The organism is Salinarchaeum sp. IM2453 (assembly GCF_019693215.1).
GTDB lineage: Archaea > Halobacteriota > Halobacteria > Halobacteriales > Salinarchaeaceae > IM2453.
Map to the genome: position 1 here is coordinate 2,590,922 of NZ_CP081183.1, position 57,671 is coordinate 2,648,592.

The 57,671-nt window shown below is 46.5% G+C and carries 55 protein-coding genes (2 of these 55 running past the window's edge); 29 read left to right on the forward strand and 26 right to left on the reverse strand.

Going from position 1 to position 57,671, the window contains the following annotated elements:
- From K0C01_RS12320 to K0C01_RS12340, 5 genes are all read right to left on the reverse strand, one after another.
- Positions 1-34: the 5' end (the start) of a hydrogenase maturation protease gene (locus K0C01_RS12320; RefSeq protein ID WP_221169990.1), read on the reverse strand. The gene continues 488 nt to the left of window position 1, outside the view; the window shows 34 of its 522 coding nt (coding positions 1-34); the start codon lies at positions 32-34; the stop codon falls past the left edge of the window.
- 2 nt (positions 35-36) lie between these two features.
- Positions 37-1,551: a nickel-dependent hydrogenase large subunit gene (locus tag K0C01_RS12325; protein ID WP_221169991.1), complete on the reverse strand. Its 1,515-nt coding sequence runs from the start codon at positions 1,549-1,551 to the stop codon at positions 37-39.
- Between the two features lies 1 nt (position 1,552).
- A complete protein-coding gene (locus tag K0C01_RS12330) occupies positions 1,553-2,548 on the reverse strand; it encodes a hydrogenase small subunit (protein WP_221169992.1) in 996 nt (331 codons plus the stop codon).
- A 395-nt stretch (positions 2,549-2,943) separates the two neighbouring features.
- Entirely contained in the window at positions 2,944-4,644 is a 1,701-nt protein-coding gene (locus K0C01_RS12335) for an acetate--CoA ligase (protein ID WP_221169993.1), read from the reverse strand.
- A gap of 56 nt (positions 4,645-4,700) precedes the next feature.
- Positions 4,701-5,132, reverse strand: a complete 432-nt coding sequence (locus K0C01_RS12340) for a universal stress protein (protein ID WP_221169994.1) — start codon at positions 5,130-5,132, stop codon at positions 4,701-4,703.
- A 185-nt stretch (positions 5,133-5,317) separates the two neighbouring features.
- Between K0C01_RS12340 and K0C01_RS12345 the strand changes: the two genes are divergently transcribed.
- On the forward strand, positions 5,318-6,433 hold the full coding sequence (locus K0C01_RS12345; RefSeq protein WP_221171272.1) for a thiolase C-terminal domain-containing protein: 1,116 nt from the start codon (positions 5,318-5,320) through the stop codon (positions 6,431-6,433).
- Between the two features lie 371 nt (positions 6,434-6,804).
- Here K0C01_RS12345 and K0C01_RS12350 read toward each other — a convergent pair whose 3' ends face one another.
- Entirely contained in the window at positions 6,805-8,820 is a 2,016-nt protein-coding gene (locus K0C01_RS12350) for a TRAP transporter permease (RefSeq protein ID WP_221169995.1), read from the reverse strand.
- An 18-nt stretch (positions 8,821-8,838) separates the two neighbouring features.
- The gene (locus tag K0C01_RS12355) at positions 8,839-9,954 is read right to left on the reverse strand and encodes a TAXI family TRAP transporter solute-binding subunit (RefSeq protein ID WP_221169996.1); all 1,116 of its coding nucleotides are present in this window, start codon (positions 9,952-9,954) and stop codon (positions 8,839-8,841) included.
- 124 nt (positions 9,955-10,078) lie between these two features.
- Here K0C01_RS12355 and K0C01_RS12360 point away from each other — a divergent pair, with 124 nt between their 5' ends.
- Positions 10,079-11,056, forward strand: a complete 978-nt coding sequence (locus K0C01_RS12360; protein ID WP_221169997.1) for an NADPH:quinone reductase — start codon at positions 10,079-10,081, stop codon at positions 11,054-11,056.
- Here K0C01_RS12360 and K0C01_RS12365 read toward each other — a convergent pair whose 3' ends face one another.
- Positions 11,057-12,277 (reverse strand): MFS transporter, encoded by a 1,221-nt coding sequence (locus tag K0C01_RS12365; RefSeq protein WP_221169998.1) that lies wholly within the window; start codon positions 12,275-12,277, stop codon positions 11,057-11,059.
- Positions 12,278-12,376: 99 nt separating this feature from the next.
- Between K0C01_RS12365 and K0C01_RS12370 the strand changes: the two genes are divergently transcribed.
- Together K0C01_RS12370 and K0C01_RS12375 are read left to right on the forward strand one after the other, a co-directional pair.
- Complete coding sequence (locus K0C01_RS12370; protein ID WP_221169999.1) at positions 12,377-12,784, forward strand: cupin domain-containing protein; 408 nt, start codon at positions 12,377-12,379, stop codon at positions 12,782-12,784.
- 118 nt (positions 12,785-12,902) lie between these two features.
- Positions 12,903-13,670, forward strand: a complete 768-nt coding sequence (locus tag K0C01_RS12375; protein WP_221170000.1) for an IclR family transcriptional regulator — start codon at positions 12,903-12,905, stop codon at positions 13,668-13,670.
- 949 nt (positions 13,671-14,619) lie between these two features.
- On the opposite strand, the gene K0C01_RS12380 is transcribed toward K0C01_RS12375, so the two are convergent.
- The gene (locus tag K0C01_RS12380) at positions 14,620-14,850 is read right to left on the reverse strand and encodes a hypothetical protein (protein ID WP_221170001.1); all 231 of its coding nucleotides are present in this window, start codon (positions 14,848-14,850) and stop codon (positions 14,620-14,622) included.
- A gap of 912 nt (positions 14,851-15,762) precedes the next feature.
- Positions 15,763-16,713, reverse strand: a complete 951-nt coding sequence (locus tag K0C01_RS12385) for a PfkB family carbohydrate kinase (protein ID WP_221170002.1) — start codon at positions 16,711-16,713, stop codon at positions 15,763-15,765.
- Between the two features lie 373 nt (positions 16,714-17,086).
- On the opposite strand from K0C01_RS12385, the gene K0C01_RS12390 reads away from it, so the two are divergent.
- Positions 17,087-18,535 (forward strand): hypothetical protein, encoded by a 1,449-nt coding sequence (locus K0C01_RS12390; protein ID WP_221170003.1) that lies wholly within the window; start codon positions 17,087-17,089, stop codon positions 18,533-18,535.
- Entirely contained in the window at positions 18,536-18,961 is a 426-nt protein-coding gene (locus K0C01_RS12395) for a B-box zinc finger protein (protein WP_221170004.1), read from the forward strand.
- Positions 18,962-19,055: 94 nt separating this feature from the next.
- Here the strand turns inward: K0C01_RS12395 and K0C01_RS12400 are convergent, their stop codons facing one another.
- The 3 genes from K0C01_RS12400 to K0C01_RS12410 form a co-directional block, all read right to left on the reverse strand.
- Positions 19,056-19,649, reverse strand: coding sequence for a hypothetical protein (locus K0C01_RS12400; RefSeq protein WP_221170005.1), 594 nt, complete (start codon positions 19,647-19,649; stop codon positions 19,056-19,058).
- Between the two features lie 104 nt (positions 19,650-19,753).
- Positions 19,754-20,212: a cytidine deaminase gene (gene cdd, locus K0C01_RS12405; RefSeq protein ID WP_221170006.1), complete on the reverse strand. Its 459-nt coding sequence runs from the start codon at positions 20,210-20,212 to the stop codon at positions 19,754-19,756.
- 129 nt (positions 20,213-20,341) lie between these two features.
- Positions 20,342-20,914 (reverse strand): hypothetical protein, encoded by a 573-nt coding sequence (locus K0C01_RS12410; RefSeq protein WP_221170007.1) that lies wholly within the window; start codon positions 20,912-20,914, stop codon positions 20,342-20,344.
- A 114-nt stretch (positions 20,915-21,028) separates the two neighbouring features.
- Between K0C01_RS12410 and K0C01_RS12415 the strand changes: the two genes are divergently transcribed.
- Entirely contained in the window at positions 21,029-21,223 is a 195-nt protein-coding gene (locus K0C01_RS12415; RefSeq protein ID WP_221170008.1) for a hypothetical protein, read from the forward strand.
- Between the two features lie 91 nt (positions 21,224-21,314).
- Here the strand turns inward: K0C01_RS12415 and K0C01_RS12420 are convergent, their stop codons facing one another.
- Positions 21,315-22,118 (reverse strand): N-acyl homoserine lactonase family protein, encoded by an 804-nt coding sequence (locus K0C01_RS12420; RefSeq protein WP_221170009.1) that lies wholly within the window; start codon positions 22,116-22,118, stop codon positions 21,315-21,317.
- Positions 22,119-22,252: 134 nt separating this feature from the next.
- Between K0C01_RS12420 and nth the strand changes: the two genes are divergently transcribed.
- The 3 genes from nth (at position 22,253) to K0C01_RS12435 (ending at position 25,743) form a co-directional block, all read left to right on the forward strand.
- Positions 22,253-22,960 carry an endonuclease III domain-containing protein gene (gene nth / locus K0C01_RS12425; RefSeq protein ID WP_221170010.1) on the forward strand — a complete coding sequence of 236 codons (708 nt, stop codon included), beginning with the start codon at positions 22,253-22,255 and terminating at the stop codon, positions 22,958-22,960.
- 64 nt (positions 22,961-23,024) lie between these two features.
- A complete protein-coding gene (locus K0C01_RS12430; protein WP_221170011.1) occupies positions 23,025-23,375 on the forward strand; it encodes an Hsp20/alpha crystallin family protein in 351 nt (116 codons plus the stop codon).
- Between the two features lie 352 nt (positions 23,376-23,727).
- On the forward strand, positions 23,728-25,743 hold the full coding sequence (locus K0C01_RS12435) for an acetate--CoA ligase family protein (protein WP_221170012.1): 2,016 nt from the start codon (positions 23,728-23,730) through the stop codon (positions 25,741-25,743).
- A gap of 20 nt (positions 25,744-25,763) precedes the next feature.
- Here K0C01_RS12435 and K0C01_RS12440 read toward each other — a convergent pair whose 3' ends face one another.
- The gene (locus K0C01_RS12440) at positions 25,764-26,858 is read right to left on the reverse strand and encodes a hypothetical protein (protein WP_221170013.1); all 1,095 of its coding nucleotides are present in this window, start codon (positions 26,856-26,858) and stop codon (positions 25,764-25,766) included.
- Between the two features lie 172 nt (positions 26,859-27,030).
- On the opposite strand from K0C01_RS12440, the gene K0C01_RS12445 reads away from it, so the two are divergent.
- From K0C01_RS12445 to K0C01_RS12465, 5 genes are all read left to right on the forward strand, one after another.
- A complete protein-coding gene (locus tag K0C01_RS12445; RefSeq protein WP_221170014.1) occupies positions 27,031-28,341 on the forward strand; it encodes an amidase in 1,311 nt (436 codons plus the stop codon).
- Between the two features lie 359 nt (positions 28,342-28,700).
- Positions 28,701-30,008: a malate synthase AceB gene (aceB, locus tag K0C01_RS12450; protein WP_221170015.1), complete on the forward strand. Its 1,308-nt coding sequence runs from the start codon at positions 28,701-28,703 to the stop codon at positions 30,006-30,008.
- A gap of 171 nt (positions 30,009-30,179) precedes the next feature.
- On the forward strand, positions 30,180-30,419 hold the full coding sequence (locus tag K0C01_RS12455; protein ID WP_221170016.1) for a hypothetical protein: 240 nt from the start codon (positions 30,180-30,182) through the stop codon (positions 30,417-30,419).
- Between the two features lie 92 nt (positions 30,420-30,511).
- The gene (locus K0C01_RS12460) at positions 30,512-31,663 is read left to right on the forward strand and encodes a thiolase family protein (RefSeq protein ID WP_221170017.1); all 1,152 of its coding nucleotides are present in this window, start codon (positions 30,512-30,514) and stop codon (positions 31,661-31,663) included.
- Entirely contained in the window at positions 31,660-32,037 is a 378-nt protein-coding gene (locus K0C01_RS12465) for an OB-fold domain-containing protein (RefSeq protein ID WP_221170018.1), read from the forward strand. The genes K0C01_RS12460 and K0C01_RS12465 overlap by 4 nt, the downstream gene beginning before the upstream one ends.
- A 134-nt stretch (positions 32,038-32,171) precedes the next feature.
- Here K0C01_RS12465 and K0C01_RS12470 read toward each other — a convergent pair whose 3' ends face one another.
- Both K0C01_RS12470 and K0C01_RS12475 read right to left on the reverse strand, forming a co-directional pair.
- Positions 32,172-32,840 (reverse strand): DUF7547 family protein, encoded by a 669-nt coding sequence (locus K0C01_RS12470; protein ID WP_221170019.1) that lies wholly within the window; start codon positions 32,838-32,840, stop codon positions 32,172-32,174.
- 57 nt (positions 32,841-32,897) lie between these two features.
- A complete protein-coding gene (locus K0C01_RS12475; protein WP_221171273.1) occupies positions 32,898-33,983 on the reverse strand; it encodes an NADH:flavin oxidoreductase/NADH oxidase in 1,086 nt (361 codons plus the stop codon).
- Positions 33,984-34,245: 262 nt separating this feature from the next.
- Between K0C01_RS12475 and K0C01_RS12480 the strand changes: the two genes are divergently transcribed.
- Both K0C01_RS12480 and K0C01_RS12485 read left to right on the forward strand, forming a co-directional pair.
- Positions 34,246-34,713 carry a PH domain-containing protein gene (locus K0C01_RS12480; RefSeq protein WP_255568447.1) on the forward strand — a complete coding sequence of 156 codons (468 nt, stop codon included), beginning with the start codon at positions 34,246-34,248 and terminating at the stop codon, positions 34,711-34,713.
- Positions 34,710-36,416 carry a PH domain-containing protein gene (locus tag K0C01_RS12485; protein WP_221170021.1) on the forward strand — a complete coding sequence of 569 codons (1,707 nt, stop codon included), beginning with the start codon at positions 34,710-34,712 and terminating at the stop codon, positions 36,414-36,416. The genes K0C01_RS12480 and K0C01_RS12485 overlap by 4 nt, the downstream gene beginning before the upstream one ends.
- A 162-nt stretch (positions 36,417-36,578) precedes the next feature.
- Here the strand turns inward: K0C01_RS12485 and K0C01_RS12490 are convergent, their stop codons facing one another.
- Positions 36,579-36,845 (reverse strand): chorismate mutase, encoded by a 267-nt coding sequence (locus K0C01_RS12490; protein ID WP_259372375.1) that lies wholly within the window; start codon positions 36,843-36,845, stop codon positions 36,579-36,581.
- On the reverse strand, positions 36,842-37,696 hold the full coding sequence (locus K0C01_RS12495; protein WP_221170023.1) for a shikimate kinase: 855 nt from the start codon (positions 37,694-37,696) through the stop codon (positions 36,842-36,844). The genes K0C01_RS12490 and K0C01_RS12495 overlap by 4 nt, the downstream gene beginning before the upstream one ends.
- Positions 37,697-37,787: 91 nt before the next feature.
- Here K0C01_RS12495 and K0C01_RS12500 point away from each other — a divergent pair, with 91 nt between their 5' ends.
- Positions 37,788-38,225 carry a DUF5796 family protein gene (locus K0C01_RS12500; RefSeq protein WP_221170024.1) on the forward strand — a complete coding sequence of 146 codons (438 nt, stop codon included), beginning with the start codon at positions 37,788-37,790 and terminating at the stop codon, positions 38,223-38,225.
- A gap of 61 nt (positions 38,226-38,286) precedes the next feature.
- Here the strand turns inward: K0C01_RS12500 and K0C01_RS12880 are convergent, their stop codons facing one another.
- Positions 38,287-38,421, reverse strand: a complete 135-nt coding sequence (locus K0C01_RS12880; protein ID WP_255568316.1) for a DUF7128 family protein — start codon at positions 38,419-38,421, stop codon at positions 38,287-38,289.
- Positions 38,422-38,581: 160 nt separating this feature from the next.
- Between K0C01_RS12880 and K0C01_RS12505 the strand changes: the two genes are divergently transcribed.
- Positions 38,582-40,717, forward strand: a complete 2,136-nt coding sequence (locus K0C01_RS12505; RefSeq protein ID WP_221170025.1) for a CDC48 family AAA ATPase — start codon at positions 38,582-38,584, stop codon at positions 40,715-40,717.
- 43 nt (positions 40,718-40,760) lie between these two features.
- On the opposite strand, the gene K0C01_RS12510 is transcribed toward K0C01_RS12505, so the two are convergent.
- A complete protein-coding gene (locus K0C01_RS12510; RefSeq protein ID WP_221170026.1) occupies positions 40,761-41,366 on the reverse strand; it encodes a protein sorting system archaetidylserine decarboxylase in 606 nt (201 codons plus the stop codon).
- Positions 41,367-41,451: 85 nt separating this feature from the next.
- On the opposite strand from K0C01_RS12510, the gene K0C01_RS12515 reads away from it, so the two are divergent.
- From K0C01_RS12515 to K0C01_RS12530, 4 genes are all read left to right on the forward strand, one after another.
- A complete protein-coding gene (locus K0C01_RS12515) occupies positions 41,452-43,176 on the forward strand; it encodes a TraB/GumN family protein (RefSeq protein ID WP_221170027.1) in 1,725 nt (574 codons plus the stop codon).
- An 80-nt stretch (positions 43,177-43,256) separates the two neighbouring features.
- A complete protein-coding gene (locus K0C01_RS12520; RefSeq protein WP_259372411.1) occupies positions 43,257-43,793 on the forward strand; it encodes a zinc metalloprotease in 537 nt (178 codons plus the stop codon).
- Between the two features lie 51 nt (positions 43,794-43,844).
- Positions 43,845-44,129 (forward strand): acylphosphatase, encoded by a 285-nt coding sequence (locus tag K0C01_RS12525; protein ID WP_221170029.1) that lies wholly within the window; start codon positions 43,845-43,847, stop codon positions 44,127-44,129.
- 45 nt (positions 44,130-44,174) lie between these two features.
- Entirely contained in the window at positions 44,175-45,353 is a 1,179-nt protein-coding gene (locus K0C01_RS12530; protein WP_221170030.1) for a M24 family metallopeptidase, read from the forward strand.
- An 18-nt stretch (positions 45,354-45,371) separates the two neighbouring features.
- Here K0C01_RS12530 and K0C01_RS12535 read toward each other — a convergent pair whose 3' ends face one another.
- Positions 45,372-46,523 carry a nicotinate phosphoribosyltransferase gene (locus K0C01_RS12535; protein ID WP_221170031.1) on the reverse strand — a complete coding sequence of 384 codons (1,152 nt, stop codon included), beginning with the start codon at positions 46,521-46,523 and terminating at the stop codon, positions 45,372-45,374.
- An 80-nt stretch (positions 46,524-46,603) separates the two neighbouring features.
- On the opposite strand from K0C01_RS12535, the gene K0C01_RS12540 reads away from it, so the two are divergent.
- From K0C01_RS12540 to surE, 3 genes are all read left to right on the forward strand, one after another.
- Positions 46,604-47,359, forward strand: a complete 756-nt coding sequence (locus tag K0C01_RS12540) for a prephenate dehydrogenase (protein ID WP_221170032.1) — start codon at positions 46,604-46,606, stop codon at positions 47,357-47,359.
- On the forward strand, positions 47,356-48,759 hold the full coding sequence (locus tag K0C01_RS12545) for a small ribosomal subunit Rsm22 family protein (RefSeq protein ID WP_221170033.1): 1,404 nt from the start codon (positions 47,356-47,358) through the stop codon (positions 48,757-48,759). Before K0C01_RS12540 ends, K0C01_RS12545 begins: the two co-directional genes overlap by 4 nt.
- A gap of 111 nt (positions 48,760-48,870) precedes the next feature.
- Complete coding sequence (gene surE / locus K0C01_RS12550; RefSeq protein ID WP_221170034.1) at positions 48,871-49,686, forward strand: 5'/3'-nucleotidase SurE; 816 nt, start codon at positions 48,871-48,873, stop codon at positions 49,684-49,686.
- Between the two features lies 1 nt (position 49,687).
- Here the strand turns inward: surE and K0C01_RS12555 are convergent, their stop codons facing one another.
- The 3 genes from K0C01_RS12555 to K0C01_RS12565 are packed head-to-tail and all read right to left on the reverse strand — an operon-like array spanning position 49,688 to position 53,009.
- Complete coding sequence (locus tag K0C01_RS12555) at positions 49,688-50,770, reverse strand: metal ABC transporter permease (protein WP_221170035.1); 1,083 nt, start codon at positions 50,768-50,770, stop codon at positions 49,688-49,690.
- A complete protein-coding gene (locus tag K0C01_RS12560; RefSeq protein ID WP_310736326.1) occupies positions 50,767-51,522 on the reverse strand; it encodes a metal ABC transporter ATP-binding protein in 756 nt (251 codons plus the stop codon). Before K0C01_RS12560 ends, K0C01_RS12555 begins: the two co-directional genes overlap by 4 nt.
- 53 nt (positions 51,523-51,575) lie before the next feature.
- A complete protein-coding gene (locus K0C01_RS12565) occupies positions 51,576-53,009 on the reverse strand; it encodes a metal ABC transporter solute-binding protein, Zn/Mn family (protein ID WP_221170036.1) in 1,434 nt (477 codons plus the stop codon).
- Between the two features lie 263 nt (positions 53,010-53,272).
- On the opposite strand from K0C01_RS12565, the gene K0C01_RS12570 reads away from it, so the two are divergent.
- The 3 genes from K0C01_RS12570 (at position 53,273) to K0C01_RS12580 (ending at position 57,624) form a co-directional block, all read left to right on the forward strand.
- A complete protein-coding gene (locus K0C01_RS12570; RefSeq protein WP_221170037.1) occupies positions 53,273-54,220 on the forward strand; it encodes a hypothetical protein in 948 nt (315 codons plus the stop codon).
- A 252-nt stretch (positions 54,221-54,472) separates the two neighbouring features.
- Positions 54,473-56,572, forward strand: coding sequence for an acetate--CoA ligase family protein (locus tag K0C01_RS12575; protein WP_221170038.1), 2,100 nt, complete (start codon positions 54,473-54,475; stop codon positions 56,570-56,572).
- The gene (locus tag K0C01_RS12580; RefSeq protein ID WP_221170039.1) at positions 56,569-57,624 is read left to right on the forward strand and encodes a phosphotransacetylase family protein; all 1,056 of its coding nucleotides are present in this window, start codon (positions 56,569-56,571) and stop codon (positions 57,622-57,624) included. Before K0C01_RS12575 ends, K0C01_RS12580 begins: the two co-directional genes overlap by 4 nt.
- 41 nt (positions 57,625-57,665) lie before the next feature.
- Here the strand turns inward: K0C01_RS12580 and dinB are convergent, their stop codons facing one another.
- Positions 57,666-57,671 carry the 3' end of a DNA polymerase IV gene (dinB, locus tag K0C01_RS12585; protein WP_221170040.1) on the reverse strand. Its footprint extends 1,254 nt past the window's final position, so the window shows 6 of its 1,260 coding nt (coding positions 1,255-1,260); the start codon falls outside the window, past its right edge — the gene reads right to left on this strand; it ends in the stop codon at positions 57,666-57,668.

Consider the following 57,671-nt stretch of genomic DNA (forward strand, 5'->3'; position numbering starts at 1 on the left):
CAAGCGGCTTTTGCTGTTGTGCTTTGGCAGACATAGTTAGCTCTCAGTAGGTGCAGGAACAGGCTCTATCTCCTGTTTGAACTCTTCGTCAGGTGTTGAATAATGGACGGCACAGGCGATACACGGATCATAGCTTCTGATCACATGCTCAACTTCGACAGGATTCGATTCGTCTGGAACAGACGTTCCAATGACAGCCTGCTCAACTGGACCGGGAGTGTCATTATAGTCTCGCGGGGAAAGATTCCATGCCGAAGGCGTGACAACCTGGTATTTATCTATTTCTCCATCTCGAATTTGTACCCAGTGTCCAAGTGCTCCCCGAGCAGCTTCCGTTAGTCCGAACGCATCGGTATTGTCGGGCTCTTCGAATGTGCCCATGAACGGAGCATCAAGATCGATGTTGTCTATCCACTCATGTGATTTTGCGGCCAGCCGTACAATTTCGTGTACTCGGGCTAACACGCGGCTAAATACACTAACTCCAAATTCATCCGCAATATCTGTGATCAGTGGGTCCTGATCAACCATCATCCGCGCAAGAGGTCCGGCTTCAGCAACTTTGCCATCATATCGAGGACATTTCGCCCATGTGTATGCATCGTTTTCTTCGACGTATTCTGGTTCGGTAATGCCATCGAATGGATGCTTGCTGCCTTCGTAGTCTGAGTACCACGAATACTTGACATGTTCTTTAATTTTCTCTTGGTCAAGCGGATGAATTGTACCGTCGTGGAATCCGCCAGGAAGCCACTTTTCTCCTGTTGAGTCGGGATATGCCCCGTACGCGATGAAGTGTCCGGGGCCCTCACCGATGTCAGTAAGCCCGAGCTCCGGGCCATATTGGATAATAACTCCAACATCGCTGTTTGCATGACTGGCATCTTCGTCAATCCATTCAAGAACATCATCAACACTCTCATTCGCTAACCATCGCTCGACGCTGCAGCCAAGAACTGTTTCTTCAAGGAATGTTTGAACATCTGAGAGAAGTGAGGCTGCTTTTGCTTTGTCTTGAATAGATGGTTGGACAGGAGCGCCGGCTGGAACAAATGTTGAGTGAGGACGCTTTCCAGCAAAGATTCCGTGGATTTCAGTCAGATCCACACGGCGTTTAACAGCTTTTTTGTATGAACTACCCTCAAGCGGCTCAAACCGAGCGACAAGCTCTGGATACGCATCGTGGTCAGAATACTTCTCATTTGTCAGATCCGGACCAAACAGAACATACGTGTGAGCAGCATGGCTCATCATCGTTTCTGTCCCAAGCAGTAGGTTTCGTACTCGTTGTCCATTGGGAGGAACAGTAGCATTGAAGGCATCATCAAGTGTTCGTGCTGATGCCATATTATGTGAGGAAGGACATACTCCACAGATTCTTGGGGTGATAACGAGTGCATCCTTGGGATCTCGGCCGCTGAGAATTTGTTCAAATCCACGGAACATTGCCGAGGTACTTTGGGCATCTGCTACTTCGCCATCAGAAAGATCGACAGTGAAATCTAGATGGCCTTCAAGCCGCGTGACAGGACTGAGATCTAGTTCTCCCATCTCAGTCACCTCCACTATCCTCTGTTAGTCGTTCGGGCTTAGCTGCTTTCATGAATCCGGCTCCAAGAGAATATGCAAGCGCTTTCAGACCAGAGTGTGGTGTGAGCCCATCACGTCGCTCAAAGAACGGCATCTGTGCCTCTGGGAAGTCTGGCTGGTTACAGCCGTGACATGGAATCCCGACTTGTGTCAGACTCTTTTGTCGGTTCCATTTGTCTCGGTTACAGGGAGCGTGTGTATTTGGCCCTTCACATCCCATATTCAGGTAAAGACACCCTTGGTCGCCGAATTCCTCGGCTGCTTCCTTGTACTCGTAGTGCTCGTTGCGGGGACATCCTTGGTGAACTGTGACGTCGTCAAAGAACGTTTTTGGCCGGTTATATTCGTCCAAAGACAGATCTTCACCACTCAATAACGCGCCAAGTGATTGAATGACCCAGTCAGGATGGACTGGACACCCTGAAATGTTAACCACGGGGAGTCCTGCGTTTGATCTAAACTCTTCTCCAAGGAGTCCGCCTTTCTCGCGACGATGAAACTGCAACCCTGTTGCATCGGTCGGATTGGGGCCAGCAGCTGGAATGTTGCCGAAAGCCGCACATGTTCCAACAGCCACAACAAATTCTGCCTCCGGTGCTAGCATTTCTACCCACTCCATCACGCTCTTTGATCCAATCAGGCATGCCATACCAGTTCCATCGGGTCCGGTTGGAACTGATCCCTCAACGATTAGCACATCGAGTGAAAGGTCTCCGCGTCCGAATTTCTCCAGTTTATCAAGGACTTCGGGACCGCTCGTCGGGTTAATGGTGTTCATGTACCCGAAATTAAAGTCAAACTCATCCATTGCTCCATACAGATCGGGCTGCTGTACATTCATCATTGACATCGAACAGCCTGCGTCGGTCTGCCCTTGTAGCCATAAGACGTTGGCTGTCCCAGATTTGTCTGAGTCAGCTTGTGTGTGGGCTTGCTTACTCGACACTGTTTCTGACATTGGCCGACATATTTCACGGTAATAAATAAACGTAATATTACACACAGAGATTTGCCGGAGAACCGCATCATAGTACAAATAAACGTCGTGATTTTTCAGATGTTGAAAATTTGCCCACAGGAAGGTAATAGCAAACGCTCGAGTACGCTTCCTGAAGTTGCCTTAGATAGGGAGTAATAGAAGTTTAGTAAAATTATATATAATATAAACTATATAATTCAAATAACATCACTTTAGGAGTATTTTTGAAGAATTAGTATATTTTTTGGAACAGGATTATATTTTTTATTCCTATACTATATACCTTATTTTTTGAATTATATTGTCTTATTTGCTATTTGTGTTGAAAAATGGAATAAATCTTTTGAGAATCATTTCTTTATTTATTTGTGTATTTATTTGATATTAGTTGACCTCTCTTTTTCTTCCAGTTCCCGAAGCTTAACGCGCTGGATTTTTCCACTGCTGGTCATTGGCAATGAGTCGGTGAATTCTATTTCGCGCGGGTACTCATGTTTTGCTAATTTCCCCTTTGCAAGTTCTTGAAGTTCTGATCGAAGATTTTCATCACCAGCAACGTCAGAAGCCAATTTAACATGTGCCTTAATAATCTCTCCTCTTTTTTCATCTGGCACCCCAATTACACCTGCCTGCTCGACATCAGGATGTTCTAGCAAAACACGTTCTACCTCAAGCGGGCCAACTCTGTATCCTGACGTGATAATAACGTCATCTGCTCGGGATTCGAACCAGACATATCCATTTTCGTCCATTTTAGCATGATCGTCAGTTAAATACCAGCCGTTATGTTCCTTATTAGCAGTTGCATCTGGCCGATCAAGATACTTCTTGAAGAAGACCCGGTCATCCTGAGGCTTAACAGCAATTTCGCCGACTTCTCCTGGTGGAAGTTTTTCGTGCGTTTCTGGATCACGAATAGTTACATCGTATCCTGGAAGTGGCTTGCCCATACTTCCTGGCTTTACATCAAACCATCGCGATGAGTTCGATATGACAAGATTTAGCTCGGTTTGTCCGTAATATTCGTTAACAGCAAGATTATCAAAGTTCTGCTCTGCCCAGTCTAATATCTCCGGAGTAAGTGGCTCTCCTGCCGAAGCAATTGTCTGTAAAGCTAAATCGTACTCTGTTGGATCTGCATCCATAAGCATCCGGAGTGCTGTAGGGGGAATCAAAGCGTTACTGATCTCATATGTTTCACAGAGGTCGAAAACGGAGTCAGGATCAAATCCTTGCATCGGCGCTGCAACAACTGTTGTACCGTGGTGCCAAGAGCCCATCAATAATCCTCCGAGTGCTGATGCCCATGCCCAGTCAGCAGGAGTCCAGTTAATGTTGTCACTGCTCAGGTTGCTATTGAAAAAGTTATGTGCAGCCGCAGCACGCCCCAGCCAAAGTCCGTGTCCGTGTAATACTCCCTTTGGTGGACCGGTTGATCCGGATGTATACATGATTGTGCTGTCCGTTTCCGGTGTTGCCTCGACAATTTGCTGCTTATCCGAATACCCAGAGACGAACTCGTCGAAAGTGTGTGTCGGGGCGTTAACAGTCAAATCCGGATAGTTACTAGGCCCACTGCCGACATACCATGGGTGGCTATTCAACTGAATGGCAACATCAAGTCCATCATACTCACTGGTAGCAGCTTCGACATCATCTGCTACGATTGGATCAAATATGATTGCATCCAATTCCGCATCGCTGGTTCGGTACGATATAGCATTTTCACCGTACATCGTCGTCATCGGCACAGAAACAGCACCAAGTCGCCAAGCTGCTATGTGGGTTGTTGGGGTTTCGACCCGCTGAGGTGCAATGACTCCAATTCTATCTCCTTTCTCAATTCCGGAGTCAGCAAGTGCATTTGCTAACTGACCGGAAAGCCTATCGATATCTGCAAAGGTATACTGTTCTTCTGATACTGCATCGATGAGTGCTACCCGATCTTCCGGTCCCGGATCGGAATGATTTCGTAAGAAATCTCTTGCCGGATTAAATGAGTCAGGTAGATCCCATGTAAATTGTTCGCGAGCCTTCCTGTAGCTACTGAAGTCAGGCATGACTTGCCATGACATGTAAAACAAAATCTATATTATTTGGTATTAATGGTTTCGGTTATACCAGTGACAAGTTAATTTGTGCTTTCTGCAATCAATACAGGGATGTCCGTCTGTAGGATCACAGACTGTGCAACACTCCCAAACAATGCTTTTCCAACAGGACTTCGTTTACGTCCACCGACAACAATCATGTTCGCGGTAATTTCATTTGAGAGCTGTATAATTGTATCAACAGGATCCCCATGACGGCGATACAACTCAAGTGAATAGCCTTTATGTTGAAGTTCATCAGCAAGGGACGCAATAGGTTGTGGGAACTCCTTCTCATAAAACTCTTCAGAGTTGATTGTTGACCACTGATCACTTTCGACTTCAAACTCTTCAAATACATTGAGGAGATGAAGGTTCGTTATTTCAGGATTAAATGGAAGACCAAGAAGTGTATTTTTGATATTAGTTATTTGGTTCTCTTCTTCTTCCACGGGAACAAGAATGTCTACCATGGTAATCCAACTATTATGTATTTAGCATCTTAACTTTTGATGAGAAAATAACACGCTGGTGGTCTACGTGAATTATTGGACACCAAAGTTAAGTGCAATCGATTACCATGATAGTTTGCATGTCGAGCAGTCAATTAGTGTCAGATAAAGATACACTGAGCACACCACATATCGACGGCGTGGGGATGACAGAGTTCACAGCTAATGATGACCGGGCGCTGCTCAAACTTCTCGAGGTCGCCGCTGATCGCGCGCTTTCCGACAGTAGTACTTCTCGTTCTGAGGTTGATTCAATACACATCGGAAATATGGCTGCTGAGATATTCAATGGACGGTCTGGACTCTCTAATGCGTTTGTTTCTAAGCTTGGATTTGTTGGATCATCTGTTCATCGAGTTGAGAATACGAGTGCGAGTGGTGCGAGTGCGTTCAATGATGCAGTTGCCGCAGTGTCGTCTGGTCAGGCAGATGTTGCTTTGGCAGTAGGTGGTGAGAAAATGTCGGAGGCCTCTACCGAAGATGCAACGGAGATCATCCGTCAAGTTACACATGCTGATGAACGTCAACAAGGAGTTACTCTTCCTGGGATGGCTGGCTTAGCAGCTAATTATTATCTTAGAGAGACTGAGGCTACACGCCATGATTTAGCAAAGGTAGCAGTAAAAAATCACAGAAATGCTAAGCATAATGACTTCGCGCAATTCAACAAAAACGTCGAAGCTAGTGACGTGCTTGAATCACCGGAAATTGCCTCTCCTCTTCGGTTATATGACTGTTGTCCAACGAGCGATGGAGCAGCAGCCGTTCTATTGACTACGGCAGAAACTGAAGTACGTGTGCCAGCGTCTCAGAGTATATCAGGAACACATGCTGTAGGAGATCGGATGAATCCGTTTCGAATTTCGTCAGTTGAAAACGCAGCAGAACGAGCCTATCAAGAAGCTGGTATTCAACCAAATGATATTGACGTGGCAAGTATCCACGATGCGTTTACAATTCTTGAGTGGATTGAACTGGAGGAGTTAGGGCTAGCACCGGAATATAAAGCCTGGAGATTAACTCGAGAAGGAGAGACAAAAAGAACAGGAAAAATGCCAGTTAATCCAGGGGGAGGTCTTAAGGCTCGTGGACATCCTTTAGGAGCAACAGGATTGGCTCAAATTGTTGAGATGACATGGCAACTCAGAGAGCAAAATCATATCGGATGTAGACAGGTTAAGAATGCGAGTACAGCACTTACAGCTAACGTAGCTGGGTTTGGTAACAACTGTGTATGCACCATCTTGGAGGGGCCAAAATGACAAAATTTTACGTATGTACAAACTGTCAGAGAACAACGGCATACAAAAAGTCACACTGTCAAAACTGTGGACAAAGTTCATTTGATACGATCTATGAAACACGTGGAACGCTGGTCGCTGCCTCTACAATACAGAAGACTCCCCCGGGTATCCAAAGTCCGCATCATATTGGACTCATTAGTTTTGAGAACGGAGCCTCAATAATAATACAATTAGAGGAGTACGTCGAACCGGTCACAGAGGTAGAAGTAGACGAAATCTCCGCATAAGTTAGTAAGGATTACTGAACAGTACCACAGAGGGTTTCTGAGCTTTCTACTGGATGCCAATCACAGTTTACTTCAGTTGACGTAAGGATTTTATATCATATCTTAGCTTCTGGTAATATTTAGTGTTCGTTGCAAGTCCCAATCGAAATAATACATAATAGCAAGTACAGCAAGCATAAACAAGGCAGTCTGGGTGAGCATAGATGGTGCGAACACTACTCCAAGTCCTATTACAAAGTAGATCAGGCGATGTAGATAAGTCAATCCCTCCTTCCTGCTATTAAGACCGATACTGACTGATATAAACCCAGATAACACAACTACTGATACAAATAGAGTAGCAACAGATGGGTACAGCAGCGGGTCGTTGGCGATAAATGCAAATGGTAGTAAGAACATTGGATATCCGATCTTTAGTGACTCAACTGCTGTTTCCCAGAAGTTTGAGCCTGAAATTCCCTGTGCAATAATCACTGATAAAGCGATTGGTGGAGTGATATTCGATACAATCGCAAAATAAAACACAAACATGTGTGCGCTGAATTCTTCAACACCAATCTGTACAAGAGACGGAGCAACCAGAATAGCGACAATCATGTACGCAGCAGTTGTCGACATACCCATGCCAAACAGAATGGATGCTATCATAGCCAGGAGAAGCATCACGATGATTGATCCGCCAGCCAAGCCAACTAACTGGGAAGACAGTTGTTGTGCAAACCCGGTTACAATTAACGCTCTGATCACGATTCCCAAACTTGCCAGAAGAATCGTAATGTTGAGAGTCGCTTCTGCTCCTCTGCGGAACCCTTCAATACTCTGTCGGATATATAACCTCATTTCGTCCTGTGTTGCTTTTTCGTCTGTTCGTGAGGCCTCAGCGAGCACTTTCACCAGCCGAAGACCTAGAAGGGCAAGGATGGCAAAGAATCCAGCCCGCATGGGATCACTTCGAATAATAACGAGATAGTACAGCAAGACTGCAAACATTCCAACATACTCGTAGAAGCTAGCAAGTCGTCTGAGATATTCTGTGGCTGCAGGAGCTGGCCGGTTGACTACAATGTTACTTTTTTCAGAAGAATTGAGTGATATCGACACGGAAACTGCAGCAAAGAAAAGAAGAGCTGGAACGACAGCTCCAATGATAATCTCTGAGTAGTTTGGTTCGATCAGTTCTGCCATCAAAAACGCACCAGCACCCATGATTGGAGGGAGAACTTGTCCACCGCAGGAGGCAACCGATTCTATTGCACCGGCAACTTTTCCGCGGTAGCCATTTTCCTTCATGAGTGGGATAGTAAAAGAGCCGGTTGTTGCTGTATTCGCAGCGGTTGAACCGTTGATTGATCCCATGAACATACTCGCTGCGACTGCTACCTGTCCAATTTGGATATACTGTTGTCGAGCAGCAACCCTTGTCATCGCCTTAATGAACGCAGCCATGCCTCCGTATTTTTCCATAATACCAGCAAGGAGGAGAAATATAACGACCCAAGTTGCAGAGATTTCAAGAAGACTTCCGAACAATCCTTCCATTTCGATGGTATTCATTGTTATAATTCGCTCAACACTGAGTCCCCTGTGGCTCAGCGGGCCTGGCATCAACGGTCCATAGTATGAATAGATCAGCCCAAATATTGCAATACTAGTAATAAGCCGTGAGATATGGACGAGGGCGATAAGTACTAGTAATATAACTAGCGCTCCCAAGTATATGTGCAAGTTATCGTAAACACCAGCAGTCCGTACAATAGCGTCATAGTCTCGCATAAACACGTACATCGGTATAACAGACACAACTGAATACGCCAAGTACGCACCAGAGAGTAGTTTGCCTCGGATGGTCGTCTGATCCATTTTCAGCATGCGCGTGATTCCCCAAAGTGACAAAATCATTGCAAGATGAACGATAGCATGCTGTGACCGGGGAATAGAGAATGTATATGCAAACCACATATGATAAACAAAGAAAATAGTTGATATAATATAGACAAACCATTCTATCGGGCTTGAAGAGAAGATAGACGAGTCATACTCTTCGTTGAATTTCTCATCGATCTCACGCTCAACATCTGATAATGTCTTACTTTGTGTGTCAGCGGAATTCGTCGACATGCTATTGATATAAGAATATTACTGTTCCTCTGGTGGAGGGGTCAAGTCATAATCATCCCAAAATCCGGCATTTTGGTAGTATTCGTATGCTCCTTGGTGGAATGGAACGTCTGGATGGAGAGTTCCAAGAAACATGTCTGGATCTGGGAAGAAATCCATTGCACCGTTTTGGTCAAGCAGGTCCTCACCGTGTTCATGAGTCATCTCAGCGATGTCATACACGAGATCTGGATCGGCGTCTTCTTTCACCACATACAGGTATGTCAGCGTGAACGAATCGACCGGATCAGACCAGTTATCAGAAAACTCTCCTACTGTTTCTTCATCTAGTTCATGGTATGTTGAATAAGCCAAATCTTCATCAAGGGACTGGATTGTTGAATCTGAGAATTCGAGTGGCTCCCAGTCAACGGTTTCGTCTATTTCTTGTAGCCATCCTGTCGGGTCATCCTCATTCACGGTCCATGTAAAAGCTGCATCGACAGTTCCATCTCTCAGTGCTGCCGGGATATCAGCGAAGGCCATGTATCGATTGTCGATGTTGTCCATTCCAATCTCTTGATCAACAAGCCATTCGACCGGTGAACGCGTTCCCGATCCAGCTGAAGAGATTGCAATTGGTCGATCCTCAAGATCATCCCATCCACTTACTTCCTCAGCATTGTATACACCAAAGTTGTAAAATGCCATGTATCCGCGTACTTGTCGAATCGAATCAAAATCTTCGAGAGGTTCGTCTTCAAAGTCTCCTTCATCTGGCGAATCCTCCAATAATTGTGTTGTTGTTCCGGATATCTCAAACTCACCCTGATCAAGTCTTCTGTATGATGCTCCTGTTCCTTCAGTAACGATTGGTTCAATCTCTGTGTCTAGTAAGTCTTCGCTGTCCATATATTCAGTCCACGTCGAACCAATCTGAAAAGAAGAAGAACCTTCAGAAGAAGTTCCAAGAGACCATTCATCTTCGCTATCTACCTGTAATACATCAAGGCAACCAGCAAGCCCCGTTATTCCTATAGTCCCTGCTGCAGCAGCACCTTGGATATATTCTCGGCGACTCGTCTGACTTGAAGAATCGTTTGACTGTGAAGTGTTAGATTCTGTCATGTTACCGTCTGTCCCTGTCTTCATCATTGGAGGATAATAAAACTTTATCAAAGTATATGATTTATTTCATTAACTGACCTAATATCGATTTACTTGAAACTGATGTTGGTGTACCCTGAGATATTTATACAGAGGATAGGTATTGTCTACCATGCGTGCTGCTCAATATCACGAGTACGGAGACGAAAGTGTCCTTACTGTACGGGATGTCGACAAGCCATCTATAGAGAGCGGGGAAATACTGGTTAAGACTGAAGCAGCGAGTGTAAACCCAATAGATACCTATATACGAGAGGGTGATGTAAAGCCCACAGCTGGGCTCCCACACATACCGGGAGCGGACCTGGCCGGTGTTGTAGCTGAGACAGCCGATGATGTTAATCGATTCTCAGCAGGTGATCGAGTTTTTGCAACAGGATTAGGATTGTTCTCCCAAGGATCCTATGCAGAATATGTTGCGGTCCCTCAAGAACATGCAGCAATACTACCAGAGGAGATTACATTTGATTCCGGAGCTGCTGCAGCGATGGCATTTGCGACGAGTTGGCGTGCGCTTATTAATCGAGGCGATCTGCAAATCGGAGATATAGCTGTGATTCATGGCGCCTCTGGAGGAGTCGGACACGCTGCTGTTCAAGTTGCTGACGCTGCTGGCGCATATGTAGTCGGTACAGCACGGGAAGGTGATCCATCTGAATTTGTCTATGATTGTGGAGCAGATGCAGTTGTAGATTACCGTAGTGAACACCTCGCAGATGAACTTAACCAAGTTACAGATACCCGAAATGTAGACGTAATTCTTGATACTCATGCTGACATACATCTTGACGCTAACCTACAGAATCTTAGCCGAAATGGGAATATTGTTGTCATTGGTGAGAAAGACACAATTTCATTCGACGGTGCTATTAGCATGCGGGCTAAGCAAACAGATGCCAACGTTCGCTTCATGTCAATAATGGCATCCGCAGATGATCAAGCATCAATCCTCTCTAAAGTTGCTGAGAAACTGTCCACAGGAGACTTCAGTGTCAAAATTGACCGGACTTATTCGCTTGCTGAGATTTCAAAAGCTCATCAAAAAGTTATGGATTCAAGCAACATCGGGAAAGTTGTTATTAATATATAGTTATTCACGCTTGTTTGTTTCTGAGTGACTGTATCTAAGCAGTAACATGGAACCCACGCCAGCAAAGACAAGGGTTCCCAGAAGAAGAAACAGCACATGATAACTAGCATAAGTCAGGACAATACCGGCCAAGGACGCTCCAGTAGCACCTACACCAAACATTGCTAAGTAAGTTAGTCCATACGAGATTCCGTGTGACTCCGATGGTGAATAATCTGCGATGACAACTTGATATATCGGGGCCGTACCGTACATGACAAAGCCAATCAACAGACTAACCACCAGCATGCTAATTGCACCAAAGTGATACGCTACAGGAAAGAAAAATCCAAGGAAACCTAAGCTTGCGAGTGCTCCGGCAAAGGCAAGCGAACTGGACACATGGTTTGTTAATCTTCCTCCTACGTATTGGCCAAAAATACCCACTGTCAACAAGACAGTGTACATTAGCTGGCCGGTATCAAATACTTCCTGTCCAGCACTAACCCCCAGAGTAAAACCAGTATCGAGGTCAGAGAGGACTTCTGGTAGGAACGTGAGAAGGCCTCGATAGTATATACCATATAAGATCACAGACAGAAATGCAAGAATAAATACAACGTTGAATATTGTAACAACCGTTCCGATGGTATTTCGAAATTCAGACCGAAGTGAAGTCTCAGAGATATTGCCGGTATGAATGGTCATGCGAAATCCAATAACTGTTGTAAGAAATGCTGGAATTGATAAAATTAGTGCAGCCGTCTGCCAGTCTAGAAAGACCAGCATAACAATAGTCAAAATGGGTCCGGCCGCAGTTCCAATGTTTCCTCCAGCCCCATGATACGCGAATACCATTCCTCTATTCTCTGCTGATCGGCTAATAACCGATAATCCTGCAGGGTGGTAGACACTGGCACAGACTCCCCAGATGACAATTGCAATGGTTAGCATGTACAGGTTCTGTGCAGTGCTGAGTAAGGCAAAGCCGGTTCCCATCCCAGTTGCGGATAGTAAGATAAGATGTTTGGAATTATAGTGGTCAGCTAATACTCCCATTACGGGTCCTCCTAACCCGATCAATCCGTATCCAATTGCAACAATCGTTCCAAGCATCGCTGCGGATGTGTTCATTTCAGTTATCCAAAACCCAATAAAAAGCGGGATAGATAACTCGTAGCCGTGAAATAAGGCATGTGATAGCGATGTAAATTTCACTAACTGCCGATCACTGTCATTCATCTGGTACAATATATCTGTTTTTATTCAGATAAGTATGCTGGTAATTGTTGGTATGTACCAGTCGATACTTTATTTATTGTATAAACTCGATAAGATGCTATGGGTTGGAAAAGAATAAACTTAAGAGATGAGCAGACAAATAACAGCAAACCTGGCCGCCGATGGGAACTATCCCCAATACTCGAAATTGATGCGTTTAATCTCAACGTTGCGATTCTGAATCCGGACGAACGACTCTCTGAGAATCACTATCACTACCACGAAAACCAGAAGGAATTAATCCACGTGGTGGAAGGGAAGTGTCAGGTTGAGGTAGAAGATGACCAGTTAGTTATAACAACAGATGATGTGATTATGTTCGAAACAGGATCCAAAGGGACACACTTAGTTCACAATCCATTTTCTGATCCTGCTAAAGTAATTGCGATTGGATGGCCTCCAGAAGGGAGATACCCCGTTGAGAAAGTAGCGAAGAAATCCGAAATACTCGGAAAATCAAATGAATAACCTAACTGTGTGAGGCAAATATTACCGATCGACTCTTGATTTGGAGCAACTATATATGTAGTAATAAGGTAGCTATTCAAATATATAGAATTATAATGATGGAATCGTATCTATAATTATGACTAAAAAAAGCATTTCGTCCGCTAAAACAACCGAACGTTCGATTGAGATCATAGAAGCCTTAATGGACATCGAAGGCGGATCACTGGATGAATTATCCGAATATATGGGACTAGCATCAAGTACCGTTCATCGGCATCTTGCTGCACTTCAAAAGTCCGGATACGTTGTAAAAGATGGAACAAATTATAAAATTGGCTTACAGTTTCTAACGGTTGGAGGTCACGCCCAGCGTCAATATGAGCATTTTCATACATATAAAAAGAAAGTTGAAGAGATTGCTGAGGAGACTGGGGAGCGCGCTCAATTTATTGTCGAAGAACAGGGGGAACGGGTCTATTTATATACTGATGTGGGTAGTAGCGCAGTTCATACGGGGGCTCAAGCGGGTCGACGGGGATTACTTCATGTGAGTGCAGGTGGAAAGGCTATCTTATCACAACTTCCTAATTCACGGATTGAGAAAATAATCAAAAAACATGGACTTCCGAAGAGAGGAAAAAATAGCATTACCTCAAAAAAGGAGCTATTTAACGAACTTGAGCAAATACGAGATCAGGGATACGCAGTCAACCGACAGGAGACAACAAATGGGGTCCACGCTATTGGAGCGCCAGTTACAGACGACAATCAAGTAGTTATTGGAGCATTAAGTGTATCGGGACCGGCTACACGGTTGCAAAATAGATACCTGAATGAAGAACTCCCAGAGATTATTCTATCAGCAGTCAATGAGATTGAGTTAGATATTCGCCACTCCCCCTGATCTGAATTCGATATATTCGAATCAAAGGGTATTAACAAAAGTACTGTTGTTAAAAACACCAAATCGACCAATCACTTCTGCTGACAGATAGCACGTAGAAAGTACATTGCCTGCTAAGCAAATTTGTACTGGGACGAGCACACAGCAATGAACAGGTATAGACTATAATACATCTGCAACACGTTCATGTCAGAAGTGCAGAAAGTCTATATAAATATGTTTAGATATCGATTCCACGCAGTTTGGGAAGAATTGAACAGTAATACAGATAGGGGTATTCCGTTTATACAAGTAGGTGAACTACCCGTGTCTCTCACTCGCTGCGATAGCCGTTCGTTCCTTGATGGAGAAACTTCCTGGTTCCGCGACGCAATTTGCAGACATAATCGCAATGTCCACAGGGAACGCAGTCTTCATAGGCGTTGATTCGGCCATGTCCTGACCTACATCTTCAGTTGAAGGTCTGATTCCAAGTTCTTGCAGTCCGAGGCGGATGACTTCTAATGCAGCGTTATAGTCCCTATAAGCATCGAATCCACACGACGGAAACGAGTGCTCACGTACCCATAACGACTTATCCGTCTCACACCCACATTGTAAATAGCGTTTCGTTGTGCCTTCTAGTAGCACCTAAATAACGTGACATCCATTTTTCTCCTCGACGGTTGAATGACCTGATCGTTTCCCGCCACAACATTGCTGCAATGGTCTAAACATTCCTATCACCTGTCTCGTAGCTTTCACGTCCAAATCCTCGAGGAACACGGCGTCGGACCGTGTAGTATATTCGTGAGCAAGTTTCTCTTGATACTCCTCACGCTGGTTATGTAACCGTTCATATGCCTAAGCAAGGGTTATCTGGCTTGGCTTCTAGTTATTCGAGCTGTGCTCTCTTCGGGAGGGATTACAGCATCGGTGGTCAATACTCACGCTCGCATTGTTTGTCGGATTACGCAAACGATCGTCCATCTGAGTCGTGAATAAACTTAGTGATGCCGAAATCAACCCTGACTGTATCTTCTGGAACGAGATCTCCGACGGCTAGTTCGTCTGGGTATCCCGGGTTACACTCGACAACAATGCTGACGGACCAATCGCCAGTCGTCTCTTTTTTTTTTGTATTATCTTTGTGATCTCGCCGTAGTCGGGAGTGGGCGGTGATATGTGAGATGTGAGTCACTGATTTTGGAGAAGTTCACGATTGCGTGACCCGTTCCATCCACGCCGAAACCGGACTGGTTGTACACGATGCTGCGGAACTCTCGCGGGGCTTTCCATTTCAACCGGCCAACGTCGTAGCCTCGATTTTGGAGTGATTCAAGCACGCTTTCGCTTTGTTTGATGCGGTGGATAGACATTTGTAGCCACCTGAAGTATGAGTGTTGCCACCTCGACTAGCATTCCTTTCACCTGGTTGTTCTGGTGAAGTTGTTCTGTACCCCCGTATATGAAGGGTTGCCGTATTCTGGGCGTGAGCGGTATTCTTGCGTAATCTCTCCTCAACTACGACTGATTTTGTGGGGTGGTTGTCATTTGAACGTTCGGAAATTAGAGAGCGCACAGCTGTATTCCTACCCTATTCGCTCCCATCGGTCTCCCCTTGAGGACGAGGGCTTAGCCTGTAAGAGTTAAACCTGGAACCTGAGCTCTCAGTATAGAGTTGAGATTGAGACATCGATGCAAACAATCTGTAGCACAACACTTAATATTGAAATAATGAATTATCCCATTAAGTATAATTTTTATTTGTATTTAATTTATCTTAACATTATTATTTTAAGATATATTATCTTATTTCTTTTGTATATATGTACTATTTTATTTTATTTTTATATTTTTTGTCTATTTTACTAATAATGTAATCTTATGGTTTAATTCAATTTTTATTATGAATTATTTTCTAGTATATAATTTATTTTTTATAAATTTATTATAATATCATATGGATCTCTTCCGATCAGTCGATTATGAAGTAGGAATTCTTCAAATGAATCTATTTTAACAATGTTTGTGACAAGATAAGCTCAAGAATCAAGACATGTATGTTGCATAGCGGGGTGTACCCATTCCGAGTGAGTACTGTTAGTCAGCACTACGAGTCATGATAATGTTCCTCGAATGTCGACTGGTCAGGACGGCGGAAGGGGCCAACAGAAGTCACAGCCGCAGCTCCTGCAGCGTTCCCAAGCTGAGATAAGTCGGCAAGATCACGTACACCATCAACGTATGCACGCAGAATTGCAGCGTCGAATGCATCTCCGGCACCTGCAGGATCGGCGACTTCAACATCATACCCAGCGTGTTTGTGTTTCGAGATGAGTACTCCATCCTCAAATTGGGCCGCAATTGATCCGTCTTCGCTGAATGTACAGAAAACCATCGTCGTTCCATCCGGGGAAACTAATTCTTTAAGACCATCGTACGTCGGATCGTATCCTGCTAATTCGAGATCGTCGTTGCTTGCGAAGATTAACGAGCAGTTTGCAGCAATATTTTCGACCAGTTGTGCATATTCGTCTGGATTAGGCCATTGGCTTGGTCGTCCATTGAGATCAAAGGAGATCGCAACGTCATGTTTCTTTGCACGATCAATTGCCTCCAGAACAGCATCTTGGCTTACGGCTGGATGCATTGACGTACCGCTTAGATGAAGCATGGAGATATCCTCAAAGACAGACTTACTGTCGTCTGGTAACGCAAATCCAAAGCAACTGTTGGCAATCCAAGCGTCCCACTGTCGGTCCTGAGTTGGAGTGTACGCGATAAACGGCGTGTTTTTCTCTGAGGTCGTCAGTAATCCAGGAGAGATATCAAGTTGCGTGAGATGAGTCCGTATTGCCTGACCAAATACATCGTTGCTGAGTTTAGTGGCAAAGTACGGTGGTCTTCCAAAAATGGCCAAGGATCTGGCAACATTGGCTCCAGTTCCACCCATGAACCATCGAAGTGAGCTACCTTCTGAAACTGCTGGTGGTTCTACAGGATAGAAATCTGCTGTTGTATCGCCTGCAACCAAAATATTCGATTGCGAATTTGAGCTCATGCGTTAGCTTTCGAAAAGTACTGAAATAAAGGTCCCTGTAAATATGAAAAGCTAGTGTAAAACAGATTATACGATTATTTGATCAGCATATTCTTAGAGATAATATAGTTTCATTCGAACGTTTGGATTCGTCAAGTGCTTGGATATTCCCGAGATCTCAATCGCAGTTACTAAGATGTTTAATATATCATACAATATCTTAGCGATCATTCAATAGTATATTTATCCTGGATATAGCGGGGCTTGTGGGAGATTTCCGATTATTTCAGGAATAAATAATTCTAAAAATTGCACATAACCAATATATTAAATCATAATTTTTACTATGCTATTCGCATAGGGTTATTGTATGATAATACCAGTCAGTAGGGACATGATGACAGGGCACGATGAGCTTGTTGAGGTGCGGTTAGAAGAAACAATAGACATCGACTTTAACCTAAGTGGGGATGGAACATATGCCGATGCAGGGGCAGTTGAAGGGCGGATGCTTGTTGACTTTGAGGTTAATCGATCAAAGTTGCTTGAAAAGATTGATCGAGGAGAAGAGATTCCAGTTACCGACAAAGTCAACGCATTTCTTGAAGAATGGTCGGAAGACAAGGTCAACACAAATCGGGTAGAGCTTGAGTATGGACAGCTCTTGTTCAGGGGTGCTGAACCGGTGGGAATTAGTTCTGCATTTGAGCTACAACAGTCTTTTGATCCATCACAACTTCGTTCAAGCTCTCCCGAAGAAATTAAACGGGAACTACGTATCGAAGAGGATTATGAAACAACATATGATGACATTGCAAACGATGTCCAGTCATATCTTGAACGAGAGGGGATCAACGCTGATATCTCATTTAATGTACCCGTGCACATCCAAGCTAAGGCCAATCCAGCGGTTGAAGGAGCCGACTACACAATTGAGCTTGCAAACAATGAGCCAGTCGGAATCGAGATGATTACTGTCGAAGTAAATATGCCGCCAGAGATCGGTCGAGAAGTAGAACTTGGTCATTCCGGAGATAGAGAGGGAGAGTGGAGTAGCAGGCGTGCTGTCGAGGGTAAGAGATACGATCCAGAAGAGGAAAAGTACGTCTTCAGCGTATCGTCGCTGTCACCAACAGATAAGGAGGGAGCATCTCGAGAGATTAGATTTCACGTCCCTGCCAAAGCTCAGCGAACACTTCGAGAGGTATCTGGAGAAGCAAAGTTCACTCGGAGACAACCATTTTCAAACCTCGTACCAGTCGCATTGTTTGATGCTGGTGGACATCGGATTGCGTCATTTAACGCAGAGGATCAACAACAAGATGGTGAAGTTGGAGACATCACTGCCAAGGGACATATTAATGCAACATTTGAAACGCCAGCCCAAGATATTACGGTTGGAACGACAGCAAAGGTTAGCAAACGCTTCCAAGTTGAGGGAGTTGTGCCATTTAATGCGGCCATAAAAGTTGAAGAGATTCTCACAGAACGAGGAATCAAAGATTACCATACAGAAAAAGTAGAACAAAATCGAAATATGCGGGAGGGGCAGGAATTTGAAGTGTATAACGGAGGCTTTGAGAAAGGCCATATTTTGGTAGACGGTACGCGTATCCGCGTCGACATTGATATTAAAGGGCAGGTTAGGAGCTCGGACCGCGAAGCGATCAGGGAAGCTGATGAGAATCTCCCAGCGGAACGACGGAGCGTTACAACGGAGTACGGACAAACAAGTGTCACCGTTCGCGGTCGGGGTACCAGTCAGAGGGTAGTTGACGAGTATATCACAGACCTACGAGATGAACTTCGAGTAACTCTTGAATCGATTTCGGAGGCGATGTAAATGCACATTGACACAGATCAACTAGACGGGGAGTATCCACCAGAACCGGAGTGCGAAGTAAATCAGCGTGACTGTGAATTTAAGCCAGTGACATATCTTTGTCACGAGTGCGGTCGGAAATTATGCGAGGAGTGTGCAGTCGGAGTCCGACATCAGCCACAAATAGCCAAATACGAGCAGTTTGGAGAAGCTCAAGATGAGCGGGTTCAAATGCATTGTCCCTCATGTGCAGAGGCACATGAATATGATCAACAGAAAATAGCGGCTGGAGCTGGCGGTGTCTTTGTTGGCCTGCTTTTCTTCTGGATTATTGGCTTTAATTTGATCACGCTAATACTTGGAGCGCCAATTCTCTTAGGAGGCGGATTTCTGCTGTACAAAGAATACGAGCTCAAAAGCAAGGTTGATATGAAAGAGATGTCCTAAATTCCAAGCCACTGTAAGTAGTTTTCAGACAACATTAGATGCTTAGTGCTATCTTGGTTAATCTGGACATTTGCTCGCGTTGTCTGGAGATTTATTAATGACCAATAATCAACTCCCAGAGAATTCCATAGAAAATCGCAAACACAACACCAGAAACCAGGAGACCAGTTGTCTCATCGATTGGTCTGCCAATCAGCGGTTCAACAGTATCAGAAATCCAGTATCCAACACTGAGTACGATATCCTGTACTACAAGCGCGATAGTGTGATTCTGAAGATGATACGTAATCCCAGATCCAACATCACCTGGATCAGAGATCATCCCAATGCTCATTGCTACTACAAGTCCAGTAATCACAGTTGAGCCGAGCCAATAGTTTCCAATTGTCCGAAGACTGGCAGTGTGAGTAACACCGACAACCAGTGCGACAAATAACGGATATGCAATAACCAGTCCAATTGCTTCAGCAGGCAGTTCTGTGCTAATAAAATCAGTCACGATGTCGCCTACACCACCGAATACCGAGATTGGAACTTCCACAAGAAGTATCTCAAGTGGCAAGTGAACGAATTGATGCCGAGCAATTTCATCCAATAAAAACAGTCCCTTCTTTACCACGATTTTGATAGCAAATAGAGTAGAGAAAAATGCAAAAACTCCATGGATTATCCCTGATCGGTGCGGCATACGTCGACGGTATACTCACTATATTTACATAATACACATATATTTTTGTATTGAACCAAATACTGAATTTGTAAAATCGAGATAAGTAAATCGCGCTTAGTCCCTTATGCGTCATCACTATCGAGGTCAGAGGGCCCAAACGAGTGAGGAAGCAACTCATCAATAGAGAACAGAGCAATATCATTCATGGATAAGTTTGAGCAAATAACCGTAATCTCAGCATCACTAATCGTGTCCATCTCCTGAATAACCTGTCGGCAACGACCGCATGGTGTGGGATAGGTGTTTTCTGTTGAGTCGGGGAATCCTCCGACGATTGCAATTGTGGAGATATCACGATGACCAGCCGATACAGCAGCTGTTATTGCAGATACCTCCGCACAAACGGTCATTCCATATGAGGCATTCTCTACTGCAGTTCCAGGAAACACATCGCCTGTGGTTGTGTGCACAGCTGCACCAACCTGATATGCTGAATATGGCGTGTAGGCATTGGTCGCAGCAGTATGTGCCTCCTCAAGAAGGGCTTCCTGTGTTGCCGTGAGCTGTGGGTCTGAGTCCATATGATAATAAGTACTGTTCCTTTTGATATAAGTCTCCAAGGCTGACAACACACTCAGTATAGCGAAACGAAGAATCCACGAATTCTGTACTAACAGGACTGTAGTTCCGGGTTGTCACAATAACACACCTCAATTATATCCGAAGTATCTTGAGATGGTTTCGCTAAATGCCCACGAAACGCCGGCCGCAACGAGCAGAATGTAGCTTGTTAGTCCCAGTGCCAGCCCAATCGTGACAAGGCGGGCCCCACCGACTGGTAGGGTATATGTTTCGGCGAGCTCGAATGTCCCGACAAGGACCGTGCCTGTTCCAATCAGCAATACCAACAGTGCAATCGCCCCAAGTTGGACGTACGGTTCTTTTTTCCACTCGTCAACTGTCTTGCCACTGGCGGGGGCTGGATCAACATTCTGGGGGATTGGCCAGTATGATCCCTCGCGATTGAGCCAGTAAATATGACCGTTATTGATCTCCTCCCGGTTTAGCACATCAAGCTCGTATAATTCATCAAGTCGATGTTTAACTGTTTCTCTGCTTACATTATTTCCCACAGCGGCACTCATCTTCTTCTTGTTATAGTATGGGCGATCACCACGAACGAACTCAGCTGCGACATGGTACTGGTTCAAATCCTTTGAGTTGTCAAAATCTTCGATCCGTGACTCGATCCAGTCGGGGAGTTCGCTGTCATGCGATTTCATAGATTGATAATAGATATTTGTAGTTCTACAAACCTGGTTTGTCGTTCTCCGATAACCGATTTTCGTCCGGGGAATAAGTGCTTATCCCTCCTCTGTCAGAGTGGGGTTCAAACAATGCGTCACATTGGCTCGCCCTTCGTTGGTGTATTGGCATTCCTAGTTGTATTGATACTTTGGGCCGTGATTGAAGATTTGCTCTCTGTTACGGCTGGACTTGAAATTAATATGATTGTCCTGATGACTGCAGTTATTATCGGTGCAGGATCATTCTTTGGAGCTGAAAAACTCAGTGAACTCAGAGACAACTAATTAGTATTCCAGGAGTAGAAGCAGCATCTCTACGTTTCATTTTTCTCTGATTGGATTACTTGTTTGTTAGTAGTTGTCCGATAACGGCTGATCAGACATTCCAACCTGGCTTAATCGCTTCAACTTGCGCTGGATCGTGTCCAAAGATGACCTCAGCGTCATGACGTCGTTCAAGCGATTGGATTCGACGGAGGCTTTCACGCCACTCTGTTTTCCCCCACGTTAGCGGACCACCTAACGGAATTTTGTCCTCATAATTTTCAGCCATGTAAAGTTGATCGCCAGTAAAGATAATTGTTTTATGTTCAAGATGAATCATTGACCCCGTCATGCCCGGAGTGTGGCCGGGAAATCGAATAAATTCCAAATCAGTGAAGTGCTCTTCTCTGTCACGATGGAGTACCTGCCAGTTAAGATCATGGTCAAAGTCCTGCAGCAGGTAGGAATCACTTCCACTCCCAGTCTCATTACTGTAATAGGCATGCTTCAACTCTTTTTCATGAACAAACACTGGGGTATCAGTTCCATCAAAGAACTCCAATCCACCAGCATGATCGATATGGAGATGACTCTGGAAGACAGCGTCAATATCATCAATGGAGTACCCGATAGATGCCAAGTCATCATCTAGTCGGTGTTCGGCTGCATCATGAGGGCGAAATGCTTGAGTTACCGCTTCTGGCCAGTGTCCATCCATTGCTTCATGGTGCGAACCAGTATCCCAGAGGATTGTCCCCTCAGGATGTTCAACCACGAGGTTCCAGACAGGGATTTCATCATATTCAACGTCTGGATTTTGCTCATCATATGTCGCAAGCGTGTTCCCTTCCATCATATAGTTCATATCACAGTACAATCCACCTCGATCGAGAACGTGGATCGTTGCATTAACCATAGGACAGTATCTCTCGTCGATCCTGATAAGGATATATTCGAACCCTGGAACAGGCACTATCGTATATCTGCCGCTGTCGGTGCTATTGTCCGTGTTTCGTCGGGGTAAAGTCCAATGAAAACGAAAAGATGTGTATGAGTACAGTCGATTCTTCGTGGACGGAAGCTCGGATTAGAGAATTACACGATGACCTTGTCGAGTTGTATGAGCCGGTCGAGCATACGTCAGAACACGGGGCAAATCCGAATGCCAACCCTGGCGAGGGGGTTGAGCAACTCCTTACGACGATCCTTTCACAGAACGTTGCAGATCAAAACACAAAGCGAGCAGCACAAGCACTATTTGAGGAATACGAGGACTTCGCAGCAATCGAAGCTGCAGATCAGGATGAGCTCGCTGAAACAATTCGTGTCGCCGGGCTTGCAAATCAGAAGTCTGCTCGCATCCAGCGCGCGCTAACTGCAATTCGAGAAGAAACAGGTGGTGCTTATTCACTTGCATTCCTTGATGCGATGCCGACAGATGAAGCAAAGGCCTGGCTGACAGATATCAAAGGAATCGGCCCCAAAACGTCAAGTGTCGTGTTGAATTTCCACTTTGGAAAACCAACAATGGCAGTCGACACACATGTCGAACGAGTAAGCAAACGGTTTGGGTTGGTACCCGAATCAGCGTCAAATGGACGCGCACACGAAGTTCTTGATGAACTCGTTCCTGACGAACTTATTTACCCCTTACATGTGCTGTTAATTCGACACGGACGAACGTATTGTTCAGCACGATCACCAGACTGCGACAACCCGGTCTGTGAAAAATACTGTAGCTGTCCTGGTTGTTCATGATACCATTTTGTGGCTTAGCTACCGTTGCCAAACGCTTATCCATGCGAGACCCCTACATATACCAGTGAGGCGGAATCCTAACGACGACGACGAGAATAACTTTACCAATATCTTCAATCAACTCAATAACATGCTTGGAGACACGTCTGATTCTGATCCTGTCGATGTTCACGAGTATGATGAAGAGATTCGCGTCGTTGCCGATCTCCCTGACGCTGACCAGAACGATATCGCTCTTCAATGCGATGGCCGAACACTCACCATTCAAATCGCACAGGATCCAGTTCCACAGGTCAAGCAGATTGACCTCCCAGACTATGTGGATGCTCAGTCAGCCGATATGAGCTTCAATAATGGAATTCTTGAAGTTACGCTTGATCGAGATAACGATCCGGCTAACATCGGGTTTTACTAATTCATACATCCGCCATGTTAATGGCTGTATCTGCAGTACACATTTGAGCGAGTGTTTTTCCGGTTCCACAGCGCATTATATCCCTGACCAAATTTTGGCGTAATTCTTGATTTATAATTAACCATTAAGTGAAACACGGGCGTTTGTATGTGCAGATTTCGACATATGACTTGTCGCAGTTCGACAGTAAGCAAAACACGACCGTATTTGTGTACTGGTACAGCAAATAGGCAGTATCATTCGGCACATGCAGAACCTATGTATAACACAGACCAGTCGGACAGAGTCATAGCAACAAGAGTCAATCGGCAAGCAAAGTACGCAGTCAGCAAATTGTACCGAGGTGATCAGTATGTCGCAAGTTGATGCATTGCTGAATCCGGCATCAATTGCGGTGGTTGGTGCGAGTCCTGATGCTCGGTACTCTGGCAATTTAATCCGGAACTTGTTAGACTATGGATACGACAATCCGATTTACTATGTCAATCCTAACCGCGAAGAGGCATTTGGGCAGAAATGCTATGATGACATCAGCGATGTTCCAGAGACGGTTGACCTAGTAGTCGTTTCAATCCCTCGTGATTATGTTATCGATGTCGTTGACCAAGCAGGCGAGATGGGAGTTCCAGCAGCATTGATAATCTCTGCTGGTTTCTCAGAAGCCGATGAAACTGGCGAAGAACTTGAATCAGAGCTTGGTGGTGTAATTGAGAAACATGATATGGCCGTCTGCGGACCAAACACAATCGGGTTTGCAAATCCACAGGCAGACACTGTCCCGTCTGCGATTTGCTCGCGAGAGCCAGACAACGGTGAGATTGGACTAATCAGTCAGTCAGGAGCCCTTGCATTTGCGACGTTTTATGATCGTGCTAAAGACGAGGATATTGACTTTGCCTACATCATTGCAACAGGGAATGAGACTGGGCTTACGATGAGTGATTATATCAAATACATGGCAGAAGATGATACCGTTGAGGCGATCTGCGCCTACATCGAGGGTATCGATCAACCTCGTGAATTTATCAATGCCGTAGTTAAAGCCAAAGAGCATGGAAAACCTGTGTTTGCGGTAAAAACGGGCGATTCAGAGGTTGCCAAGGAATCGTCTGAATCACACACAGGGGCAATCGCTGGAAGCGAAGAGGCCTGGAATGCCGCCTTTGACCGAGCAGGCGTTGAACGGGTTCCCGATATTGAGGACCTACTCGAGCGGGCAAAGTTGCATGCAGAGTTTAATAATGGGGGAGACAGCGTTTGTGTTGCTTCAACTAGTGGTGGGCTTGCCGGATTACTGGCAGATATGACTGCAAAGCGAGATATTGCGCTACCAGAGATTACTGGGGAAACTGAACAACAACTGTTGGAGATGGACGAATTGTTGACGTTTGGTGGAATTCATAATCCAGCAGATATTCGACAGCAGGGGACAGAAGCATTTACAGAAATTGCAGATGTGGTGTTTGCTGATGATGCGTTTGATGCGTATGTATTCGCTGTTGCACTACCAGCTGTTGGCGAACAAGCTGAGATGATCGCCGACAAGATGCTTGACATCCACCGACAGGCCCCCGATCCAGTGGTATTTCTCTGGACAGGTCGAAAAGAGGGTCCAGACAAGGAGTCACCATATGAACGGGTTCGCGATGAAGCTGTCCTGTATTACGATGCTGATGTATGCATGGATGCAGTTGCGTCACTGTTGGACCCCCCTACTGCTGGCGAGCGAATCGACACAGTGTCAGTCACAAATTCAGGTACAACTGAGGCTGTCGACTGGGAACAGGCAGTCGAATTGGTTCCAGATTCAATCGACGTTGTTGATCATCGGATTGTTAGCAGTCCAGAGGAAGCAGCCACTGCGGCAAGTGAACTCGGAGGGTCCGTTGTGCTGAAAGCGAATACGACCCAAGCGCACAAAACAGAATTAGGAGCAGTAAAGACAGGTGTTAGGGCTACTCAGGCAGCTGATGCATTCGAAGATGTGATTGCGAATGTCGAATCCGGGCAAGCGATCGTACAAAAGCAAATCGATGGCACGGAACTTATGCTTGGCATCTTTGAGGATCCGAGCTTTGGACCCGTGCTCTCTGTTGCTCCTGGCGGTATCCATGTCGAAGCTTTCGAAGACTTTCAATTGAACTTCATTCCACCAGTGTCAGCACAGGAAGTCATGCGCCGACTTGAGCAGTCACCTGTTATTGAATTGCTTACTGGTCGAGGAGTACAAATACAACCTGATGATCTCGCAGAGGCCGTTTCTGACTTGGGAGACCTTGCTGTTGACGGCGTGCTTGAAGCTGATCTAAATCCAGTCATGTTGACACAGGATAGCGTCACCGCTGTTGATCTGTATCTCAAAAAATAGTAAGCAACCTGATAACAGAGCTATTGAGAGTTCTCAGCACCTGAATCCACTGTTGATGTTGATTTGTTGATCGCTACAATGTCATCTATAAATTCGTCTGGCACTAAAGGCTCAGCCCATTCTTCATTGCACTGACGAAGATGTACTTCAAGTAATGCTCCACAGATCGAGATTTGATCCACATACCAGTCTGTTGGATCTTCCTCAAAGTCTCGATCAAGCGTCAGTACATCACCAACATCAAAGTCTAGCTCATAGGAGTCAATGAGATCAGTAAGTTCTCCGCTAACCGAAGGAATCGGGTTCGATGGATCCTCAACATGAATGCGCCATTCGTGAAGGATTCGCTCTTCACGAACTCCTGATTTTTGTTTGCCACTCGCATTGATTCGGACATCATAGACGGGGCGAGGAAGAATAGGATCTCTGTAGAACCGTTGTGAAATCCACTTACCGTATCGATCAAGAATTACAATCTTGCCATGTTCAATTGTGTTAATTGTGTCTCCAAGTTCGAGTAAGAAGTTGCCGTCATGTTCAGTCTTAAAATCCGGCTCAGGGATTGTCGTACCCTCCTCAATATAGCCGGGAAGATATGACCACCCAACTGGACGACCGTCATTAAATGGATAGATGAAGGTATTTGGCGAGACAAATTCCGTGGATAGGTGCTTGAGTGCATCGTGTTCCGGCATCATCTCTTCTGGGATTTGTTCAGAGGGAGTAAAATCGTCAATCTGCTTTGTTTCGGTTACTTCCTGCGCAATTTCGGGTAGTTCTTGCTGTGCAACAGATTGCTCTGTGTCGCTTTTAATCTCCTGAACAGTGCGTTCAAACTCATCGATTGGGGTATGAAATTTGTATTCTTTAATGCTGAAGCAGTAGTATTTTCGATCATCAATATGGTGGAGTTGTATCTCTTTGACATCGCCGCGGAGATAAAGTCGAGCAAGGACGTGTGACTTGAGTGCATATAGTGCTTCCTTGCGTAAACTGTCCGTTTTGGCCAATCCACCGTAGCCTCGTTCGTAAGCCTCAGTTGCTTGCTGCGCATACTGTTTGGCTCTTTTATTGATCACAAACAGTGCTTCCAGAGTGTCTGTAGATACCGTCATAATACCTTCAATTCTTCTCGCCTTGCTATACGATATAAACTAAGGCACAACCGAATCAACAAAACTGCTTCAAGTTTTACAGGGAGACGGTATCTTGATATAAATACATATCTCCACATGGGAAGCCGAAGGGCATGGAAAAAATAAACTAATCTTACAACTGATATCCGGTGTGCAACAACTTGTCACAAATGAGCGACTTCAGCAACGTGTTGAGGCGCTTCGGTCTGGGATCCTATCACTGCGTGAGTATCACAAAACGCTACAATCTCGGATGAACGCAGTTGAATACTATATCAAGGCATTTGTCTCAGAACCAACCCGATGGGATCGAATTGATCGAGAGCGTAATGCGCTGTTGTCTCAGACATCAACCCCGAAGCCACCACTATACGGGGTTCCTATTGGAGTGAAAGATATTATGCATGCCACAGGGTTTGTCACCCAAGCCGGTGCGGATGTCCCTCCTGCGGAAATCACCGATACGCAGGCAACAGTTGTGACGAGGTTACGGGAGGCGGGAGCACTAGTTATGGGAAAGACTCGAACTGCAGAATTCGCGTATTTTCATCCACCGCGCACACGGAATCCAGTGGATCTTGAGCATACTCCGGGGGGCTCAAGCAGCGGATCTGCGGCAGCCGTTGCTGCTGGTCTTTGTCCAGTTGCACTTGGCACACAGACGGGAGGATCAATTACTCGTCCAGCTGCGTTCTGCGGTATTGTAGGAGTAAAACCGAGCTACGATCGGATACCAACAGACGGCGTTCTCCCTCTTGCTCCGTCTGTCGATCATGTTGGATACTTTACTCAGGATATTGCAAGCGCGCAACTGGTAGGACCTGTTCTGTATCCCAACTGGCAAAACAATGTTAACACTGATGATTTAGAGACAATTGGAGTAGTTAACGGAACATATCTACAACAGGCAAGTGATACTGCTATAAGTCACTTTGAACGCCACGTTGATCAGCTACAGGAGCATGGGTATGAAGTTCGTCGATTATCTGTATTCAAGGATGTTGAAGCCATTAATACGCGACATCGGAAACTGATGGCTGCCGAAGCCGCACTGTCGCATAGTCATCTGTATCCTCGGTACAAGAAGCAGTACGCATCTGAGACCGCAGAGCTCATTGAATCAGGACAGAACGTGGACATTGCAACACTCACAAGTGCTCGAAATGGGAGACATCAACTTCGCACGCAACTCAATACAACATTCGACGAGCATGCACTGGATATTATAATAAGCCCAGCCGCCCCTGGTCCGGCACCGAAAGGAATCGATTCAACCGGCGATCCTATTATGAATCTTCCGTGGACGCACTCTGGGCTTCCAACAGTAACACTGCCTGCCTCAACAACGTCTGCTGGGTTACCGATTGGACTACAGTGTGCCGCCCCATTTGGCTCCGACGAACAACTGTTACAACATACAGCACAACTTGAGTCAGTGCTTGATCATAATAGGTTAGTCTAGCTTTATTCAGAGCGAGAAACCCGCCAAAACATCATTTGTGGATCATTTCTAACAACAGGTAAAGACTGTCTCTACTCGGGAAAATGCAGATGTTTTTGGTGTGATTGGTCGGAGAATTATTGACTATAGTACATTTACATTTATGTTCATGATGTAAATCGAATAGAAGTATACTTTCATGATTTTAAATAAATAGGATTAGCAAATTAATATCGCGTAATATTAGCTTTATAGAGGATTATAACTGTTATATCGATATAAATGATAGATATTAGTTATTTTCGAAGTGATTGAATCCTATTATAGTCGATAGGAATCGAAACCTAAAACAAAGCATCGTCCTATGTTCCAGACGAGGCATGAGTATTGACGAACGACAACATGCACGACAGTTTGTTCGGACATTTTTCACTACCCCGACCGCGGTCGAGGGAGAGGATGACTCTGCGAAAATGCTTCGTGGCGCAATCCAAAACCGCGGGATGGAAGCACCTGATGTTTGGGTCCCAGACAACGAAGACGCGACAGCGCCAAGCATGCGCGAAGAAGGTGCAGAGAATATTGTTGAAGTTGTTTCAGAACATGGCGCTGACTTCCCAGGAGAGATTCACCCACGTGTTGTCTGGCACCGCGATGATCCCGGAACTCGACACCAAGGTCTTCAGCAGATAATGACGATTGCTGATCCAGAGAAGGGTGCAATTGAACACATTGATGGGTTTGTCATTCCAGAAGTCGGAGACATTGACGATTGGAAAAAGGCAGACGAGTTCCTCACAATTGTTGAAAATGAGTATGGACTTGAAGAAGGCTCTATTGCAATGTCAGTGATTATCGAGAGTGGTTCTGCAGAACTCGCAATGGAGGAACTCCGAAACGAGATGGGCAAGCCATCGAATAACCTACAGCGTCTGTTCATGCTCGTGAATGGGGAAGTCGACTACACAAAAGACATGCGAGCAATGACGCCGACAGGCGACTTACCTCCATGGGCAGAACTCCGACACAACACCTCTCGCGCCGCGAGTGCTGCTGGTCTGATTTCTGTTGATGGACCGTACGATGAAATCCGTGATGTTGAAGGCTACCATGAGCGGATGACTGAGAACCGAGAGAAAGGCCTAATTGGAATGTGGGCGTTGACGCCAGGCCAAGTTGTTGAAGCCAACAAGGGCGCACTTCCTCCAGAAGACGGATACTGGCTTATCGAAGCTGATGATCGGGAGGTCGAACTTCGTGAAGAAGACGGAGTTCAAGTGTATAACGGCGATCGAATCTCGCTCAGTGAAACTGAAGGCGGATATGAGCTGACTGTTGGAAATAACACTGTTGTAGTCGATGAGGAAGAACTCGAAGATGAGATTCTTGACTTAACAAGCTACGTCCCAAGCCTCGGCGACATCGTTGATTCAATGGAAGAATTCGAAGCAGCCAAAGAGGCCGGACGCGGCGCAATCGCAATGACACGATCAGCAACTGTCAGCATTGATGGCGTTGAAGTCGATATTAGCTCCGACCGCATGTGGGACGAAGCAACGTATCAGGCACTGATGGTCCCAGTTTCCCTCTTCCAGGATGTCTATGAAAACCGTCCTGACCAGCACGAAGCCCTCGCAGAGATCTATAGTGAGGATGTCGTTGAACGTGCCATGGAAGTCGGAAACTAATTGCAGGTAGCTTCCAGTTCGCATATCTTATTTTCTCTTGATTTCTGACGGTCGACAAGTATACTGAGTTTGACCCCCTTCACAGGCTAAATCCGATGGGCTTTCGCCTCGTTACCGCTATAAATTGAAATTTCGGTAGCATTTTTCAAGGCAGCGGTGATAGGTTGTCTTATGGCTGAAATGGACACACTGCGGGAAGCATTTGAGGATAATGGCTACAAGGTGGTAGGTGTATCACAAAATCGAACAAACACACGAATCGAATTGTACGACGAAGGAGCAGAAGCTGATAAGCTACGATCACTTATTGAGGAAACACTTGAGGAGTCGCCACTCGGCGTAAACGTTACGACCGAATCAATTGAGAGTGGAGACGCAATTGGTACAGTCATCACATTACGGCAGCGATAGCAGGTCCAAGCGGTATGTTTTTCTGAAGATTGACTTGAGAATCGTGAGCTAGTTGAGCAGGACTAATATAGCCACGATGAATGTGTCGGAATATGGAGGATGTAGCGATTATCGGAGCGTCCATGACGAAGTTTGGCGAGCGAGATACGTGGATTCAAGACTTGCTCGCCGAGGCTGGCATTGCCTGTTTGGAAGACGCAGGAGTGTCTGGAGATGCAGTTGATCATCTGTATGTATCAAACATGGCAAGCGGAGAGTTCGAAGGGCAGACAGGAACAGCAAACGCACTTGCGCATGATCTAAATGCGATGCCAGCATACACACAGCGGATTGACCAAACCTCATCAAGCGGTGGGGCAGGGATCTATGCTGCATGGCAGTCAGTTGCCAGTGGAGCCAGTGATTGTACGCTGTTGGTCGGCGGAGAAAAAATGACTCACCGAACAACATCAGAAGCGACAGACGTCATCGCATCACTGACCCATCCAGCAGAATATAAACATGGTATTACGTTGCCATCGTTTGCTGGACTGACAGCCAGAGCATATCTTGACAAGCATGATGCTCCACGAGAGAGTCTGGCAGAGGTAGCTGTCAAGAATCACTATCACGGGACGCAAAATCCTCATGCCCAGTTCCAGAAAGAAGTAGATAAGGAGACGGTCTTAGAGAGTCCAATTGTTGCTGATCCGCTTCGATTGTATGACTTCTGCCCGATTACTGATGGTAGTGCAGCATTGATGCTTGTACCAGAGTCAAAAGCTAGTGAATACACTGATGATTACGTTGTTATCTCAGGTATTGCTGGAGCAACTGACACGCACGTTGTCCACCAGCGTCCAGATCCGACAGTGATGAATGGTGTCGTTGAAAGTGGGGAATCTGCATACGAGATGGCAGGAAAGTCCCCTGAGGATATCGACGTAGCCGAACTTCACGATATGTTTACAATTCTTGAGTTCCTCCAAATGGAAGGGCTTGGATTCGCTGATGTTGGCAAAGCTTGGGAACATGCCATGGAAGGGACAACGTATATCGATGGTGAATTGCCGATCAACACGTCTGGAGGGCTAAAATCAAAAGGCCATCCACTGGGTGCAAGTGGTGTTGCACAGGGGTATGAAATATACAAACAACTAATGAACGAAGCAGGCGACCGACAGGTCGATGCAGACGTTGGTTTGGCCTGTAATGTCGGTGGATTTGGAAACTGTGTCATTACAACAATTATGGAGCAAGCATGACTGAAGATAATAACCCATCAATGGAGGCGTATCGCTATGAGGATGGCTCGCTGGCGTATCCAGGACATCCGCTTGGTCCTGACGGTTCCGAGCCAGTAGGGACAGTTGACCTCACAGACTATACAGCGACAGTTATTACGTGGACGACCGCCACAGCGACTCCGCCCGGAGTACGCCAGCCAAATCACCTAGCTATCGTCGAATTTGACGTCGACGGAACACCTGTTCGAGCAATTGGACAGGTCACAGATGATAATATAGAGATTGGTGATGAGGTTGAGCCGGTATATAGTGAGGAGCTCCGCAATCCAGAAGCTGGCATTCGAGAGGCAGAGAGTCAGCGGTGGGACGGATTCCAGTTCGAGGCAGTCTGAAGTGCTGAAATAATTCTTAGCAATCTATCACTCTTACAGTAACTCCCTCTCAGCAGAAACCGTTCCGTTATTGAGATAATTTGTCAGTAGTGTTCTGAACTCGCTGTGCAGATGACAATATGTTAGCTCACCGATTAGCTTTCATCTTCATTATCGTCATCAGATCCATCATCAGAACCATCAGACTGCAGCTCATCGTCATCGTCCTCTTCCAGATCATACTCTTGCATAATTGACTCAAGTTCGGAATCAATATCAATTGTAACTTCGTCCGGGTCTTCCTCATCTTCGTCTTCTGGGGCCTCTAACGCTGATTTGTTTTCTGACAGCGTCTCATCGGTTTCATCACGAGCTGTTTCTGTCTGTTTCCGTAACTCATCGCGTAAGTCTTGAGCCTCTTCTAAAATCTCTCGTGCTGCCTCGTTCTCTGGCAGTTTTCCTTGCTCAACCATGGTCTGAAGATCTGTTAATGCACTGTCAAATCGCTCGACTGTTTCTTGGCCGACCCGTGAAGCACGGTCGACTGCGGCTTTTGATTCTCGCTGTACCGTCTGTCCAGTATTAGCCAGACGGATGGCTTTCTGAATCGCCTCCAATATCTTGATATTCGCCTCAAGAATAGCAATTATAGCTGGAATAACTGCCTCATCAGCATATCGGAGTACTTCTCCGGGAGAAGGTAGGCGAGGGAATCCGAGCGGTCCTCGTGGAAGATCTTCCTCTAGGTCGGCCTGCAGTTCTCGCATGGATTGCTCAAGTTCAGCTGCTGTGTTCGCTAAGTCAGCGTCATCCCGGTCGCTCATAGAATCTATTAGTCGCTGTATCGGCAAAAATGGTCGGGCATCAACAAGAATCGGAGCTCATCGAACAGCGCGTTGATACTGTACTGGCCAATCAATGTCATCTGTTCGTCCCAATTGTCGTGCAGCATGTAGTGTGAAGTACGGGTCTCGAAGATGCTCTCTTCCAACAACAGCAAGATCAGCTCGGCCATTCCGGATCAGCGCATCGGCCTGCTCACCACTCGTGATTTTTCCAACTGCACCGACAGGAACAGATGTTTGCTCTCGAATTGTTTCAGCAAACGGGACCATGTAGTTTGGCCCAGTGTCCGGAAGCTGTTGGTCTGGATGAAGACCGCCAGCGCTCACATCAATCAAATCGACACCACACTCTGCAAGCATCTCAGCCGCTCGTGTGGAGTCTTCAATTGTCCATGATTCGTGGTCAGGAAGCCAATCTGTTGCAGAGATTCGAGCAAAGATTGGCAAGTTATCTGGCCAGACTGATCGGACTGCCTCCGTGATCTCTCGTAGGAATCGAGTGCGGTTTTTGAAGGATCCTCCATATCGATCGTCGCGTTGGTTTGTCACCGGAGACAAGAACTGATGAATAAGGTATCCATGTGCAGCGTGTATCTCCGCAATCTGGAAGCCAGCATCTCGTGCTTTCACGGCACTATCTCGAAAAGCATTGACAATGTTTTGGACATCCTCGGTCGCTAGGGCAGACACTGGAACAGTTGTTCCGTCCCGTGGATAAGGATTATCGGTCGGTCCAACCGTAGTCCATCCACCTTCATCTGGCATAAGCCCATCGCCACCTTCCGAGGGGACTGCAGTACTTGCCTTTCGTCCTGCGTGGGCAAGTTGAATAGCCGGAACCGAGTCATGATCTTGAATGAATGAGGTAATCTGCTCGAATTGTGCCTGTTGTGTGTCATTCCAAATCCCGAGATCGCCGGGAGAGATACGGCCTCTTGGTTCGACTGCTGTGGCCTCTAACATAATGATGCCTGCACCACCGACTGCTCGTGATCCGTAGTGTACGTGGTGCCATTCAGTTGGAACACCATCGCCCTTAGCAGAATACTGACACATCGGGGACATCATCACACGATTTGGAACGGATAACTCACGCAATGGAAACTCAGAAAATAAATCCATTGTTCGTGCCAAGAATACCGCATTCTCGTAGGATAGTAGTTGTGGTACGGATTCATCCAAATCCACTTGTTTTTAGGAGACAACCATCAACATCAATACGATGAGTGATTCTGAGGAACTAGATGATGAATATACTGGCTCTACATCGGAGTACGAATCCGATGGTGCTACGTCGACATTTTCTGATTCGTCATCATCGGAGTCGTTAGCGGTTGGCGATATTGAAGAAGACCCGGATGAGATTGATCCAGCAGAGTTAACAATTCCAGTTCAGGACTTGCACCCTCGTATTCAATACATCTGGTCCGCTCGAGCACTTGTAATTGCGCTAATTCTTGGCGCAATTTCGTATGTAATTAACATAGTGCTGATCGATGGCCCAGAGTTACTTCCTGTCGGTGTTAGCGTCGTTGTGTTTATTCTTGGAGTCGCCCACGCGTTCCTGAATTACAGTATCTGGCGCTACGAGGTGCGAGAAGACGCCCTATATCTTGAGCGAGGTGTGATTGTTCGCGTTCGAACGACAGTTCCGTTCGTTCGGATTCAGCATGTGGACACCAGCCGCGGTCCAATCGAGCGTTTGCTAGGTCTTTCAAGTTCTGTTGTCTACACGGCAGGATCCAGAGGAGCCGATGTGACAATCCCAGGGCTTGATGCCGAACAGGCAGAAGAGCTTCAGCATCGTTTGAAAAAGCTTGCAATCGCAGCAGAGGGCGAAACAGCGGTATGAAACTGCATCGACTTTCGATTCCGTTCCGAATCGTCGAGAATCTGCTTAGTCTGATCGGTATCCTGATCTTATTGGGGATACTCATTACCACGCAGACGGAAGGAGTACTTACCTTCGTTGCGTTAGGAATAGCGACAATTTTGCTCGTTACTGGAATCGCTATCTGGCAAGTCGCCTATTATCGACGGTTTGAGTATCATCTGACAGATGACACGCTTGATATCGAATCAGGTGTTATCTCACTACGTGAGCGAGAAATCCCATACGAACGGATTCAAAATGTTGCAATCAATAGAAACGTATTCCAGCGTGCAGCCGGACTTGCTGTCGTGTCAGTAGAGACTGCTGGCGGTGGCTCAACTGAAGCAAAGCTTCGCTATGTAGGTACAGAGACAGCACACTGGCTGCAGGATGAGCTAAGTGATCTTAAGCGCAAAGCTGAGCAAGATCGAACGGTAGATCCAACAACGGAAACGTCGGATGCAAAGCCACTGTTTGAAATTAGCGGAAAGGAGCTCGTAATCCTTGGGATAATATCACTTGATTCACGCTTCCTGCTTGTGGTTGTCCTTGCCATTTCTGCCTTTGCGCCTGAGATTATCGGCCTTCTTGGAACAGCGTCCTCGCTATTGGTGGCAGTTCCAATTGCCTTACTTGTGTTATACATTCTCACTGCTGCACTGAGTGCTGTTTACTCTGTTACAAACTACTATGATTTCAAATTATTCGGTAACGGTGATGAGCTTCGGTACGAACGAGGACTACTGCAACGATTCAGCGGCACTATTCCGTTAACAAAGATTCAGGCCCTGACTATCTCCGAAAATGTGCTGGCCCGATTAACGGGATACGCATCCCTACTTGTTGAGACAGCTGGGTATTCACCAGGTGAGTCAGGTGGGTCACAGTCTGCGATTCCTGTTGCCAAGCGCAGTCGGGTGTTGCAATTAGCACGTGATATCGAGCCATTCAACGAACTCTCGTTTACTCGGCCGCCAAAGCGAACTCGGCAGCGTTATTTCCGACGGTATATCTGGATTGTTCTCGGATTAGCTGGAATTGGATTCCTCGTGACAAACTACACTGGATTCGAATTTGATTGGTACTGGATTCTTGTTGGTCTAGTACTGACATACCCTGCAGCACACCTGAAATGGAAGCATCGGGGGTACTTGATCACGGATCGATATATCCTGACACGAAATGGCTTCTGGAATAGAACAATCAAGATAGTGCCGTATCATCGTGTGCAGGTGACATTTGACAGACAGTCTGTATTCCAGATGCGATGGAACCTAGCCACACTGACAGTTGATACAGCAGGATCACAGAGTTTGACCACAGACAACAGCAAAGCAGTTGATATCGATGAAGAAGTCGCTCGTGAACTACGAGAGCATGTCATCGATGAGATGTTTGAGTCAATCCGACGTAAAAAACGTAGACGAAAGTATGGATCATTCGCTGCCCCGATTGTTACCGCGGATGAGTTCGATGCTGAAGACTTACAGTCAATTTCAGATAACGATGACTCATTTGGACAACAAGGAGAAATGACACAACCCGAAGAAGAAATGGATCAAGTTCAATCAACAACATCGCAACCACTATCAGATGCGTCTACTGATGACACGCCGTTCACTTACGTTAGTGAGGAAGAGATCCGTAACAACGATACTCAGTCTGATCAGAAATCGAAGTGACGGAAAGTCGAAGTTGCCTGCTATGTTGGGATTAGCGACAACTTGATTGGTTCCTGTCGAGTGCCTCAGGACAGGTTTCTGGACATCCGCATCTTTTGTTCTGTGGGTGTCTATCGAAGCAGTTGCTTTGTGCCGCTTACGAGCTCAGATTCCCGCTTAGTGCTATCTGTTGTCTCTTTGCTCGACCTTGTTCAATTCAATGAGGAGGCGAAAAATAGCTTTAACAAGGTTAGCATCGACGTCAAACTGTTCTGCATTTTGTCCAGCTCGTTCCATAACACGTTCTTCCTGTCTTTCATCTGTTGTTGGCAGCCCCCGTTCTTCTTTGACCTCAGCAATTGTGTCAGCGACGTATGTTCGCCGCGCGATTAACTCAACAAGCTCATGATCAATTGACTCAATCTCTTCTCGAAGCTCTTCTAAACTCATATCGTTTGTGCTCCCGAATTCTGTGTTGTTGTCAGCCATGTTTTTCCGTCTCTTATATCCCACATATGTTTGACCTCTTTTAGACTTTCTTGATTACCAATAGCAACAACACTTGGTCCGGTTCCTGAAAGTGAGACGCCAGCAACGTGGGGTAGAGCCTCAAGTGCTGGCTCAGTTGGGAACTGAAGTGCAGTTGAGTATGCCAACCCGTTGACATTCATCGCTTCTGTGTACTGTCCGTTTTTAGCCAATCTAGTAGCAGTTTTAACTATCGGCGCAATCTGTTTACAGCGGTCGACATCAGCATCTGCACTATAGGCCCGTTCTGGTGGAGTCCAGACAAGGGCATCATACTCAAATGTGTCCTGACGGAGGAGGCTATCAGAAGAATTATCGGTTACTGTTACGCCACCGAGCATGCTGGCGGAAGCGTCGTCAAATGCTCCTGTGATCGTGACCCCAACATCTCGGGCAGCTGCAACGCCAATCTTACATGCTGTTGTCCGATCAACCTCGTCAGCTTTCCCAAGTGCAGAAAGTGTTGCCAAGATTGTCGCGTTTGCAGCCGCACTAGAACTTTTTAATCCAGCTGCGAGCGGAATTTCGCTTTCGGTCTGGACGGTCCCCCCTTCGCCCCCTCCATACCGATCAGTGACCATTGATACACAACGTTCAATTAAGGCTGTATCTGCTGATGGGTCTTCAGTAATTGTACCAGATACAGAGTCTTGTTCTGCATCAAGTTCAACAGTAGCAGTAATTGATTCCTGGATTGCAAACGCAGACCCATGTCCCGTTGCAAGTGCATTGATAATTGTCCCTGCAGCTGGAGCCGTTGCTTTTCCGCGCATGCCTATGTCAGAGACGGCGCGTTACTTATCTTCTCTGGTAGCTGTCTGAGACAACCACAACCTGTTTACCTGTCATCCTAGTATCGATAGTATGGACTACCGCGACTCTGTTGCTCCAGAAACACTTTCTGTTGAGGTCACTGATGAGCAAGTCACCATCGAGTACCTTGATGGACGAGTGGTCTCCTACGATGGTCAGCGTGAGCCAACAGCACCACCAATACGCACACAACCTCGGCAATTGGTTCAGGTACTTGTGACCAATTCTGATAACACACAGGGAGTACTCACGTATGTCAACGAGCTGAACACAGAATCTGAAATTCTTGAGGACTCAGGCGTTGGACGGGTCTTTGTCGAGCCTGATGAAACAACAGAAGTGTACCCCAACGTGACCGCAACAGCCGACGGTTACGCTGTTGTGGTTGATGCCGATCTAGAAGCAATTGATGGACGCGTATTTGTATTCGAAGAAGGTCAGCGATACAACCAGTATTATGAGTTGATCCCGAGCGCAGAAAGTGAGTGACCCACCAATCGGATGAATAAAGACGGTGCAGAGAATTGATCAAATCTTTCCCCTTTCTGAACTATTGGATATATGACGGCTCTTCGGCGTCACAATTTTCTTCATGCTGCATAGCATCCTGCTCGTTATCAAATAAAAGTCCACATTCCTCACATTCAAACCAGATTGATCCGTCTCGCTCAGTTTGTGTGACCATGTATGACATTATCATTTCGAGATAATTATGAGTTTCCATAAATCCAATATATATTTATACTGATATTAGTCCGATAAACCAAAGTGGTTAAAGAATACTGTCCCAGGAGATCCGGGCTCGCACAAGACCTTGAAGTTTATCGGTCACGTATAGATGAGTAATGACAGACGAGTCAGCTGTGCTCGGCCTTCGTGTCCAGCCAGCAGAAAAAAGTGATGCAGGACGTGGCGTAGCACGGATTTCAGAGGCTGCTCGCCGCGAACTGGGTGTTCTCAGTGGCGATACAATTGTAATTGAGGGGACATCAGAAACAGTTGCGCAGGTATGGCCTTCTACATCGTCAGTTGATACGGACGTTATCAAGGTTGATGCTGACACTCGGGCTAACGCTGGAGTTAGCATCGGAGATACGGTGAAAGTTCGTCCGCAGTCGGTTGAGTCGGCCAAGATAGTTTCAATTGGTGTGCCAAGTGCTTTGTCTGATGTTGATAGAGGGGTGCTTCGACGAGCAATTGGCCGTGTGCTAAAATCTCGTCCTATTAGCACCGGAGAACAGTTTACAATTGAGCAGATTACTACGGAGCCGTTTGAAGTGATCTCGACAAGACCTGATGGATCTGTACGCGTTACTGATAGTACACAGATTAAACTCAAGATTACGGAAGAAACATCGGGTACAGATACAGCAGCACCATCCACAAAACAAACAGAATCCTCTTCGCAGCGTGTGTCATATGAAGACATCGGCGGGCTTGATGAGGAGTTAGAGCAGGTGCGGGAGATGATCGAGTTACCTCTCCAGCAGCCGGAATTATTCCAAAAGCTTGGTGTTGAGCCTCCAAAAGGTGTCTTATTATATGGTCCACCGGGAACAGGAAAGACCTTAATTGCCAGAGCGGTCGCAAACGAGGTTAACGCCTCATTCTACACAATCAATGGCCCCGAGATAATCTCAAAGTACAAAGGCGAGAGTGAAAAGCGGTTGCGTGAGGTATTTGAAGACGCCAGTGAGAATGCACCAGCTATCATCTTCTTCGATGAGATTGATAGTGTCGCTGGGCAGCGAGATGAGGAATCAGACCTAGAAAACCGTGTTGTCGGACAGTTGCTCTCACTGATGGACGGATTGGATCCCCGTGAAGACATTATCGTAATTGGTGCAACCAACCGTGTTGACGCACTTGATCCGGCACTACGTCGTGGAGGGCGGTTTGATCGAGAAATTGAGATTGGCGTGCCTGACGTTGAGGGACGTCGAGAGATTCTGGCTGTACATACACGGAATATGCCACTCGCGGATGATGTTGATGTTGATGAGTTGGCTAGTCGCACACACGGCTTTGTCGGGGCTGACATGGATGCGTTAACAACCGAGGCAGCCATGGAAGCACTGTCCCGTATTCGCGAGGATCGACAGGCAGAGACAATTGTAACAAAACGGGACTTCGACACTGCTCTTGCGCGAGTTGATCCATCTGCAATGCGGGAGTTCGTTGCAGAGGCCCCAGAAACAAGCTTTGCAGATGTCGGAGGGCTTGCAGACGCAAAACAAATTCTTAGAGAAACTGTTGAGTGGCCGCTTTCATTCACACGATTGTTTACCGAAACAGAAACTGATCCACCAAGTGGTGTTCTCCTGTACGGGCCACCAGGAACAGGAAAAACGTTACTGGCACGTGCACTTGCTGGAGAGACAGAAGTGAATTTCGTTCATGTTGATGGGCCAGAACTCGTTGATAAATACGTTGGTGAGTCCGAACAGGCAATCCGTGACGTGTTTGACCGGGCACGGCAAGCAGCACCGTCAATAATCTTCTTCGACGAGATTGACGCGATAGTCAGTCAGCGGGGAACCGGTGGGTCAGACGTCACCGAACGTATTGTTTCACAACTACTGACAGAATTAGATGGGCTACAAGAGAACCCGAATTTGATCGTTCTCGCAGCCACAAATCAGAAAGAAGCAATTGACCCAGCAATTCTCCGACCTGGTCGTATTGACACACACATTGAAATTGGCCATCCCGATAAGCAAGCACGTCGTGAAATTTTAGCTGTACATACCAAGGGGAAACCGCTTGGTGATGATGTAGATCTCGATGAACTTGCCGAACGACTTGAGGGATATACTGGTGCTGATATCGAGGCAATTTCACGTGAGGCTTCAATGCAGGCGATTCGTGAAGCGGCCGCAGAATATGGGCCGGCACAAGCAAACGAGCAGGCGGACGAGATTATAATCCACAAAGAGCACTTTGATACCGCAATTGAGCAGGTAGATCGGAGTACAACCTGAGCTGTTATGCTGACATCACAGAACTGAGATAACAGATCAAAGGTTATGTTTCTGCTACAACCACAGTTTCACCAGCTCGTGTTTTCTCCCCTTCCTGAACAGCAAGTTGGTCTCGGTTAACATGCTCTGGGAGAGTAAGATCAACGCGGCTCCCAAACGAGATATGACCAATTCGGTCTCCGCGTGTCACAGTTTCTCCTTGTTCTGGATATGTGTGGATACGACGAGCAAAAGCACCGGCAATCTGTGTCAGCGTATATGATCCGTTTGAAGTATCGATCTCAATATGCATCCGTTCGTTACGGTCTGAGTCTTTCGTAAATGCTGGTCGATTGGCACCAGGAGAGTGTGTTATGTCAATGACATCTCCAGAGATAGGTGCCCGATTGACATGTACGTCGTGGAGATTCATGAAGATCTGTACGGTGACTTGTCCAGAGTCATCTGTAGTAATCTGCTGAACTCTTCCGTCTGCAGGAGCTAAGATACCATGTTTCGGTGAAACCCGTTGTGGATCTCGATGAAAAAAGAGAATAAACGCACTCACTCCGGCAAATAATAGGCTCAGTACGGGAACAAACGGTAGCAGGAATACACCAAGACAAAACACACCTCCGGCATACCGAATCGCAGTCGGGGCCACGCGCATTATTATAAGTTACAATGATCAGACAGAAGCCTATTCCGGTCTGCTTCGACAATCGTAAAGGCTGTGACACTCTTAATCGAAGGCAATGAGCGGGGAGGATGTGCCGGATCGGGTAGCTTCTAAGTCACCAGACGGTGATGGATCAGTTACACTTGTCGGCACTGCACATGTGTCATCTAAAAGCGCAGAGCGTGTAGAGGAGACGATTTCGGAGGAGCGCCCCGATATTGTTGCCGTAGAGTTGGATAAAACGCGTTATCGGCAGTTCAAAGGTGAGACACCAGAGGATATCGACCCAAAGGACCTCCTTGGCGGAGGGACAGTATTCCAGTTTATTGCATATTGGATTCTTTCCTATGTGCAAAATCGGATGGGAAGTCGATTTGGTGTGGAGCCGGGAGCCGACATGCGTGCAGCGATTGAGACAGCAGAGTCATTTGGAATTGATGTGGCTCTTGTTGACCGAGATATCCAGACGACCATTCAGCGTTTTTGGAGCAGACTGACATTTACGGAAAAGTTGAAATTAGTTGGTGGTCTTGCGATAGGTGCTGCAAAGCCAACATCAATTGGAATTACACTTGGGGTTACGATTGGTCTCTTTGTCGGGGTTATTGCCGGAGTAATTGTTGCCCCCGTATTCGGATACGGGAGTATATTCGCGCTTGGATTAGGTAGTACAGCAGTTGTGAATATCATCGGTGGTGCCGTCCTTGGTGCCCTCGGTGGGTTAATCGTCGCGCTTACGTTTGCTCCGTCTGTAGGATTGATACAGCGTGCTGTTGCTGGTGTCGGAATCGGCGTTGCTGCAGGGGTCTATTTAGCTGCATCGGGAACAGCACTGCCACTCGTTGGAACAATTGACTTTGCGACGACCGGAGAGCGTATACTCCGGGCTGTAGTTGGTGGAACGATTGGCGTCCTCGGAGGGACGCTTCTTGGAATTGCACTGGGCTTCCTTTTCCGGACGGATGTCGAACAAGAGGAACTGACAGAGGATCGACTTGAGGAGCTTACAGACACAGATGTGGTTACAGCGATGATTGAAGAGTTTCGACAGTTCTCACCTGGCGGGGCAGAGGCACTAATTGACGAACGGGATGCATTTATTGCACACAAACTGCTCGGCCTGCGCGAAGCTGGATACGACGTTGTTGCCGTAGTTGGTGCGGGCCACCGTGCCGGAATTGAGTCATATCTGCAGGACCCAGACAGTCTTCCACCACTTGATTCAATCACAGGAACTGAATCCGGAAGCCGGTTTTCATTCTTCAAGCTGTTTGGCTATGTCGTAATGATCGGATTCCTGCTGTTTTTCTTCTTGCTTGCGATGGCTGGCGTTCAAAATACACTTCTATTGCAGATCTTCCTTGCGTGGTTTGCGTTCAATGGAATCTTTGCATTTACTGCTGCACGACTCGCTGGTGCCAAGCTACCGAGCGCACTTGTTGGTGGATCAGTTGCATGGCTTACCAGCATTAATCCATTACTTGCTCCGGGCTGGTTTGCAGGATATATTGAGCTTCGATATCGCCCTGTCAATATTGCTGATATTGGACGTCTCAACGAGTTGCTTGAGGATCAAGATCGCCCGATCGGTGATGTGCTTCGAGATATGTACGATGTGCCGCTGTTCCGATTGATAACTGTTGTCGCGTTGACAAACGTGGGAAGCTTTATCGCTACCATTCTATTCCCAATTGTGGTTCTATCATTTTTCTTCGAGGGAGTAAGTGGAGTTTCTGAAATCGGAGATATGATGGTTGAGGGAGCCCAAAACAGTATACGAATGATCGGTGATCTACTGTGAGTGTGCGTAGCTCACGATTACAGCGAGAACTTGAATTCAGTTCAACCGAAATTCGAGATTTGGCTGTTGCTTGGGCCGTGATGGCAGCTGCATTTGCTATTTTCTTTGGACGTCCAGAGCGTCTCTTGGCATCAGTTGATTTTGCGCTTCTTTTGTTTGCAGTCAGTGCTATTACTGTCGGAACAGGCTTTCTACTGCACGAATTAGCCCACAAAGTTGTCGCTGTCCGGTTTGGACAAATAGCTGAATTTAGAGCAAACTATGGGATGTTGTTTGTTGCCATTATGTCGGCGTTCATTGGGTTTATTATCGCAGCCCCTGGCGCTGTCCATCATCGAGGGCGAATTACGCAACGTGAGCATGGTCTGGTTGCACTCGCTGGACCGGTGACAAATCTGGCACTTGTAGTAGTATTTGCACCATTCTTGCTGTTTGGCGGCCTTCTAGGGCTTATCGGCGTCTTTGGTGTGATGGTGAATGCATTCTTAGCGGCGTTTAATATGATCCCACTCGGTCCACTTGATGGCAAGACGGTCTGGCAATGGAGCCGTCCAGTTTTCGTCGTGACATTTGCGATTGCAGTTGTGACAACTGTTGTGAGCTTTATGTTTATATAGTAACGCTCGCCACAGAATCTATCTTTTTGGGGATATAGGATAAGCATAGATATGGTCAATCAAGACCGTGTGCGTGCACATGTATTTGTTTCTGGAAAGGTACAGGGCGTCTACTTCAGGGCTACAACACGCGATACAGCTCAAAATCAAAGTGTTGACGGCTGGGTGAAGAATCTTGATGACGGTCGTGTTGAAGCAGTATTTGAAGGATCTAGTGACGACGTCGATACAATGATCGATTTCTGTCATGAAGGGAGTCAAGCTGCTCGGGTTGATGATGTTTCTGTCACGTATGAGGAGCCCGAAGGACTAGACGGGTTCGAAATACGGTACTAACCAAAAGAGGAACAAGATTTTGACTGCCGGGAGCCTGCATTCTATATGCGCAATAAATCTACATTGGACGATACACTAGCAAAGCATCAAGCTGATGGGTATCTGTTTGATGCTGCTGATGACTCCTCTGATCAATATTACCTATTTGAGTTTACTGCCCCAGATCCGTTCATTAGCGTTTACACCCCAGACAAGATGGCACTTCTTGTCTCTGGATTGGAATACGGACGGGCAAAACAGGAAAGCAATGCAGATGCAGTATATCGCTACAGCGACTTTGAATATCGACAGCGGGTGACAGATCACGGAGAGATTGTTGGTCGAAACCTCATGATCGGTGATTTTCTCGATACGGTCGGGGTTGATAGTGTGATGGTACCCAAACGGTTTCCAACCGCAACAACAGATGGACTTCGGGAACAGGATATTGCGGTAACTGTTGACCACGATGAGACAATAACCGGTATTAGAGCCCAGAAGACAGAAACAGAGATTGAGCATATCGCCGCAGCACAACGGGCTAACGAAGCAGCGATGCAACGGGCCGAAGAACTCATTACGACGGCAACAATCAAGGACGGGACGTTGTATCACGACGGCTCACCACTGACCAGCGAGCATGTGAAACAGGAGATCGAGATTCAACTACTTCGTGAAAATTGTGCATTAGATGATACAATTGTTGCTTGCGGTGCTGATGGCGCCGACCCACACAACCGTGGGAGTGGACCGCTAAGTGCAAATGAGCCGATCGTCGTCGATATCTTTCCGAAAAACAAGGAGACCAACTACCATGCTGATATGACACGAACGTTTATTCGAGGTGACGTTTCATCCGAGCTTCAACACCGATACGATGTCACGAAAGAGGCTCATCAGACAGCTCTTAATCTGCTTGAACCAGGGATCACCGGAGCAGAAGTACATGATGCAGTATGTGATGTATATGAGGAGGCCGGGTTTGCAACGCTTCGCAGTGATGACTCAACAGAAACAGGATTTATCCATGGAACCGGCCATGGAGTCGGACTTGATGTACATGAGCGTCCAAGTGTGAACCTAACAGGAGAGGAACTTAAACCAGGTCACGTTATCACGATTGAACCGGGAGTATATGATCCCGATATTGGGGGCATTCGGATTGAAGATTTAGTTGCGATTACTGGGGACGGCTATCGAAACCTCACTGAATATCAGAAAGAATTTCACATTGGTAAGCCGTAGTGTATGAGATTTTCCTCGTTACCTGCGAGGGAATCCAACGTGTTGTGCGTCAGATAGTGTATATTCCGCTTGCTTATCAAGATCGAAGTCCCGGACAATTTCTCCATCTCGAATAAGCGGCTGTAGCAGTGACTCAGCGTTTTCCGGACCGGATCGGCTTGTTAGTCCGATGTGGTGTTCACCTGATTCAGTCCTGTAGACTGACTTAGCGCCGCTAAGTTTACCTCGTTTAGCAGCCGGTCTACCTTCTACTTCAATAATATCAAGAGCAAAGTCAATTGGATCAGCTCCGCTGATATAGCTTCCAACACCAAACCCATCAACAACGTCCCGGAGATTGCGTAGCTCTTTAGGCGTCAATCCGCCGCTGACAAACAGATCTATGTCCTCATGACCACGCACATCAAGTTCCCAGCGAACCTCTTCAGCGATTGCTCTAAAGTCACCCCGGCGTGACCCTGTTGTGTCCAGTCGAACACCGGCTAGCGAATCACCAAGGGAGTTGACTGCGCGTAGTACTTCATCAACCTCATCAGAATACGTGTCACAGAGTGCAATGCGAGGGACAGACTCAGGTAATGCATCATTGAACGCGTTCCATGCCTCTTCTTGATTACCGCGTCCATATAGAATCATCAGGGCATGTGGCATGGTACCTCCGGCTTCGTGGCCGAGAATATCTCCGGCTGCAACATGTGAGATACCATCGAGGCCAGCAAGCAATGCTGATCGTTCTATCATCGCTGTAGCTGAAGGATGAATTCGTCGACTTCCAAAGCTCAAGACTGTTGAGTCTGGAGCAGCCATACGTGCTTTCAGCGCATTTGTTGCTACTCCTGAGGCATGACAAAGAAATCCAAGTAATGACGTCTCATATGCAGCAAAATCTCGATACTTCCCTTCAATCCGGAGTACAGGACCGCCGTCAAATAGTGTGCCTTCCGGAAGGGCATCAACGTCAATCGGAATGCCCTCAAGTAGATGAGCTACATCCTTGAGTCCTGCAAGAACTTCAAAAGAGCCAGTTGGAAATTGATCCGCACTGACCTCAGCAACCACAGGCGGATTGCGATCAACCGCATCAAGCGTTTCGGTTACTCGATGAAAATACGCATCAGTTGCCCGGCCAGCGGCAATATCTTCTGCTGAGACGATATCGAACCCGTCCATATATCAGTATCTACTCTGGATAGACATAATATCCCGGGGGAACGAACTGCTTTAGTTTGGGGACTTGCAAATTTCGACCAATGGATACGTTGATTGTTGGAGCTGGCGCTATGGGACGGTGGTTTGCCACGCATGTCCCTGGGTCAATCACATTTGCTGATATCGATCAATCTGCTGCCCATGAAGCAGCCGCTACACATGATGGTGAGGTGCTTCAGCAGGGAACAACTGAAGAGCAGAACTATGATCTTGTGTGCATCGCTGTCCCAATGTCTGCTGTTGTAGAGACCATCGAGACTTACGGATCATATGCACAGGAAGCAATTGTTGACATTACAGGCGTTATGGAGCTACCATTACAATCAATGGAAGCAGTCTGTCCGGACATTCAACGGGCGAGTTTTCATCCGTTGTTTGCTCCTGAGAATGCTCCGGGTAATATTCCAACGGTCATAGATCGAGAAGGGCCAATTATTAGCACTGTTATTGAATGGTTTGAATCACAGGGGAACACGATTATTCCGACGACTGCAGAGGAACATGACACTGCAATGGAATCGATTCAAGCGGCTGCACATACGGCTGTAATTGCATATGGGCTGGCTGTAGATGACGTACCTGATGGATATGGAACACCGATTTCGAACACACTGGATGAGCTTGTCACACAAGTTACGACTGGAAATCCAGATGTGTATTTAGAAATCCAAGAAATGTTTGATGGTGCAGACCGAGTTGCTGAGATGGCACAACAAATCGCGACAGCTGACCGTGAGACGTTCGTAAAGCTATATCACGAGGCTACGCCTGCAGAGAGTAATTCAGTGTCACAATGATTCCAACTGAGTCAATTCTTAATACAGCAAAATATTTACGAAATATCCGTCCTGTTAACCCCGATGAGATGCAGGAATATGTAGATGGAAATCCACATCCAGGGGTTATAAGACAGACACTTCGAGATCATGCTGTCGATCTGGCGCTACGAGAACGTGAGGATGGGCTTTTTGTCCCAGTTGAGGATGGTCCCATCGAAGCAATTGCTGATCGGCCAACAGAGCTGCCACCAAAGTATGTATATCGGTTAGAAGAGTTACTCATTACTGAGTATGGTGTCGACTGGGCACAAGGAGAAAGCGGGGACCAATTACGCAGGACGATACGAGCTTTAAAAGACGCATATTACCGACAAGAAGCCGTTGAGTATAATTATACGGCTGCGCTTGCATACGCAATTTATCATTTACCAGACTACTATGCAGTCACGTACGATCTTCTTCGTGAGCTAGTCGATAATCGGCTTTTGGATCGTACCCTACGGATACTAGATGTCGGGGCAGGAGTTGGAGGCCCAGCCATTGGACTTTCCGATATATTACCTGATGACGTTGTAATCGATTACACAGCAGTTGAGCCGAGCGAAGCTACAACTGTCCTTGAAGAGATGTTAGCTGAAACACACCGGAACTTCCATTCGACGGTTCAACAACAAACAGCTGAAGAGCTTACTTTGGAATCAGAGTATGATCTGGTGTTGTTCTCGAATGTCCTGAGTGAGTTAGATGATCCACATACCACTGTGAAGCGATATTTAGACGCGCTTGCGACAGATGGGACGATGGTGCTCACAGCACCAGCAGACAAAAACACAAGTCAAACATTGCGTTCGGTTGAACAGTCAGTCGCAAATGGAGAGATTACGGTTTTTTCACCAACCGTACGTCTGTGGCCAGATGAGTCCCCAAGTGATGATTGCTGGTCATTTAAGGAACTCCCAGAGATTGCTGCACCGAGTGTACAAGAAGCATTAGAGCAGCATGCACATGACGAGGAGCACTCGCCTAGTGAATTTCTCAATACAACGGTAAAGTACAGTTATGCACTGCTCCGAAAGGATGGTAAAACACGTTTACCGACAGGTCCCGATCCCTCAGAGTGGATTAAATTCAGAAACTCAGAGCGACACGTCGGGAACCGAGTTAATTGTCTCGCCGTTAAATTAAGCAATAATCTCAGTGAAGGAGGAAATCCACTGTTTCGTATCGGCGATGGAAGTCAACAAGCCGATCACTTCGCTGTCGTTCCAAAACAGACACAGCTCAATCGGGATTTGATTGAGGCATCATATGCATCGTTATTGATGATTGAGTCTGGGCTGGTACTTTGGAACGACGATGAAAAAGCATACAATATTATTATTGACGGAGAATCAGTCGTTGATCGGATGGCTGTGTGATTCTGACGGTTTTTCTGTGTCTTACGTGCCAAGCAAATCTAGCGACTATCCGTTGCAGCAAATAGCGCTTAATGACGGTGCGTTTTTGCCGTCTGCGGTCCCATAGCATGTATGGACCGCGAGTTGGAGATTTTGTTGACCAACGACGACGGCATTGAAAGCGATGGACTCGCAGCAGCCTATAACGCACTTACGGATGTTGGAGATGTAACGGTCGTTGCTCCAGCAGATGACCAAAGCATGATGGGCCGAGCCCTTTCAACTGAAGTAGGAATCACAAAGCACGAACGAGGGTTCGCAATTAATGGCACACCAGCTGATTGTGTTGTCGCTGGAATACAGGGACTTGAGCTTGATCCTGATCTTGTCGTTGCTGGAATTAATCGAGGTGCCAATATGGGTGGCTATGTGCTTGGACGTTCTGGGACAGTAAGTGCCGCCGTTGAAGCCGCATTTTTCGACATCCCTGCAATTGCTACCTCATTATATATTCCGACCGGAGAAGTTGCATTTCATGAAGTTGAGGTCGCCCGTGACCATTATCAGGCCGCCGCCAATGCTCTTGGATATCTTGCTTCAAATGCACTTGAGGCAGGCATCTTCGAGTCAGCTGACTATCTCAATGTAAATGCACCTGTTCCTGGGGAAGCAGACGGCTCAATGCATATTACACGACCATCACAGCGATATGAGATGTCAGCAACACATAATGGTGACTCTGTTACGCTCCATGATCGAATTTGGGATAAGATGAATGCTGGTGAGATTGATGAACCAATCGAGACAGACCGAGGAGCGGTAATGAGCGGAGTGGTTAGCGTATCGCCCTTAACGGCCCCACACGCAAGTATCGACAACGAACCACTTCAGAAGGTAGTAGATAAGTTTAGCTTGCGCAGAGATATTGAAGTCGGCGAAACCGAATAAATTAGTATTGCTGAATTAGGACTGATCGGCCGGCAAGGTACGAGGAGATAACTACACAGGCGAGATAGATGCCGATTGCAATCACAACGATTGAGCCACCAGGCGGTAATGAGTGATAGTTTGCAAAGAGTATCCCGGCGATCGTCGATACCTGTCCGATAATTACTGATAGATACAAGGTTTCCCTAAAGCTTTTAGAAACCTGTGAGGCAGCCGCAACAGGAACAACAAGCATCGCAGCAACAAGAATCACCCCAAGGATCTGCATAGCACCAACAACAACAACAGCCGTCATCGCAATGAGCAATATATTATAGAAGTTAACGTTAATTCCAGATACTTTTGCTGCCTGTTCATCAAATGTGATATACAGAAACTGCTTGTAGGAAATTATCACAAGACCAATGACTCCAACAGTCAGGAAGGCAACAAGGCGGGCACCGTCAGTGGTGACAATCGCCAAGCTTCCGAACAAAAATCCCTCAATATCAACGGCAATTGGAGCAAAATCTCTCCCCCATGATATCAGTAACGTTCCAACGGCGAAGCTACCGCTTAGCACAATTGCAATAGGAACATCACCATAACTCTTGGTGTGACTAGTTAGCCACTGCAATCCGACTGCTCCCAGCACACTGACGATCAAGGCAGCATAGATCCACGACCCTTCCCAGCCAGTAAAACCGCTGAACACAACACCAGCAGCCACACCGGCAAATGCTGTATGTGCCAATGTTTCACCGATCAACGCCATCTGCCGATGTACAAGAAACGTTCCAACAACAGGAGCAACAATCCCGATTAGCACTCCCGTTGCTAACGACCGCATCGAGAATGTTGTGTAAAACACCTGGGTTTGGAGGACAAAGTCAATCAGCCCTCCGATGATCAGGAGGTTATCGAACACAGCCTGTGAGGTGGTTGCGACTGAATCAATCGGAGCAAATCGAAGCCAATCTGCGATGATAAAAGTAAACATCGTCACGCCAAGGACCGCAGAGAGACCAATCCCTATAAGTTCAACTGTCCTTCGTGTTGACCTGCCCTGTGTCGTTTCAGAAAGATACTCTCGTTCAAAGCTCATGGATGATTGTGTTGTAGAAATCCGACATTTGATCCATACGCGTCTTCAAGCGCGTCCGATTCGAGAAACGCTGCGGTATCTCCGTGGTAGTACAGAGACTTGTTGATGCATATGATCTCATCAACGTGCTTTGTCAATGCCTCTATATCGTGTTCGACAAGTATGATCGTGATTCCTTCTTGATTGAGTTCTCCAAGAAGTTCATAAAAGTCTGCTTGCGATTCCATGTCAACGCCTACGGTCGGCTCATCCAAGGCAAGCAAATCCGCTTCCGAGGCTAAGGCTCTAGCAATAAACGTCCGTTGCCGCTGTCCACCAGAGAGTTCATTGATGCGTCGATCTGCGAGATGTTCAATCCCAACTCGTTCAAGCGCATTGGCTGCTTTTTGTCGATCTTCATCACGAATGCGCCGATGTCCAACATGCGCAAATCGGCCCATCAATACAGTTTCCCAGACAGTCACCGGCATAATCTCGCCGCGATCTGTTGCTCGCTGAGAGACATAACCAAGCCGTTCACCAGAGTCAAATTTTGCTGCTGGCTTACCAAATAGCTTGACAGAGCCCCTGTCAGGCGATTTGACACCAAGCATAAGATGAAGAAGTGTCGTCTTCCCTGATCCATTTGGTCCAATCAGGCCGAGAAAATCTCCACTTTCAACACTTAGAGATACGTCTTTAACGGCTGTGGTTGAGCCATATGAAAAAGACACGTCTTCAAGTTCAATAACCGGCGTTTCCATCGATTCCATATTGTTCGGTATATGATCAGGGGATGTATGTTCTTGGTTCTGCATCGTAATTGTCACTCAGCGTCTAGCGCTTTTCGCAGCGACTCTAAATTGATGTTGCGCATCTGTTCTACCCATCCCCAGCCATTTTCTTCCCACTCCCGTGTTGTCCCTTCGAGCGGGGTGAGTGGCTCAGCATTTGTAACAGAATCAACTTCATCCATAACTAGTTCTGCTTCCTGTGGTATCCCGTCCGCAGGATTCCCTGCCTCAAACGGATCGTATAAAACTGTTTCAATATCGTGTTCCTCAGCGACCTTCATAATCTCATCCGGAACACTTTGTTCTTCATCTGGCGATATTCCAGTGAGCGTTTCCAGGTCAAACTCATATCGTTGTTCAACATACTGGTAAGAATCATGCCCGACGAATATAGCGGTATCTTTATTAGCTGATTCAACCATCTCCTCAAATTCTTCATGGATATCGTCAAGCTCTTTCTTATACTCTTCTGCATTCTCCTCATAGGCATCAGCGTTGTCCGGATCCGTTTCCTGCAATTCTTGTTTAATTACATCAACCATTCGTTTCGCGTGTATCGGATCAACCCATACGTGTGGATCATGGTTTTCGTTATCAATTTCTTCAGGATCTTCGCTAACATCGATGGTGAACGGTTCATCCTCACCAGCAGCATCGGCGGTATCAGTGGTTACAAATACAGGCTCTTCTTGATCTTCGTGATGCAGTTCAAAGATCAGTCCAGTTCGTCCAGTTTCTTTTGCTGTAATAATAATTTGATCGCCATCAGACTCAATGTCAATGACATTCTCATCTTCTCCGTCTCCAAGGCGACCACGTAGTTCGAAGCCTTGCTCATCAAGACCCAGCGGTAATACATCTCCATCTTGGTTTTCAAAAACCATCGTAATCGGGACTTCTTCACCCTTTAGAATTTGTAAATCACCATGCCAGTGGTCATTGTGCCAATACATCCCATCGGATGAGGGCTCACCTCGCAAGTCAAAGACATCAATTTCCCCTGTCGTTTGTATGTCATCCGGGTGGAAATCAACATCGGTGTCCGGTTCAGGAAATTCGGTATCGTCGTCTAGGTAGATAAGATGTGGTCCAAGCGTTCGCATCGCGTTCACAACGTTCACCTCAGGGTAATCAGCTTCAAGATCTTCAACCAAGTCTTGTGCCCATCGAAATTCGGGGGTATCCAAATAAATAAACATCGCCGTCCGGGCGATATTGGCGGGTAAATCGCCTCCTGGACTCCATCCATGACCCATCTCTCCGGTTTCAACGGGATTCTCAAATGAAAAGTGATCGCCACTGATCTCCTCGGCCCAGTCCCACAGCGAAAAAAATGCGGCATACCCCTCGTCGTCGGCACGCGTGAGCTCTAACCCGAGCCACTCCTCAAGTTGAGTACATCCGGCTAGTGCACCTGCACCAGCGGCTGCCCCGCCTGCAATAAACTTACGTCGTGTCTTTTTCACACTAGCAGATAGTACTCGCAATATAAAAAGAGTTATTATATTTATAGTGGATGTTAATAATTAAGATTAATCAACAAGGTAAAATAATTACTTATAGGTGAGAAACGACAGAAAAATAACAAAATGCTGGTGATCAAAGACGGTCAATCATGTGTCGGTGTATATTGAGTTATTTATTAAAACACTAAATCCTTTGCATATTTATTAATAAAATCTTTATTAGATATAATAATACTTTTACCCTCAAGATACAAGGGTAAAGCATGGAGTCTAATCGAAGAAAACTCATTAAAGGTACGGCGGGAGCATTCGCTGTTGGCGCACTGGCAGGGTGTTCTGATCTACTTGGCGATGGCGACGACGAGGATCCTGAAGAAGTTACTGTCAGCGTTTTAGCGGAAGGAAGTCCTGATATTGCCCACGCCTGTGCACATGCAGATGATCTAGGTGATCCACACGATGCCGCTGGTTCAGCGGATGATGCGGAGATAGTTGATTTTGACACGCATACGGTGTATGACATCACGGTTGAAGGTGAAAGCGGATTTATTGGATTTGAAATGCATGACGATGATAGTGATGACGGACACGCACATAGCCATGTAGATGGCCTTGATTATCATGATGCATACTTTGATGAGACGCCTTTCGGGGTTGATGAGATAGAATTCTTTGACGGCCCCGATTATGAGAATGAAATTGCGGAATTCCATGGCGACCACTGGCATGATGACCACCTTCCACATATTGACGAAGGTGATGAACTTGAGATCTATGCAAAAGTCGAGCAAGAGGAAGGTGGTGAGTTAGAGCTTGATGGAGATCCATATGAGCTCCAGATTAAGGATTATGAAGATCCAGACCATGCTATACATACCCACAATCATATGGACCATGTCGATATTGAAGGCGAACACCATGGAGAGACGCATGTTGCGTTTGAGCTTTACAACACAGACGAAGATGAAGCAGAGTTTCGAACAAATGGAATAAAGGTAGAAGTTGAGGATCACGATGGTCACGACCACGACCATGATCACATGGTCTTTTTCACCCGTGATGCACAGATTGAGATTGAAGAAGGGACACTAATTCAAGAAACGACGTTAGGAGAAGGTGCTGAATGTGAAGATGCTGATGAGGATTGGGAGAAATACGTTGAGATTGATCCTGATCACGGTGAGGCGATGCTAGAGATACAGCCTGAGTAATATTCCTCGTGGATAGACCGCAGAGGATACGATCCACAAAAACAACCTGGATTTCCTTATGTGAGACTTGTGGACTTGGGGTTCTATTGAGAGAGAGTCTCGTTGACAAAATAAGAGTGAAGAAACAGAAGTCCTCGACTCAGAGACAAGATTGATCCAATTATATTTGTCAATTAGCATATATACAGATTTATGATACGTGTCGTAGATTTGTCCGGGAATTTATGCAGACGGTCTGATTAGGATAGATTGATGCAGAAGTTGCAGACATTATTTGCACCATCTGCAATCGCTGTTGTTGGTGCAACCGATCGAGAAGGAGCAGTTGGAGGAGCTATTTTCCAGAATCTGCAGAAAAATTTTGAAGGTAAGGTCTACCCGGTTAATCCGAATCGTGATGTTATCTTTGACAAGGAGTGCTACCAGGATCTAGCTTCAGCTCCCGAGGTAGAACTTGTAGTGATTGTTGTACCTGCGAAAGTGGCACTCCAGGTGCTTGAAGAAGCGGGAAAAGTGAACATCGACAATGTAATTGTAATCTCTGCTGGGTTCTCTGAACAGAATGATAGTGGGGAGATGCTTGAACAGCAATTAATTGGTATAGCAGATGAATATGATATCAACTTGATTGGTCCAAACAGTCTTGGAGTCATCAGTACGCATTCTGGAATGAATGCATCGTTCGGTCCAGCTCTTCCTCAAACAGGGACGATCTCGTTCATGAGCCAATCTGGTGCATTTGTGACAGCGACAATTGACTGGGCGATACAACGGAACATTGGGTTCAAGGATATTGTCTCGCTCGGCAACAAAGCCGTGGTTGATGAAACAGATCTTATCAAAGAGTGGGGTGACGATCCGGAGACCGATGTTGTCATCGGATACTTAGAAGGTATCGATGATGGACGAGAATTCATTGATGCAGCTCGAGATGTTGTGATGGACACACCAGTTGTGTTGATCAAATCCGGTCAGACAGAAGCAGGAGCCCGAGCGGCAGCCTCACATACCGGTACAATGGCGGGAAGTGAACAGGCCTACGAGGCAGGATTACGACAGGCAGGGGTATTACGGGCAGATTCAGCAGAACAATTATTTGACTATGCGCGTGCACTTGCAGGCCTACCATCTCTTGATCAAAATACCGTTGCCGTTGTGACAAATGCAGGTGGTCCCGGGGTCATGGCGACAGATGTTATTGGTGAAAGTAAGCTCTCACTTGCGACGTTCACAGAAGAAACAATCGACGCATTTGATGACTGCCTCCCAGCGGGAGCAAACATATACAACCCAGTTGATATTATCGGAGATGCTCCTGTTGACCGTTTTGTCGAGGCAATCAAAATTGCACTCTCTGATAGAAACGTCGGGGCTGTGCTTGTTCTCGGAGCACCAACAGCAGTGCTATCGTATGCAGATCTAGCCGAAGAGATGGGAGCACTTGCTGAATCACATGACAAGCCGATCATGGGCTGTCTAATGGGTGGCAAAGAGGCAGACGCTGCGACAAAGATACTCGACAAACATGGGATTCCAAATTATTTCGATCCCGCTCGGGCGATCACCGGACTTGAGGGACTAGCAAGATTAAACACGATTCGATCTCGAGAGTACCACTCGTTTGAACCATTCGACGACGTAAACAGTGATCGTGTTGAACAAATCCTTTCTGACGCTGTTGCGGACGGGCGATCACGACTCGGTGTTGAGTCAATGGGTATCTTGGAAGCGTACGGAATTCCAACGCCAGAGGGAGAAATTGCCACCTCCCCGAGTGAGGCCAAGGAAATCGCAGAGCAATACGAGAATTCGGTCGTGATGAAGATTGTTAGCCCTGACATCGTGCATAAATCCGATATGGGAGGGGTCGATGTGGGGGTTAAGCAGAGAGATGTCGAGGATGCATATGAACGGATCGTAACAAACGCACGAAGATATCAGCCCGACGCGACAATTCTGGGCGTGCAGGTTCAACAGCAAGTCGACCTATCAGAAACAACGGAGCTTATTATCGGAACAAAATACGATAGTCAATTTGGTCAACTTGTTCTCGCTGGGCTTGGAGGGATCTTTGTTGAGATTTTTGAGGATACAGCGGTGCGTGTTGGTCCCGTCACAGACCGTGAGGCCGCGACAATGCTTTCTGAATTACGAGCATATCCGTTGCTACGGGGTGCACGCGGGCGCCCAGCCGCAGATGAGCAGTCTATAATCGAAATCATACAGCGACTATCCCAGTTAGTCGAAGATTTCCCAGCAATCATGGAATTAGATATCAACCCCGTTGTTGCCCGGCCAAACGACGCTGTTGCAATCGATTTGCGACTAACAATTGACGAAGGAAAACTATGACAAAGACACTACTCATAACAAGCATTTCGGAAGGTGCCGGCAAAACTGCTGTGCTGGCAGCTCTTGGACAGATTGCAAGCGAACAAGACAAGTCAGTTGGATATATGAAGCCGCTTGGCACACGTCTACGAAGCCCAGCAGGAAAGACACTTGATGAGGATCCGCTGCTTGTTCGAGAGTTGCTAAATCTTGATGCAGCCGCTGATCAGATGGAGCCTGTTGTATATTCACCGTCGTTCATAAAAGAGGTCATCCGAGGACGGGTAGACATTGATTCACTGCATGATGAAATCCGTACCGCATATGATGATATTGCGAGTGGGACTGACATTACGTTGATCGAAGGAGGAGGGTCACTTGCAACAGGCGGGATAGCAAACCTGACTGATCAGGATGTGGCTGATTTGCTTAGTGCTGATGTGATTTTAATTACAGAATACGACAAGCCAGCCGATCTTGATGAGCTATTGTATGCAGCTGAAACACTTGATGACCGGCTGGCTGGCGTTCTATTCAACCGCGTATCACCCGTAGTTGAGGAAGAACTTAAAACAGAAGTACTCCCGTTCCTTGAGAATCAAGACATCCCCGTTCTGGGGATTTTACCACGAGTTTCAGATCTAGCCGGGGTGTCTGTAAGCGAACTGTCAAGTGAATTAGGAGCAAATGAACTGACAACAGCCGGAAAAGACCGAACTGTTGAACAGTTCTTAGTTGGTGCAATGGGAGCAGATGCTGCGTTAAAGCATTTCAGAAGAGCACAAAATGCCGCAGTAATTGTCGGCGGGGACCGATCCGATGTCCACACAACAGCAATAGAGGCTCCAGGTGTTTCATGCTTAATTCTCACTGGTGCCCATCGACCGGCAGATGCCGTCCTACGAAAAGCGAACCAACACGAGGTCCCAATGTTGCTCGTCTCTGAAGACACGCTGACAGCCGTTGAACGGACCGAATCAATTATTCATGAGGGGAGAACCCGCGATGAACAGACGATCATACGAATGAAAGAACTGCTTCATGATCATATTCCAATTGATCGGTTGCTTTGAGGGCTGTATTCTTGGATCAACTAGAGTCTGCACGACATAGCTCAGAT

Bases quoted from the DNA above. Each gene is read 5' to 3' on its own strand.
- K0C01_RS12495 (WP_221170023.1), bottom strand. From the start codon at position 37,696: ATGCGCGGAAAAGCAACGGCTCCAGCTGCAGGGACAATTATCAATGCA.
- K0C01_RS12330 (WP_221169992.1), bottom strand. From the start codon at position 2,548: ATGTCAGAAACAGTGTCGAGTAAGCAAGCCCACACACAAGCTGACTCA.
- K0C01_RS12505 (WP_221170025.1), top strand. From the start codon at position 38,582: ATGACAGACGAGTCAGCTGTGCTCGGCCTTCGTGTCCAGCCAGCAGAA.
- K0C01_RS12475 (WP_221171273.1), bottom strand. From the start codon at position 33,983: ATGGATTTATTTTCTGAGTTTCCATTGCGTGAGTTATCCGTTCCAAAT.
- K0C01_RS12525 (WP_221170029.1), top strand. From the start codon at position 43,845: ATGGTCAATCAAGACCGTGTGCGTGCACATGTATTTGTTTCTGGAAAG.
- K0C01_RS12400 (WP_221170005.1), bottom strand. From the start codon at position 19,649: ATGCCGCACCGATCAGGGATAATCCATGGAGTTTTTGCATTTTTCTCT.
- K0C01_RS12325 (WP_221169991.1), bottom strand. From the start codon at position 1,551: ATGGGAGAACTAGATCTCAGTCCTGTCACGCGGCTTGAAGGCCATCTA.
- K0C01_RS12500 (WP_221170024.1), top strand. From the start codon at position 37,788: ATGGACTACCGCGACTCTGTTGCTCCAGAAACACTTTCTGTTGAGGTC.
- nth (WP_221170010.1), top strand. From the start codon at position 22,253: ATGAGTACAGTCGATTCTTCGTGGACGGAAGCTCGGATTAGAGAATTA.
- K0C01_RS12385 (WP_221170002.1), bottom strand. From the start codon at position 16,713: ATGAGCTCAAATTCGCAATCGAATATTTTGGTTGCAGGCGATACAACA.
- K0C01_RS12375 (WP_221170000.1), top strand. From the start codon at position 12,903: ATGACTAAAAAAAGCATTTCGTCCGCTAAAACAACCGAACGTTCGATT.
- K0C01_RS12350 (WP_221169995.1), bottom strand. From the start codon at position 8,820: ATGTCGACGAATTCCGCTGACACACAAAGTAAGACATTATCAGATGTT.
- K0C01_RS12530 (WP_221170030.1), top strand. From the start codon at position 44,175: ATGCGCAATAAATCTACATTGGACGATACACTAGCAAAGCATCAAGCT.
- surE (WP_221170034.1), top strand. From the start codon at position 48,871: ATGGACCGCGAGTTGGAGATTTTGTTGACCAACGACGACGGCATTGAA.
- K0C01_RS12470 (WP_221170019.1), bottom strand. From the start codon at position 32,840: ATGAGCGACCGGGATGACGCTGACTTAGCGAACACAGCAGCTGAACTT.
- K0C01_RS12560 (WP_310736326.1), bottom strand. From the start codon at position 51,522: ATGGAATCGATGGAAACGCCGGTTATTGAACTTGAAGACGTGTCTTTT.
- K0C01_RS12485 (WP_221170021.1), top strand. From the start codon at position 34,710: ATGAAACTGCATCGACTTTCGATTCCGTTCCGAATCGTCGAGAATCTG.
- K0C01_RS12575 (WP_221170038.1), top strand. From the start codon at position 54,473: ATGCAGAAGTTGCAGACATTATTTGCACCATCTGCAATCGCTGTTGTT.
- K0C01_RS12455 (WP_221170016.1), top strand. From the start codon at position 30,180: ATGGCTGAAATGGACACACTGCGGGAAGCATTTGAGGATAATGGCTAC.
- K0C01_RS12335 (WP_221169993.1), bottom strand. From the start codon at position 4,644: ATGTCATGGCAAGTCATGCCTGACTTCAGTAGCTACAGGAAGGCTCGC.
- K0C01_RS12570 (WP_221170037.1), top strand. From the start codon at position 53,273: ATGGAGTCTAATCGAAGAAAACTCATTAAAGGTACGGCGGGAGCATTC.
- aceB (WP_221170015.1), top strand. From the start codon at position 28,701: ATGAGTATTGACGAACGACAACATGCACGACAGTTTGTTCGGACATTT.
- K0C01_RS12415 (WP_221170008.1), top strand. From the start codon at position 21,029: ATGCGTCACATTGGCTCGCCCTTCGTTGGTGTATTGGCATTCCTAGTT.
- K0C01_RS12360 (WP_221169997.1), top strand. From the start codon at position 10,079: ATGCGTGCTGCTCAATATCACGAGTACGGAGACGAAAGTGTCCTTACT.
- K0C01_RS12510 (WP_221170026.1), bottom strand. From the start codon at position 41,366: ATGCGCGTGGCCCCGACTGCGATTCGGTATGCCGGAGGTGTGTTTTGT.
- K0C01_RS12345 (WP_221171272.1), top strand. From the start codon at position 5,318: ATGACAGAGTTCACAGCTAATGATGACCGGGCGCTGCTCAAACTTCTC.
- K0C01_RS12435 (WP_221170012.1), top strand. From the start codon at position 23,728: ATGTCGCAAGTTGATGCATTGCTGAATCCGGCATCAATTGCGGTGGTT.
- K0C01_RS12420 (WP_221170009.1), bottom strand. From the start codon at position 22,118: ATGGTTAATGCAACGATCCACGTTCTCGATCGAGGTGGATTGTACTGT.
- K0C01_RS12545 (WP_221170033.1), top strand. From the start codon at position 47,356: ATGATTCCAACTGAGTCAATTCTTAATACAGCAAAATATTTACGAAAT.
- K0C01_RS12370 (WP_221169999.1), top strand. From the start codon at position 12,377: ATGGGTTGGAAAAGAATAAACTTAAGAGATGAGCAGACAAATAACAGC.
- cdd (WP_221170006.1), bottom strand. From the start codon at position 20,212: ATGGACTCAGACCCACAGCTCACGGCAACACAGGAAGCCCTTCTTGAG.
- K0C01_RS12390 (WP_221170003.1), top strand. From the start codon at position 17,087: ATGATGACAGGGCACGATGAGCTTGTTGAGGTGCGGTTAGAAGAAACA.
- K0C01_RS12515 (WP_221170027.1), top strand. From the start codon at position 41,452: ATGAGCGGGGAGGATGTGCCGGATCGGGTAGCTTCTAAGTCACCAGAC.
- K0C01_RS12355 (WP_221169996.1), bottom strand. From the start codon at position 9,954: ATGATGAAGACAGGGACAGACGGTAACATGACAGAATCTAACACTTCA.
- K0C01_RS12490 (WP_259372375.1), bottom strand. From the start codon at position 36,845: ATGAGTTTAGAAGAGCTTCGAGAAGAGATTGAGTCAATTGATCATGAG.
- K0C01_RS12535 (WP_221170031.1), bottom strand. From the start codon at position 46,523: ATGGACGGGTTCGATATCGTCTCAGCAGAAGATATTGCCGCTGGCCGG.
- K0C01_RS12340 (WP_221169994.1), bottom strand. From the start codon at position 5,132: ATGGTAGACATTCTTGTTCCCGTGGAAGAAGAAGAGAACCAAATAACT.
- K0C01_RS12465 (WP_221170018.1), top strand. From the start codon at position 31,660: ATGACTGAAGATAATAACCCATCAATGGAGGCGTATCGCTATGAGGAT.
- K0C01_RS12540 (WP_221170032.1), top strand. From the start codon at position 46,604: ATGGATACGTTGATTGTTGGAGCTGGCGCTATGGGACGGTGGTTTGCC.
- K0C01_RS12520 (WP_259372411.1), top strand. From the start codon at position 43,257: ATGGCAGCTGCATTTGCTATTTTCTTTGGACGTCCAGAGCGTCTCTTG.
- K0C01_RS12410 (WP_221170007.1), bottom strand. From the start codon at position 20,914: ATGAAATCGCATGACAGCGAACTCCCCGACTGGATCGAGTCACGGATC.
- K0C01_RS12460 (WP_221170017.1), top strand. From the start codon at position 30,512: ATGGAGGATGTAGCGATTATCGGAGCGTCCATGACGAAGTTTGGCGAG.
- K0C01_RS12395 (WP_221170004.1), top strand. From the start codon at position 18,536: ATGCACATTGACACAGATCAACTAGACGGGGAGTATCCACCAGAACCG.
- K0C01_RS12440 (WP_221170013.1), bottom strand. From the start codon at position 26,858: ATGACGGTATCTACAGACACTCTGGAAGCACTGTTTGTGATCAATAAA.
- K0C01_RS12880 (WP_255568316.1), bottom strand. From the start codon at position 38,421: ATGGTCACACAAACTGAGCGAGACGGATCAATCTGGTTTGAATGTGAG.
- K0C01_RS12555 (WP_221170035.1), bottom strand. From the start codon at position 50,770: ATGAGCTTTGAACGAGAGTATCTTTCTGAAACGACACAGGGCAGGTCA.
- K0C01_RS12580 (WP_221170039.1), top strand. From the start codon at position 56,569: ATGACAAAGACACTACTCATAACAAGCATTTCGGAAGGTGCCGGCAAA.
- K0C01_RS12365 (WP_221169998.1), bottom strand. From the start codon at position 12,277: ATGAATGACAGTGATCGGCAGTTAGTGAAATTTACATCGCTATCACAT.